Origin of the sequence: Streptomyces sp. NPDC059696 (genome assembly GCF_042733745.1) — a bacterium.
Lineage (GTDB): Bacteria > Actinomycetota > Actinomycetes > Streptomycetales > Streptomycetaceae > Streptomyces.
Genome location: NZ_JBHWFG010000023.1, coordinates 57,672 through 112,786, shown reverse-complemented (window position 1 = coordinate 112,786; position 55,115 = coordinate 57,672). Strand labels below are relative to the sequence as shown.

Sequence of the window (55,115 nt, the reverse complement as noted above, 5' to 3'; positions counted from 1 at the left end):
ATGTCTGCTGGCAGGAAGCGGCCGGGATCTACGAGGAGTTGGGCTCTCCGGAGGCCGCCGAGGTGCGGGCGCTGCTGTCCCCGGTGCAGGCGGCCTGAGGGGGCGCGGAGGCGTTCATCATTCGTTTATCGCCCCCCGCCATGATGGACGCAGTCGATCCGTCGCGTCGGGGGGCAGACGGGTCGCCGCACGGGCCTCGCCCTGTTGTCCGGGGTGAGGCCCGGGTGGGCCCGCCCGGCCACCCTCGGGGGAGTGACCGGCCGGGCCCGCCGACCTCACTGCCTGTTCCACGCCAAGGGGAGTTGACGACCATGGGCGACGAGCTCAAGCCGCAGGACCTGCACGCCACGGACGAGCCGCTGGAGACCCAGGACTTGCACGCGACGGACGAGGGGGCCCTCAAGAAGCAGGACCTGCACGCCACGGACGAGCCGCTGGAGACGAAGGACCTGCACGCCACGTCGGAGCCTTTCAAGCCGACGAAGTAAGCCACCCGAACCGGGGGATCGGCCGCGGCGGCGCGGAGGGGGAGCCGTCGCGGCCGAGGTGTGTCCGCGGGCAGGGACGTCGCTTCAGAGGGAAGCGACCCGTCCTCCCGGCCCGCACAGCTTCCCCGTGTCGTCCTCGTCGGACGTGAAGACGACCACGCCCGCGGGCTGCCGGCTCGCGATCACGGCCAGGGCCGTGTCGATCGCGTACGTGGGGCCGCGCTGGCCGGTGTCCGGAGCAGGGCGACCGCCGCGTCGGCGACCTCCTTGGTCACGGGTTCCGCAGGTAGCAGGACGGAACCACCGGCTCGCCCTCCGGTGCCGCCGGCCGGCCGGGAGGGCCGTCGGCCCGGCGAAGTGCGTCGCGGACCGCGGCGCGCGATAGTGGGTCGGCGCAGATCACAGTCGCTCCCCGCAGGAAGGCGGCCCCCATGCCCGGCGAGCAGCCCCATCTCTACGAGACGCTCGACGAGCGGTTCCGGACCGGCAGGTGCCAGGCGGGGGACTCTCGGCTGGAGACGCTGTACGAGGGCTGCCGGTGGGCCGAGGGGCCGGTGTACGTGCCCGCGGGGCGGTGTCTGGTGTGGAGCGACATTCCCAACGACCGGCTGCTGCGGTGGGACGAGACCACCGGGGCCGTCGGCGTCTACCGCTCCCCCGCCGGGTTCCCGAACGGCAACACCCTGGACACCCAGGGCCGTCTGGTCACGTGTGAGCAGGGCAACCGCCGGGTGACCCGGACCGAGCACGACGGTTCGGTCACCGTGCTCGCCGAGCGGTTCCGGGGCAAGCGGCTCAACAGCCCGAACGACGCCGTCGTGCGGTCGGACGGGTCGGTGTGGTTCTCCGACCCCGAGTTCGGGATCGCCACCGACTACGAGGGGCATCGCGCCGAGAGCGAGATCGGCGCCCGGAACGTCTACCGCGTCGACCCCGCGAGCGGCGAGGTGCGGCTGGTCGCCGACGGGTTCCAGGGGCCCAACGGGCTGGTCTTCTCGCCGGACGAGCGGCGGCTGTACGTGTCCGACAGCCTGGCCAACCACATCCGCGCCTTCGACGTCGGCGAGGACGGCGCCTCGCTCTCCGGCGGCGAGGTGTTCGCCGCGTGCGCGCACGGCACCTTCGACAACATCCGGTTCGACGACGAGGGACGGCTGTGGGCCGCCGCCATGGACGGGGGCGTGCACTGCTACGACCCCGACGGCACACTTCTGGGCCGCATCCTGGTGCCGGGCACCGTCGCCAACGTCCGCTTCGGAGGCGCCCGGCGCAACCGGCTGTTCATCGCCGCCGACACCACGCTGTACTCCCTGATGATGTCGGTCACCGGGACCCCGGCCCTGCCGCCCGGCCGGTGACCCGGTCCCGCAGGGCGCCCTTCACCACCTTCCCGCTCGCGTTGCGCGGCAGTTCCGTGACGAACTCGACGCTTCTCGGGACCTTGTAGTTCGCCATCTCCCTGCGGGACCAGGCGATCAGGTCGTCGCCGGTGAGCAGGGCGCCGGGACGGCGTACGACGTAGGCCCGGCCGACCTCTCCGAGGCGGGCGTCGGGCACGCCGATCACGGCCGCGTCGGCCACGTCCGGGTGGACGCACAGGAGCTGTTCGATCTCGGCGGGGTAGGCGTTGAAGCCGCCGACGATGAACATGTCCTTGAGGCGGTCGGTGATGCGCAGGTTGCCCGCCTCGTCCAGGACGCCGATGTCGCCGGTGCGCAGCCAGCCGTCGGGGGTCAGCACCTCGGCGGTGGCCTGCTCGTCCTCGTGGTAGCCGGCCATGACGTGGAAGCCGCGGACCAGGACCTCGCCGGGCAGGCCGGGCGGGAGGCGCCGGCCCTCGGGGTCCGCGACGCGCAGCTGCGTGCCGGGGATCGCCCGGCCCGACGTGGACGCGATCACCGCCGGGTCGTCGCCGCGCCGGCACATCGTGACGACGCCGCTCGCCTCGGAGAGGCCGTACGCCGTGAGGACGGTGCCGATGCCGAGTTCGGTGCGCAGGCGCTCCACCAGGCGCAGCGGGACGACCGCCGCTCCCGTCACGACCAGGCGGAGGGACGAGAGGTCGTGGGCGGCGCGTGCGGGGTGGTCCAGGAGGGACTGGAGGAGGGTCGGGGGACCGGGGAGGACGGAGACCCGCTCGGCGGCGATGTTGGCCAGGACCGTGTCCACGCCGAAGACCGGCTGGGGGATCATCGTCGCGCCCCGCATGAGGCAGGCGATGACTCCGGCCTTGTAACCGAAGGTGTGGAAGAAGGGGTTGACGATCAGATAGCGGTCGCCGCGGGTGAGGCCCGCCAGGTCGCTCCAGATGCCGTAGGCGCGCAGGGTCTGCTCGTGGGTGATGACCGCGCCCTTGGGGCGGCCGGTCGTGCCCGAGGTGAAGATGATGTCCGAGGGCTGGGTGCCGCGTACGGCGGTGGAGCGCTCCCGTACGTCCGCCGCCCCCACCCCCTCCCCCGCGGCCAGGAAGTCCTTCCAGGTGAGGAAGCCGGCCGGGGCGTCGTCGGAGAGGACGACCGCGTGGCGCAGGGCGGGCAGGCCGGGCAGGGGGCCGGTGCCCGGGCCGTCCCCGGCCGCCCTGCGCAGGGACGCCACGTACGAGGTGCCGAGGAACGTGCCGGTCACGAACAGCAGCCGGGCTCCGCTGCGGCGCAGGACGTCCGCCGCCTCGGCGCCCTTGAAGCGGGTGTTGAGCGGGACGAGCACCGCCCCGGCCGAGACGGCGCCCAGGGCACCGACGATCCAGTCCAGCGAGTTCGGGGCCCAGACGCCGACCCGGTCGCCCGGTTCCAGGCCGGTCGCGAGGCAGGCCGCCGCCGCGCGCTCCACGCGTACGCCGAGGTCCGCGTAGGTGACGCGGGTCCGGCCCTCGACGACGGCCTCGGTGTCCGCGTACCGCTCGGCCGCCGACCTGACCAGGGCGGGGATGCTCGCCCATGCCGTATCCGCCCGCACAGTGCGCCTCCCGACGACGTAGGAGCTGACTGGCCGTCAGATTATCGGTAATCTGACGACCTGTCAGCGACGGTTCGGCCCCGGAGGTGCGCGCAGCATGGCAGCAGGATCGGGAGGCCTCAAGGACGCCACCGCTCTCGTCGGCATAGGCCGGACCCCCTTCGCCAAACGGCTCCCGGAGGACGAACGCACCCTCGCCTGCCGCGCCGTCCTGGCCGCTCTCGACGACGCCGGGATCGCGCCCGGCGAGGTCGACGCCCTCGCCTCCTACACCATGGAGGAGACGGACGAGGTGGAGCTGGCGAAGGCCTGCGGCTTCGGCGACCTCACGTTCTTCAGCAAGGTCGGCTTCGGGGGCGGCGGTTCGTGCGCCACCGTCGCCCATCTCGCCGCCGCCGTGGCCGCCGGGCAGGCGAGCGTCGGAGTGGCGTGGCGCTCCCGCAAGCGGGGCAGCGGTCCCCGGCCCTGGACCGACACCACCGTCCAGCTCCCGACCCCGGCCCAGTGGACCCGCCCGTACGGGCTGCTGAGGCCCGCCGACGAGATCGCGATGCTCACCCGCCGCTACATGCACGAGTACGGCGCCACCCGGGACCACCTGTTCAACGTGGCCCTGGCCTGCCGCAACCGGGCCAACCAGAACCCCGACGCGATCATGTACGACCGGCCGCTGACCCGCGAGATGTACATGACCTCCCGCTGGATCAGCGAGCCGCTCTGCCTCTTCGACAACTGCCTGGAGACCGACGGGGCACTGGCCTGCGTCGTGGTCTCCGCCGAGCGCGCCCGCGACTGCCGGCACCGGCCCGTGTACGTCCATTCCGCCGCCCAGTCGCTGCCCGCCCAGCACCACGGCATGGTCAACTACTGGAACGACGACCCCCTCACGGGCCCCGCCTGGGCCGCCGCCCGGCACCTGTGGAAGCACGCCGACCTGACCCCCGAGGACGTCGACGTCGCCCAGATCTACGACGCCTTCACACCGCTGGTCCTGCTCTCCCTGGAGGGCTACGGCTTCTGCGGGCGCGGCGAGGGCGGGGCGTTCACCGAGGGCGGGGCGCTGGAGACCGGCGGGCTGCTGCCGCTGAACACCGGCGGGGGCGGGCTGTCCGAGGCCTACGTCCACGGTTTCAACCTCATCACCGAGGGGGTCAGGCAGCTGCGCGGGACCAGTACCGCGCAGGTGCCGGACGCCTCCGTCTGTCTGGTCACGGCGGGCGAGGGGGTCCCGACCTCCGCGCTGCTGCTGAGGAGTTGAGGAGCCACCGATGCTGCGTCCCGTCCCCGACACCGACGGCGCCCCCTTCTGGGAGTACGCCGCCCAGGGCGAACTCCGCGTCCAGGCCTGCGCCGCCTGCGGCGAGCCGCGCTTCCCGCCCCGGCCCTGCTGCCCGCACTGCCAGTCCTTCGACAGCGAGTGGCGGCCGGTGTCCGGCCGCGGCCGGGTCTGGTCGTACGTCGTCGCCCATCCGCCGCTGCTGCCCGACTACGCGGCGCAGGCGCCGTACAACGTGGTCGTCGTCGAGCTGGACGAGGCGCCCCGCATCCGGCTCGTGGGCAACCTGGTCCCCGCGGCCGGACGGCCGCTGGGCGCCTTCCCGGTGGAGAGCCTGCGCATCGGCGCACGGGTGCGGGCCGTCTTCCACGACGGCCTCGTCCAGTGGGTTCCGGAGCGGTCATGAGCCGTGTGCGCGTGGAGGCCGACCGGGACAGCGGGGTCGCCGTCGTGACGCTGAACCGGCCCGGGCGGCTCAACGCCGTCGACCTCGCCATGGCAGGCGAACTGGCCGCCGCCTGGGGCGAGCTGCGCTTCGACGACTCCGTGCGGGCGATCGTCCTCACCGGGGCCGGGGAGCGCGCCTTCTGCACCGGCATCGACCGGGACACCGTCGTGCCGCAGCCCACCTCGCCCTACGCACAGGACGATCCGCTGCTCGCCATCGGTCCGAAGGCGAACGACCTGTGGAAGCCGGTCGTCGCCGCCGTGCACGGCATGGCCTGCGGAGGCGCCTTCTACCTGCTCGGCGAGGCGGAGTTCGTCGTCGCCGACACCACCGCCGCGTTCTTCGACCCGCACACCACCTTCGGCATGGTCAGCGCCTACGAGTCCGTGCTCATGGCCCAGCGCATGCCGTACGGGGAGGTGGCCCGGATGGCGTTGATGGGCACGGCGGAACGGATCTCGGCCCGGCGGGCGTACGAGGTGGGCCTGGTGTCGGAACTCGTCGCCGAGGGCGAGGCGTTGAGGGCGGCGACCGCCTGCGCCACCGTCCTCGCCGGGTATCCGGCCGAGGCCGTGCAGGGCACCGTGCGGGCGCTGTGGGCCGCGAGCGAGGCGGCCCGGGCCCAGGGCTTCGCACAGGCGCCCCACTTGATCGCACTCGGGAACGCGCCGGATGAGCGGCAGGCCCGGTTGTTCGCCGGACGGTCGCGGGAGTACCGGTTGCGCGAGTAAAGGTCGTTGACCCTTACACGCGTATGCTCGGGGCGTGGTTGAGCATCGGATGATCGACGTCAATGGCATACAACTGCACATCGCCGAGCAGGGCGAGGGCCCGCTCGTGGTGCTGCTGCACGGTTTCCCGGAGTCCTGGCACTCCTGGCGGCACCAGTTCGGCCCGCTGGCCGAGGCCGGGTTCCGGGTGGTGGCGCCCGACCAGCGCGGGTACGGCGGCAGCGACCGCCCCGACGACGTGGCCGCCTACAGCATCCTCCACCTGGTGGGGGACGTGGTCGGGCTGGTCCACGCGCTGGGCGAGGAGCGGGCGTTCGTCGTCGGGCACGACTGGGGCGCGCCGGTGGCCTGGCACACCGCGCTGCTGCGGCCGGACGTGGTGCGCGGGGTGGCCGGGCTGAGCGTGCCGCCGCCGTTCCGGGGCGACCGGCCCCCGCTCCAGACCATGCGGGAGCGGTTCGGGGGCCGCTTCTACTGGAACTACTTCGACCGGCCCGGGGTCGCCGAGGCCGAGCTCGGCGCCGACACCCGCACGGCGCTGCGCAAGCTGCTGTACTCCACCTCCGGTGACGCGCCGGGCGCCGGGCGCCCCGAACAGGCCCTGGTCGACCCGGAGCGCGGCTGGCTCGCGGACGCCCCGGACCCCGAGGTGCTGCCCGCGTGGCTCACCGAGGACGACCTCGACGTGCTGACCGAGAGCTTCGAGCCCGGCTTCACCGGCGCCCTCAACTGGTACCGCAACCTGGACCGCAACTGGGAGCTGACCGCCCCCTGGCAGGGCGCGGTCGTCTCCCCGCCCGCGCTGTACGTGTACGGCGACCGTGACCTGGTGCCGGGCTTCCCGGGCACGCCCGAACTGATCGAGCGGCTGCCCGGCCTGATGCCGAACCTGCGCCGCGAGCCGCTCGTGCTGCCGGGCTGCGGCCACTGGACGCAGCAGGAGCGGCCCGCCGAGGTGAACGAGGCGCTGATCGCGTTCCTCACCGAGCTGCGGGACTGACGTCCCGTCGTGCCGACACGGCCCGGAGGGCAGGTCAGTGGTCGACGAGGGCCTGACCGTCGACCTCGCAGTGGTCGACCGAGTCCACCAGGCCCGTCCCGCCGCCCACGCGGACGTCGACGGTGGCCTTGCCGTGCGCGGGCACCGTGAGGTCCCCGTAGCGGTCGACGACGGTGATGCCGCGTTCGTCCTCGAAGGTCACCGCGACGGAGAAGTCCGCCGTGCGGCCGTTGGGGTTGCTCACCTCGACGGTCGCGTAGGGGGCCGCCGGGGTCGCGCAGCTCACCAGCCGCGCGATGCCGTCCTTCAGCGCCTTTGCGCTGCCGGAGCCGGAGGACGACGTCGGCGTGGAGCCGTAGTCGGGCCTGCGGGTGTACGAGCCGCCGCCGGTGCTGCCGTAGTCATCGTCGTCGGAACCGTAGGAACCGCCGCCGGTGGAGTACGAGCCGCCGCCCGAGGTGGACGAGCTCGAACTGTCGTGGTCCTGGCCGGAGCTGCTGCATCCGCCGCCACCGCCGCCGTGACCGTGACTGCCGCCCCGGCCCCGGCCGGACGAGAAACCGGTCAGTGCCAGTACCACCAGCACCAGCACCGCCGTGAACCTGAGCCCGCGCCCCCGTGTCTGCATGCCGGAGAGCCTAGTGATCGTCTGTCACGGTCATGTCACCGCGTGGCGACCGGAGCGTGCCCGGCGTAGCGTCTGGGGTGGAAGCGGTGAACGACCCGCTCCCCTGCGAGCGACGGCCGCCGTCCGGAGCCCCTTCCGTACGCCGGTGCGACGGCCGTCCCGGGCCGGCCAGGCCCGTACGCTGGTGCGGCGGCACCTCGGGCCGGTCAGGTCCGTACGCCGGTGCGGCGGCCACCTCGGGCCGGTCAGGCGGTGCGCGCCGTGCCCGTGCCCTTCTCCGCGTCGAGCGCGTAGACGCAGCGGTCCTTGCTGCACGCGTACACCACCCCGTCCCGGACGACCGGGGAGCCGGTGATCTCGCCGCCGGTGGCGAGTTTCCAGCGGAGCCGGCCGTCGTCGGCCTTCAGGGTGTAGAGCAGGTGGTCGGTGGAGCCGAAGTGGATCCGGCCCTCGGCGACCGAGGGGGTGCCCACGATGTCGCCGCCCGCCTGGAAGCGCCACTTGGGCGTGCCGGTGACCGCGTCGAGGGTGTACAGGCCCTTGCCACTGCCCACGTGGACGTGGCCGGCGGCGACCAGGACCGGGTCGACGCAGGAGCGGGCCTCGGTGGCGATGCGCCAGCGGTCGCGGCCGTCGGTGGCGTCGAGGGCGTAGACCGTGCCGAGGTAGTCGGCGAGGTAGATGCCGCCGCCGGTGACGGCCGGGCCGGGGACGAAGGTGGGCGGGCAGAGGAACACGGCCGGGGCCTCGAAGTGCCACTTGACGTGCCCGGCGGCCACGTCGAGGGCGAGGACGCGGGTGCCGGCGCAGACGTAGACGTAGCCGTCGGTGGCCTGGGTGAGCCGGACCGGGACCCCGCCGCAGGAGGCCGTGTCGCCGATCGGGTACGACCAGCGCTCGTCGCCGGTGCGGGCGTCCAGGGCGCGCAGCCGGGCGTCCTGCCACACGTAGACCGTGCCGTCGTGCAGGGCGGGCCCGGCCTCGGGGGACTCGAAGTCGGTCTGGCAGCCGGTGATCTCCCACAGCTTCTGGCCGCTCGAGGCCTCCCAGCCCTGGACGCCGCCGCCGCGGGTGCCGGTGACGACGGTGCCGCGGCCGGCCTTGAGCGAGTAGACCCAGGCGTCGGTCTGCAGGCGCCACAGGTCGCCGCCCTCGCGGGCGTCGAGGGCGAAGAGCGTGGGTCCGTCGGAGGCGTGGATCCGGCCCTCCGCGACCGCCATGGACCAGGCGACGTCCCGGGTCTTGAAGCGGCGGCGGCCGGTGGCGACGTCCAGGGCGTGCACCTCGAAGGAGGTGACGTAGACCAGGTCGTCAGCGACGGAGGGGGTGCCCCAGACGTCGTTGGACATGCGGAAGCGCCAGGGCCGCCAGCCGCCCGCCTGCTCCGGCGGCGCGGTGGGGGCCGGTGCGGCGACGGCGGGGCCCACGGCGGGATCGGTGCCGTTGACGCCGGGGCGCGGCTTGGACCAGGAGGCGGCGAGGGCGGCCTCCGGGCGGGGTGCCGCGACGGCGGCGGCGCGCACGTCGGCGACGCGCGGGCCCGGGCCGATGGGCACCTGGGCGCCGGCCAGCCGGACGGGGCCGGTGTCGGGGCCGCCGGCCGGGGCGGCCACGGACCCGGCGGGCACGGGCGCCGGGACCACGGGGTCGTGCGCGGGCGGGGGCGGGATGGGGGCGGGGCCCGGCGCGGGGCCGGGGCGTCCGCCGCCGCTGCGGCCGGCGCTCGGGGCGGGCTTGCCGGCCGGGCGGCCGTTGCGGCGGGACTCGATCAGGCTCACGGCGCGCTCGGGCAGCCACGCGGAGGCCGTGCCGCTGTCGTCGGAGCCGGAGCCGAAGAGGTGGGGGGCCAGCTGCGCCTGGAGGTCGGCGGGGTTGGGGCGGGCCGTGGGGTCCATCTGCATACAGGACTCGATGAGCGGACGCAGTTCGTCCGGGAGCCCTTCGAGGTCCGGCCCCTCGCGCAGCAGCATGAAGACCGTCTCGACCGGGTTGGCGCCGTGGAAGGGCGGGTGACCGGTGGCGGCGAAGACCAGCATCGAGCCCAGGGAGAAGACGTCGCTGGCGCCGGTGACGCTGCGGGAGTCCTTCGCCTGCTCGGGTGACATGTAGGCGGGGGTGCCGACGGCGACGTTCGTCATCGTCAAACGCGTGTTCGACACGCCCGACGCGATGCCGAAGTCGATGACCCGGGGGCCGTCCTCCACCACGAGGACGTTCGACGGCTTGAGGTCGCGGTGCACCAGGCCCGCGCCGTGGATGGACTGGAGCGCCTCGGCCACGCCCGCCGCCAGCCAGCGCACCGCCTGGGCCGGCATCGGGCCGCAGTCGTTCACTATCTCCTCGAGGGAGGGCGCGGGGACGTAGGCGGTGGCCAGCCAGGGCACGGCGGCGCGCGGGTCGGCGTCCACGACGGCGGCCGTGTAGAAGCCGGAGACGGCGCGGGCCGCCTCCACCTCACGCGTGAAGCGGACCCGGAACAGCTGGTCCTCGGCCAGCTCCGTCCGGACGGTCTTGATCGCCACGCGCCGGCCCGACGCCGAACGCGCGAGATAGACCAGCCCCATGCCGCCGGCACCCAGCCGTCCCAGCACCTCGAACGGCCCGATCCGCCGCGGATCGTGCTGCGTCAGCTGATCCACCACTCTGCCTGCCACCTCCCCGTACGAGCCGCGCCGGGCCACATGTTCCACGCGACCTTCGTGCAGCGTCTCACCACCGCACCGCCATGGCGGCACGCACCCTGATTCTTCCTGGCCGGAGCCCTGGTGGCGAACCCGCTGACAATTGGGATGTCTCGGCACGGAAGCGATCAAAAGTTGACCAAACCATGCCTGCTCAGCGGCGCAACAGCGCGAACGACGCCCCCTGATTGTCGGTGACGACGGCCACCTCTCCGTACGAGGTCTCGAAGGGCGGGGCCTGGACCCGGCCGCCGAGCCGCCGCACGTCCTCCAGGGCGGCCGATACGTCCTCGACGGCGAAGTGCACGAGGAAGTGGGGCGGCATCCGCTCGGAGAAGACGTCCGTGACGGCGGCCCGGCCGAAGTCGGGCTCGGCGTCCGGCCCGAACAGGGCCTCCCGGAAGAGGTCGCCGTAGAAGGCGTTGGCCGCCTCGGGGTCCCGGGCGTACAGCTCGACCCAGGCGAAGGTGCCCGGCTCGTGCCGTGTGCCGAAGCCGGGGTGGTCCTCCGGCTGCCACAGGGCGAAGACGGCGCCCTCGGGGTCGGTGACGAGCGCCGTGACGCCCAGCTCACCGGCCGGCACCGGCGCCGAGACGACCTGTCCGCCCGCGTCCCGGACGCGCCGGGCCAGGGCCGGGGCGTCCGGGGTCGCGAAGTACACCGTCCAGACGCTGGGCAGCCGTCCGTCCACCTTGCGGGCCAGGGCGGCCACCGGTTCGCCGTCCTTCAGCGCCTGCGCGAAGGAGCCGAACCAGTCCTCGAAGGTCCACCCGAAAAGTTCACCGTAGAACCGCTTGCCCGCCTCGACGTCCGGGAGCTGCGCGTCCACCCAGCAGGGGACGCCCTCTCCGTACACCGATGCCCTGTTTTCGGCCATGTCGACAACGTAACCGCGACGGCCGCACCCCGCAGACCAGGCACACCAGCCCCTGTACTCCCTCGCACCCCATTTGCAGTCGGCCGAATCGCGCCCCGATCACGCCTCGGTAAGCTGACGGCATGACAGGACAAGTGCGTACCGTCGACGGCCGCGTGGCCGGCCGGCGTGGGCAGGCGACCCGGCAGAAGCTGCTCGACTGCCTCAGCGAGATGCTCAGCTCCTCCCCGTACCGGGACGTCAAGGTCATCGATGTCGCCCGGAAGGCGGGCACTTCGCCCGCGACCTTCTACCAGTACTTCCCGGACGTCGAGGGAGCCGTACTGGAGATCGCCGAGCAAGTGGCGACCGAGGGCGCCGCGTTGACGGAGCTCCTGGAGGGCCGTTCCTGGGCCGGCAAGGCCGGCTGGCAGACGGCTCAGGAACTCGTCGACGGATTCCTGGAGTTCTGGCGCAAGAACGACGCCATCCTCCGGGTCGTCGATCTGGGCGCCGCCGAGGGCGACAAGCGCTTCTACAAACTCCGGATGAAGATCCTCAACTCGGTGAACAACTCCCTCGCGGACGCCGTCGCCGAGCTCCAGGCCAAGGGACGGGTCGACAAGGACGTGAACCCGGCGGCCGTCGCCGGCTCTCTGGTCGCCATGCTCGCGGCGGTCGCCTCCCACCAGAAGGGCTTCTCCTCCTGGGGCGTGAAGCAGGCCGAACTGAAACCGAACCTCGCCCTGTTGGTGCACCTCGGCGTGACCGGCCGGAAGCCGACGAAGTAACGCCGGGCGGCGGCCCCTCGCGCACCTGAGTCCTGTCTGGCAGGCGGTGGTCCACCCCGGTGGGCCACCGCCTGTCGCGCTGTGCCGCCCGTCACTTCCTCACGTCCTCGGGACGAGCCGGAACACCCTGATCTCCCGCTCCACCCGCGCCTGGTAGGCGGCGTACGGCGGCCAGAACGCCAGCAGCGCCCGCCACGCCGCCGCCCGCTCCTCCCCCGCCAGCAGCACGGCCGTGACCGGGACGTCCCGGCCCTTCCAGCTGATCTCCGCGTCGGGATGCGCGAGGAGGTTGTGGCTCCAGGCGGGGTGCCCGGGGCGCCCGAAGTTGGACCCGACGAGGATCCAGCGGCGCCCGTCGTCCTCCGGCATGCAGGCCAGGGGCGTACGGCGGGGCAGCCCGCTCCGCGCCCCGGTCGAGGTCAGCACCACTCCGGGCAGCATCCGGGCACTCAGCAGCACCCGCCCGCCGGTGAGCCGGTGGACGGCCCGGTCGAGGGCGGGCACCACGTGCGGCGCCACCCGCGCGAAGCCCCTGGTCGACGACACCTTCTGCACCACACGGGCACCTCTCATGTGCCGGCCTCCTCGAAGACGTGGGCCGCGTCGGCCGCGTGCGCCCGCAGCCGGTGCACCGGCCCGAACAGCAGCTCGTCGCCCGCGGCGCGCTTGAAGTACAGATGGGCCTCGTGCTCCCAGGTGAATCCGATGCCGCCGTGCAGCTGGATCCCCTCAGCGGCGGCGCCGCGCAGCGCGTCGAGCGCCTGGGCGAGGGCCAGGGCACCGACCGTCTCCCCGGGGGCCGGGGCGGCGGCGCTCCAGGCCGCGTAGTACGCCGCGGAGCGGGCCGCCTGGACCTGGACGTAGGCGTCGGCCAGCCGGTGCTTGACGGCCTGGAAGGAGCCGACCGGCCGGCCGAACTGCTCGCGCTGTCCGGCGTACTCGACCGTCCGCTCCAGCACCCGGGCGGCGGCGCCCACCGCCTCGACCGCGAGGCAGGCGGCGGCGGTGTCCCCGAGCCGGGCGAGGGCGGTCAGGACGTCGGCCGTCTCCTCGCCCAGCAACTCCGCCGAAGTGTCTCGCAGTTGGACGCGGCCCTGGGGGCGGGTCGCGTCGAGTGCGGTCTGCCGCACCCGGGTGAGACCGTCGGCGTCCCCGCGCACGAGGAAGAGCAGCACCCGGGAGCGGGCGAACCCCCCGGTGTGCGCGGCCACGACGAGCAGCCCGGCGCTGTGCCCGTCGAGCACCTGGTCCACCTGCCCGTACACCCGCCAGCCGTCCTGCGTCCGCCGGGCCTGGACGCCCCCGGCCCGGCCCCCGCCGGCCCAGCGGCCGTGCCGGTCGTGGCCGGTGAGCGCGAGGGCGGTGGCGAGGGCGGGCCCCGGTACGGCGAGGGCCGCGGTGAGTGCGCCGGAGGCGATGCGCGGCAGCAGTGCGGCGCGCTGGGCTCCGGTGCCGAGGGCGAGCAGCAGCGGGGCAGCGAGGACGGCGGTGGCGAGCAGGGGGGTGGGGGCGAGGACCCGGCCGGTCTCCTCGCAGGCCAGGGCCAGTTCGGTCGGGGTGCAGCCGGTGCCGCCGTAGGTGTCGGGGAGGGCCAGTGCGGGCAGGCCGAGGTGTCCGGCGAGGGTGGCCCACAGGGCGGGGTCGTACCCGGCCGGGGTGTCGACGGCGGCCCGCAGCTCCTGTGGACCGCACCGCTTGGCCAGCAGTTCGCGCAGGGTGCGGCGGATCTCGTCCTGTTCGTCGGTGAAGCGGGCGTCCATGGGCACCTCTCTCCGCAAGCACCTTCCGCCATATCTGACGGCCCGTCATATTAGGCCGGCGGGACGGGGAAGCCCAGAGCCCTGCCGCACCGGCCCCTATCTGATGTACCGTCAGATTTATGGTGGTGGCCCGGAGGAAGGTGGCCGTCGTCGGCGTGGCCCTCTCGGACTGCGGCCGCGTGGACGACGCGACCCCGTACGCCCTGCACGCCCAGGCGGCCCGGCGCGCCCTGGCCGACGCCGGCCTGGACCGGTCGGTGATCGACGGCTTCGCCTCGGCGGGCCTCGGCACCCTGGCGCCCGTGGAGGTCGCCGAGTACCTGGGCCTGCGCCCCACCTGGGTCGACTCCACCTCCGTGGGCGGCAGCACCTGGGAGGTCATGGCGGCCCACGCGGCGGACGCGATCGCGGCCGGGCACGCCCGCGCGGTGCTGCTCGTCTACGGCTCGACGGCCCGCGCCGACGTCCGGGCCGGCCGCCGCACCGGGACCCTGTCCTTCGGCACGCGCGGCCCCCTGCAGTTCGAAGTCCCCTACGGCCACACCCTGATCGCCAAGTACGCCATGGCGGCCCGCCGTCACATGATCGAGTACGGCACGGCCATCGAGCAGCTGGCCCAGGTCGCGGTACAGGCCCGGGCCAACGCGGCCCTCAACCCGGAGGCGATGTTCCGCACGCCGGTCACGGTCGACGAGGTCCTGGCCGGGCCCATGATCGCGGACCCCTTCACCAAGCTGCACTGCTGCGTGCGCAGCGACGGCGGGGCGGCGGTGCTGCTGGTGGCGCAGGAGTACGTACGGGACTGCCGCACCTCCCCGGTGTGGGTGCTGGGGAGCGGCGAGTCCGTCTCGCACGCGGCGATGTCCGAGTGGCCCGACTTCACGGTGACACCGGCGGCGGTGAGCGGGCGGCTCGCCTTCGAACGGGCCGGGGTACGGCCGTCGGAGATCGACTTCGCCGAGATCTACGACGCGTTCACCTACATGACCCTGGTGACGCTGGAGGACCTGGGCTTCTGTGCCAAGGGCGAGGGCGGGGCGTTCGTGGAGAAGGGGCGGCTGCGGGTGGAGGGCGGAGAGCTGCCCGTGAACACCGACGGGGGCGGTCTGTCGGCGCAGCATCCCGGGATGCGGGGGCTGTTCCTGCTGGTGGAGGCGGTGCGGCAGCTGCGCGGGGAGTGCGGGGAGCGGCAGGTGCGGCGGGCCGGCGGATCGCTGCCGCGGCTGGCGGTGGCGTCGGGGACGGGGGGCTGGTTCTGCTCGTCCGGGACGGTGGTGCTGGGGGCGGGCTGAGCGGCCCGCGCCGCCGGGGCGAGCCGCGCCGCTCCCGGACCGCACGCGCCGCGAGCAGGAGCCGCTCCGCACCCGCACCACACGCGCCGCAAGCAGGAGCCGCTCCGCACCCGCACCACACGCGCCGCAAGCAGGAGCCGCTCCGCACCCGCACCGCACGCGTCGCGAGGGGGTGCCGCCCTCCTCCCTCGCCTTCGCAGGCGACCGGTGACAATCGAGGCATGGCAACCGATCTTCACGAGCTGCTGAGGTCACTGCGGGTCTGGGACCCGAAGGTCACCGACCTGCCCTCCTTCGACCCGGCCACCGCTCCGGCCGCGCCCCTGCCCCTGTTCACCGAGTGGTTCGCGGCGGCGGTGGCGGCCGGCCAGACCGAGCCGCACACCATGTCGCTGGCAACGTCGGACGAGTCGGGCCTGCCCGACGTGCGGATCGTGATGCTGCACGGTGCGGACGCCGACGGCTGGTCCTTCGCGTCACACGCCGGCAGCCGCAAGGGCCGGCAGCTCGCGGGCCGCCCGTACGCCGCGCTCGGCTTCTACTGGCCGGTGCTGGGCCGCCAGGTCCGGGTCCGCGGCCCGGTGACCGCGGCTCCGTCCGAGGACGCCCAGGGCGACCTGCACGCCCGGTCGACGGGTGCGCTGGCTGCGGCGCTGACCGGGCGGCAGAGCGAGGTCCTGCCCTCCCTGGACGATCTGGTCCGGGCCTCGGAGTCGGCGTGGGAACGGGCGTCCCGCGAGCCGGAGGCACCGGTGCCGTCCTGGACGCTGTACCGGCTGCGGGCCGATGAGGTGGAGTTCTTCCAGGGCGACGAGCGCCGCCGCCACGTCCGGCTCCGCTACCGGCGGGAGGAGGAGCGGGACGGGGACGGGTGGTCGCGGGAGCTGCTGTGGCCGTGAGGCCGAACCGGGCCGCCGGACCGCCGGGCCCGGGCGCGCGCCGCAGAGCAGGTGGGGGCGCGGTGGGCGAGTCGTCGTCGCGGGTGCGGTGCCGGTACGAGACCGGGTGACGGTGCGGGTCACAGCCGGGGCTTGGTCTCCCAGCGGGGGCCCATGTCGGGGGTGGCGGTTCCCGCAAGTTCCGTGACCAGGCGGTGCACTCGCGTCAGATCGTGCAGCAGCGCCCGCGTCTGGTTCGGCGGTATGTCCGCCCGCCGGGCGATGTGGTCCAGGAGCACGGCATCGCCGTTGCGCTCCGCCTGCGCCGCCGACACCGCTTGGAACACGCGCTCGTGCTCCTGGGTGTACTCCTGGCGCTCGCCGTCGACGAACGTCCGTTCCGGGCCCACCGCCGCCGGGTCCTTGATCGGCTCCTCCGCCAGATCACCGGTGCGCCACTGCTGCTTGCCGCGGTGCTGCGCCGCGATCCGTTCGTCGTGCGTCTCGCCGTGGCGCAGATGCGTGCGCTGCTTGGAGGCGCCCGTGGTCTCGTTGCGGGCGCTGGGGCTCTCGCCGGCGGCCGCCGCCTCACGGGCCGCGGCCCGGCGCTGCTCCTCGTTGCCTTCCATCTTCTTGCCGGCCATGGTTCTCTCCCGTCCTCGTGCTCCGCCGTTCCTTGCGTTCGCGTCAGCCGTCCAGTTCCTCCTGGATGGGCGGCTTCGGCGCGTCCCGCAGATGCTGGGACTGGCCCGGCCTGCCGCCCTTGCGTGCCTGCTCGGCGCGCTGTGCGGGACTCAGGCCGAGGTCGGAGGCGGGGTCCACTCGCACCGACCGAGCCACCTCGTCCTTGTTCGCGTACTCGTCCGGCGGGATGGCGCGCAGCGCCGCGACGACCTCCTCCGATCCGCCGCTCGCCCTGCGGGCGGCCTCCACCAGTTCGTCCTTGGTCGCCGGGAAGTCGACGTCCTTCAGGGCGTCCACGACCTCCCGGGCACTCGTGTGGTGTGCCATGGCTTGCTCTCTGTTCCGGTGGGTGGGTCCGAGGCCGCCGAGTACCCTGGCACCGCTCACCCTTGCGTACTTTTTCCCTTTTTCCGCTCTGGTGGCGCGCCTGGCCCCGGTGGTGGGCCTGGCCCCTGGTGGCGAGCCTGGCCCTGGTGGCGAGCGTGGCTCCGGTGGCGTGTGGCGCGGGCGGCTTGGTCGCGGCGGCACAGGCCGGACGGGGCGCGGACGGGGGCGACGGGTGCCGAGTCGGTGGAGCCGCCGGCGCTGACGCGGGACGGCCCGGGCGCCCGTGTATCGCTGCCGGGTTTCGGCGAAGGCGGCCGCGGTGCCGGAGTCCTGCGTTTCGGCAGGCCCCGTCGGCTCACCTGCCGCTGTCCTCGGCGAGCGTGTACGCCACCAGCGCGTTGGCGTGGCCGTGCCCCAGGCCGTGTTCGGTCTTGAGCCAGGCGACGAGCTCCATGTGCCGGGTCAGCGGGGAACTGCGGATCAGCTCCTGCCAGTCGGCGATCGGCCGGCCGTACTTCTTCTCGATGGAGGGGAAGTAGCCGGCGGGGCCCTTCACGGGTGCGGTCATCTCGGGCGGTCCCTTCTCTGCACTGCGGTGGCGCTTCGGTCACGGGGTGGGACCGGTGGTGCGGGCGGGACTGATCGGCCGAGCGGGGTGATGCGCGTCACATCACGGTCGTGCGCTCTCCTGAGGGTCCGGCGGCTCCGGGTCCGTGGCCAGGCGGGCGTGCAGATGGGCGTCCCGGAAGGCGTCGTGCCGGTCCTCCTGGAAGATCGCGCCGCGCAGGGTGCCCTCGTGGAGGAACCCGCACCGCTCGGCGATCCGGCACGACGCGTCGTGGCCGACCGCGTGGTCCAGCTCCAACCGGTGCAGGCCCAGTTCCGTGAGGGCCCAGCGCGCGGCGAGCAGGAGGGCGCGGGTGGCGACGCCCTGGCCACGGGCCTCCGGCAGGACCCAGTAGCCGACCCGGGCGACCTTCAGGTGGTACTTGATCTCGTTGACGCCGATGTGCCCCAGCGGGGCGTCGCTGCGCGCGTCCGCGACCCGGAACGACACCGACGTCCCTTCCAGGGCACTCTGCGCCCGCGCGAGCAGGGACTCCCGCGCACCGGCCCGGTCGGTGACCGGTCGCAGCGGGGTGTTCCACCGCCGGAACTCCGGATCGCGCAGTCCGCGCAGCCACGTGTCGACGTCGGCGCCCGACCCCGCGTCCCAGGGGCGCAGGCGGAGGCCGCGGCCGTGCAGCTCCGGGTGGGGGCCGGTCAGGGACTGGTCGCGTATGGGGGCCATGGGGCCCATTCAATCCCCCGGGGCGCGATCCGGGACGCGGTGGCGGGAAGAAGTCCACCCGTCACCGGGGCACCGGCCGGAACACCGGTATCCCCTCCCGGAACACCACGTCCAGGTGAGCCCCGTCCGACAGCCCGGGATCGTCACCGGCTCCGCTTCCCTCCGCCCCCACGATCTCGGTCATCATCCGCGGCCCCTCCGCCAGCCGGACCACGGCCGCGACGTACGGGACACGGTCCCGGAAGGGCGGCAGGTCGTTGCGGTGGACGACGGACCAGGTGTAGAGCGTGGCGCGGCCGCTCGCCGTCTCCCACGTCACGTCCTCGCTCCAGCAGTGGGGGCAGAACTCGCGCGGGTAGTGGTGGGCCCGGCCGCACGCCCCGCAGCGGCGGATCAGCAGCCTGCCCTCGGCGGCCGCGTCCCAGTACGTCCGGGTGAAGGCGTCGGGCTCGGGCAGGTCGAAGCGGCCGGTCACAGGAACAGCCCCAGCGCGCTGTCCAGGGACCACGTCTGCCAGGACATGCCGAACAGCCCGACCACCGACGTCAGCGCCATCATCGTGTTCTGCCCCTGCTCGGCGACGTCGTGGACCATGAGCGTGAAGTAGAGCGCGTTGAGCAGGAGGCCTGCGGTCAGGGCGAGGGGGGTGAGGAAGCCGGTGATCAGGCCCAGCCCGAGGGCGAGTTCCGCGTAGACGACGACGTACGCCATCACGCGCGGGCGGGGCGCCACGACCGCCTCGAAGCCCGAACGGACCGCTCTCCAGCGGTGCTCGGCGGCTATTCCGGCGGCCCAGGCGATGCCGGCGCCCCGCGCGAACCAGGCCTCGCGGTCCTTGTGCCGCCAGCTCTCCAGCCACCACAGCCCGAGCCCGATCCGCAGCACGGCCAGCCATTCCGCCCCGGTGAGCCAGATCGCGTCCATGCGATCTGACGGTACGTCAGTTACGCGGATGCGCAAGCCCCCTGCCGTCACCCGCCCAAAGGAGCCGAAGGGCCTCCCCGGCCACCCGGCCCCGCCAGGAACGATCACCGCACCGCCACAACCGGGCCCGCCGGCCACGGGCCCCGCCCCCTCCCCCTATAGGCGTGATCATTCCGTAACCAATTCCGGTCTTGACCGAGACCCATCAAGCAGTCCCGTGATTACGCTCGCGCTCATGGCCGACTCCACACCCCCCACACACGCCTCCGCACAGCCCCCACCCGACCGCCCCGTCTACGTCATCGGCGGCGGCCCCGGCGGGCTGTCCGTGGCGTACGCGCTGCGCGCCCGGGGCGTCCGGGCCGTCGTCCTGGAGAAGTCCGACCGCGTCGGGGCGTCCTGGCGCCGCCACTACGACCGGCTGCACCTGCACACCACCCGCCGCCTGTCCGCCCTGCCCGGACTGCCGATGCCGCGCCGGTTCGGTCGGTGGGTGTCCCGGGACGACGTGGTCCGCTACCTGGAGAAGTACGCCGAGCACCACCGTCTGGAGATCGTCACCGGCGTCGAGGTGACCCGTGTCGAGCGCGCCCCCGACGGCACGGGCTGGCTGCTGCACGCCACCGGCGGCCGCGAACTGACCGGCGCGGCGGTGGTCGTCGCCACCGGCTGCAACCACACCCCGCACGTGCCGGACTGGCCCGGGCGCTCCGCCTACACCGGCGCGTTCCTGCACGCCGGTGAGTACCGCAGCGGCAAGCCCTACGCGGGCCGGGACGTCCTCGTCGTCGGGGTGGGCAACACCGGCGCCGAGATCGCCGTCGACCTGGTGGAGAGCGGCGCCTCACGGGTCCGGCTCGCCGTGCGCACCGTCCCCCACATCGTCCGCCGTTCGACCGCCGGCTGGGCCGCCCAGTACAGCGGCGTCCTCGTACGCCGGCTGCCGGTCGGCCTGGTCGACCGGATCTCGCGGGTGCAGGCCAAGGTGGCCGTGCCCGACCTGTCCGCCCACGGGCTGCCGCGTCCCGACACCGGCCTGTACACGCGGGTGAGACAGGGGGCGATCCCCGTGCAGGACGTCGGCCTGATCGACGCCGTGCGCAAGGGCAGGGTGGAGGTCGTGGCCGCCGTGGAGGGCTTCGAGGACGGCGGCAAGGTCGCCCTGGCCGACGGCAGCCGGATCTCCCCGGAGGTGGTGATCGCCGCCACGGGCTACGTCCGCGCCCTGGAGGACCTCGTCGGGCACCTCGGTGTGCTCGACGACCGCGGCAGGCCCGTCACCCACGGCGCCCGCAGCCCGAAGGCCGCCCCGGGCCTGTACTTCACCGGCTTCACCAACCCGATCAGCGGCAACCTCCGCGAGATGGCGCTGGACGCGGTGAAGATCGCGAAGGCCGTGGCACGGAACCACGCGGGAGGCGTGTCCCGGCTGCCGGGCTGAGCCCCGCCTCGCGCCCGGCCCGGCGCACCGCCGGGCGGGCGCCCGGACCCGCCCCCCACACGGGTCGCCGTTTTCGACAACTTCGTTCGCCCGCACCGTTCCTGACGTCACATCAGTTCAGTAATCTGACAAGGCGTCAGTTGGCTGCTGTCTCACAGGAGCGGGCGGAAACGATGCTTGGATCGACCCACGGCACCCTCACCACCGACTCCCGCCGGACCCGGGCCATCGCCTGTGGCGAGCGGTCCGGCCCGGCCGTGCACGGCAGACCGGCCCAGGCGGGCGACCTGGACGTCAGCGGACGGCCGCTGCACGCCGGCGTACCCGATCTGGACCGCTTCTTCCACCCCCGCTCCGTCGCCGTGGTCGGCGCCTCGGACGCCGAGGGCCGCCCGAACACCGGCATCACGCGGCAACTGGCCGACTGGGCGGAGCGGGTCGGCGCCCGGCTGCACCCGGTGCATCCCAGTCGGCCGGCCGTCTTCGGCATCCCCTGCTCCCCTTCCGTCGCCGCCCTGCCCGAGCAGGTCGATCTCGCCGTGGTGCTGGTCGGCGACCCCCTGCCGGTGATCGAGGAACTGGCCGACGCCAAGGCGCGGTTCGCGGTCGTCTTCGCGTCCGGGTTCGCGGAGACCGGCCCCGAGGGCGAGGCCGCCCAGCGCCGGCTGGCCGCCGCCGTGGAGCAGTCCGGGATGCGGCTGCTGGGTCCCAACACCAACCTCAACGCCTTCGAGCGGTTCCGCGAGGACCTCCAGGGCCCGGCGATCGCGCTGATCACCCAGTCCGGGCACCAGGGCCGCCCCGTCTTCGCCCTCCAGGAACTCGGCATCCGCCTGTCCCACTGGGCCCCCACCGGCAACGAGGCCGACCTGGACAGCGCCGACTTCCTGTCCTACTTCGCCGAGCAGCCCGAGGTCGGCGCCATCGCCTGCTACCTCGAAGGACTCAAGGACGGCCGTGCCTTCCTGCTCGCCGCCGACCGGGCCGCCCGGCGCGGGGTGCCGGTCGTCGCCGTCAAGGTGGGCCGCACCGAGACCGGCGCCCGCACGGCCGCCTCCCACACCGGCACACTGACCGGCGCGGACGCGGTGGTGGACGCGGCGCTGCGCCAGTACGGCGTGATCCGCGTCGACGGACTCGACGAACTCCAGGACACCGCCGCCCTCCTGGCCCGGGCCCGGCCGCCGCGGGCCGACGGCGTCGTCGTCTACTCCATCTCCGGCGGCACGGGCGCGCACGTCGCCGACCTGGCGACCGCGACGGGCCTGAAGCTGCCGGTCCTGTCCGAGGCGAAACAGACCGAGCTGCACCAGTGGATCCCCGCGTACCTGTCCGTCGCCAACCCGGTCGACAACGGCGGGCACCCGGTCGGGGACGAACGCGGCCGGAAGATCATCGACGCGATTCTCGCCGACCCTGCCGTGGGCGTGCTGATCTGCCCGGTCACCGGGCCGTTCCCGCCGCTCAGCGACCGGCTCGTGCGGGACCTGGTGGACGCGGCCGAGCAGACCGACAAGCTCGTCTGCGTGGTGTGGGGGTCGCCGGTCGGCACCGAGCCCGCCTACCGCGAGGTCCTGCTCGGCTCCTCCCGGGTGGCCACCTTCCGCACGGTCGGCAACTGCCTCACCGCCGTCCGCGCCCACCTCGACCACCACCGCTTCACGGCCGCCTACCGCTCCCCCTTCGACGAGGCCCCACGCACCCTCTCGCCGTCCTACCGCAAGGCACAGGCCCTGATGCACCCGGGCGGACAGCTCAGCGAGCACGCGGCGAAGCAGCTGCTGCGGGCGTACGGCATCCGGGTGCCGCGCGAGCAGCTGGTGACCAGCGCGGCGGCGGCCGTCCGGGCGGCCGGGCTCGTGGGCTACCCGGTGGTGATGAAGGCCTCCGGCGCCCGGATCGCCCACAAGACGGAGCTGGGGCTGGTGAAGATCGGGCTGACCTCGGCCAGCCAGGTCCGCGACGCCTACCGCGAGCTGACCGACATCGCCCGCTACGAGGACGTCGCCCTGGACGGCGTCCTGGTGTGCCAGATGGTCGAACAGGGCGTGGAGATGGTCATCGGTGTCGCCCACGACGACCTGTTCGGCCCGACCGTGACCGTCGGGCTCGGCGGTGTACTGGTCGAGGTGCTGCGGGACACGGCGGTGGGGGTGCCGCCCTTCGGGGAGGAGCAGGCACGGGACATGCTCGCCGGGCTGCGCGGCCGGGCCCTGCTCGACGGGGTGCGGGGGCGGCCGCCGGCGGACCTGGACGCGCTGGTCGAGGTCGTCCTGCGGGTGCAGCGCATGGCCCTGGAACTCGACGACCAGCTGGCGGAACTGGACATCAACCCGCTGATGGTGCTGCCGCAGGGTCAGGGCGCCGTGGCACTGGACGCGCTGGCGGTGTGCCGCTGATGCCGGGGCCCGCGGTGCTGCACACGACCACGGACCAGGTCCTCACCGTCACCCTCAACCGGCCCGAGAGCCTCAACGCCCTGACGCCCGGGCAGCGCGAGGAGGTCATCGGGCTGCTGTCGCAGGCGTCGGCCACGGCGGAGGTACGGGCCGTGGTGATCACGGGGGCGGGGCGCGGCTTCTGCGCCGGGGCGGACCTCCGGGGTGCCGGCACTCCCGGCGAACGCCTCGCGGGCGACGTCGCCCGCACCCTGCGCACCGGGGCCCAGCGTCTGATCGCCGCCGTGCTCGACTGCGAGAAGCCGGTGATCGCGGCGGTGAACGGCACGGCGGCCGGCCTCGGCGCGCACCTCGCGTTCGCCTGCGACCTGGTCCTCGCGGCCGCATCCGCCCGTTTCATCGAGGTGTTCGTACGCCGTGGGCTGGTCCCCGACGGGGGCGGTGCCTTTCTCCTCCCCCGCCTCGTCGGCCCGCAGCGCGCGAAGGAGCTGATGTTCTTCGGCGACGCGCTCACCGCCCCGGACGCCGAACGTCTCGGGCTGGTCAACCGGGTCGTACGGGACGACGAACTGGAGAAGACGGCGCATGCCTGGGCCGAGCGCCTCGCCGGCGGCCCCACCCGCGCTCTCGCCCTGACCAAGCAGCTCGTCAACGCCTCCCTCGACACCGACCGCGCCGGCGCCTTCGCCGCCGAGGCCGCGGCGCAGGAGATCAACATGACGACGGCGGACGCGCAGGAGGGCGTGCGGAGCTTCGTGGAGCGGCGGAGCCCGGAGTTCAGGGGCCGCTGACCCTTCCTATCTGACGGTACGTCAGCTTCAATGACGGGGTGATGGGACAAGCAGGGATGGCGGAGGCCGCCGTCCGCTACCTCAGGTCGGTCCGCACCGCCGCCCCGGAGCCCGTCGAGCCGCTGCCCCGCCCCGAGTTGAGGTGCGTCGGCGCCGACGAACGCGCTCCCCTGGACGCCCGGGAGTTCCGCAGGGTCCTCGGGAACTTCGCCACGGGCGTGGCCGTGATCACGGCACCCCCGGCCTCCGACGGCGGCTCCCCCGCCGGTTTCGCCTGCCAGTCCTTCACCTCCCTCTCCCTCGACCCGCCGCTGGTCGCCTTCATGGTGGGCCGCACGTCGACGACCTGGCCGCACATCGCCCGCGCCGGGGTGTTCTGCGTCAACGTCCTGGCAGCGGACCAGGGCGAGTTGTGCCGGGCCTTCGCGGTGAGCGGCGCGGACAAGTTCGCCGGGGTGGCGTACGACGCGGCGCCGGTGTCGGGCGCTCCACGGCTGTCGGGCGCCGTCGCCTGGATCGACTGCACGATCCACGCCGTCCACACCGGCGGCGACCACCTCATCGTGGTCGGCCGCGTCCACACCCTCGGCACGGGCACCACCCCGGACGGCCCCCTCCTGTTCCACCAGGGGCGGTTCACCCGGCTGTCGCCGTCGTAGGGCTCACACCGCCGTCAGCCGCCACAGCGACATGATCGCGAGGCCATGCCGGGTGTCATCGACTCACCGTTCGAGGCAGTGCGGCAGCTCCCTTCAGAATAGGGCGACCGGCCGGAGCGTTCCGGCTGAACCGGGAGAGCGGAGCCATGCACACCGAGGACGGCGCGGAGGAGCCCGCTGAGCACGCGCGATACGCCGGGTATCTGGCCGAGCTGGAACAGGCCGCCGACGGTGACGAGACCGGGCTGGTGGGACGGGTCCTCACCGATCCGGACCAGGTGATGGCCCAGGCCGCCGTGGTGCGGCACCTCGATCGCCGCGCAGCGGAGCTCTGGCCCGAACCCGTCTGGCAGGAGTGGGCCGTGGCCATGGCCCGGGCGGTGGGGGGCCGGCCCTTTCTGCTGCGGCGTCTGGAGGAGTGGGCGCTGTTCCGGTCCGTGGCGCTCGGGCTGCCCTGGCGTCGGGACGACCTGCTGGCCGCCTCCGACTGGCTCCAGCTGAGGACCGCGGCCGGGGCGAGCCCCGAGGCCCTCGGCGTCCTCGCCGAGCGCGGGCGGACGAAGCGGATCCGCAGCACTGCCCGGGCGGGCCTCGCACGGCTGAACCGCGCCTGACGGCCGCCGGGTTCAGGCCGCCGTCACGAGCAGCGGCCGGCGCCGGATCACCAGGGCCATCAGGGCCGCCGCCGCGCACAGGGCACCGGAGGCGTACCAGACGACGTCGTACGTGCCGAACGTGTCGCGCGCGACACCGCCCAGGAAGGCGACGAGAGCCGCTCCGATCTGGTGGGAGGCCAGGACCCAGCCGAAGACGATCGCGCTGTCCTCTCCGTACTGCTCGCGGCACAGGGCGAGGGTGGGCGGGACCGTGGCGACCCAGTCGAGGCCGTAGAAGACGATGAAGAAGACCATCGGAAGGTGGACCGCGGGGCCCAGCAGGAGCGGGAGGAACATCAGCGAGACGCCCCGCAGCGCGTAGTACACCGCCAGCAGGCGGCGCGGCTCGAAGCGGTCCGTGAACCAGCCGGAGGCGATCGTGCCGACGACGTCGAAGATCCCGATGACCGCGAGCAGGGACGCGGCGGCCCGGACGGGCATGTGGTGGTCGTGGGCGGCGGGGATGAAGTGCGTCTGGATCAGGCCGTTGGTGGACGCGCCGCAGATCGCGAAGGTGCCGGCGAGCAGCCAGAACGGGCCGGTGCGCACGGCGGACAGCAGCACGGTCACGGCCCGGCGGGCGGCGCCGGGGACGGGCGGCGGCTTCGGCACGAACGCGGTGGCGCCGTACGGCTTCTGGCCCACGTCCGCCGGGTGGTCGTGCAGCAGGAGCCACACGAACGGCACGACCGCGAGGGCGGCGAGCGCGACCGTCACGGCCGCCGGGCGCCAGTCGTAGCGGTCGATGATCCAGGACAGCAGGGGCAGGAAGATCAGCTGGCCGGAGGCCGAGGCGGCGGTGAGGATGCCGCTGACGAGGCCACGCCGCTGGGTGAACCAGCGGTTGGTGACGGTCGCCGCGAAGGCCAGCGCCATGGAGCCGGAGCCGAGGCCCACCAGCAGCCCCCAGCACAGCATCAGCTGCCAGGCCGCGGTCATCCACACGGTGAGCCAGGACCCGGCGGCGATCACCGTCAGGGCGACCGCGACGACCCGGCGGATGCCGAAGCGGTCCATCAGGGCCGCCGCGAACGGGGCCGTCAGACCGTACAGCGCGAGATTCACCGAGACGGCGGCGCCGATCGTGCCGCGCGACCAGTCGAACTCGGCGTGCAGCGGGTCGATGAGCAGGCCCGGCACGGAACGGAAGGCGGCGGCACCGATGATCGTCACGAAGGTCACGGCGGCGACGAACCAGGCGCGGTGCACGCGCGCCCGGGTCGGCTTCGGCGGCTGCTGGACGGACGCTGCTTCGGTTGTCTGGGTCACGACATAGAGCTTCCGGCCTGCGCCGCGCTCCATCGAGTGGCCCGAAGGACAGCATTCGCTAGGATCGGGCCATGCACCCTGCCCCGGAGTTCCGCCCGCACCGCGTGGTCGTCCTCGCCCTCGACGGGCTGCTCCCCTTCGAACTGGGCATCCCGCACCGCATCTTCGGCCGCCCCCGGGACGCCCAGGGACGCCTGCTGTACGACGTCGTCACCTGCTCCGTCCGCCCGCCGGGCCCGGTGCGGACCGACGCCGACTTCGCCGTCCAGGTCGAGCACGGCCCCGAGGCCCTGGCCACCGCCGACACGGTGATCGTCCCGGCGTCGTACGAACTGGGCCCGGTCTTCGAGCAGGGCGTGCTCACCGGCGAACTGGCCGCCGCCCTCGCGCACATCCGCCCGGGCACCCGGCTCGCCTCGATCTGCACCGGCGTCTACGTCCTCGCCGCCGCCGGTCTCCTCGACGGCCGGCCGGCCACCACGCACTGGGCCGACGCCGACCGCCTCCAGCGCCTGTTCCCGCGGATCGAGGTCGACCCCGACGTCCTGTTCATCGACGACGGCGACGTGCTGACCTCCGCCGGTGTCGCGGCCGGCATCGACCTGTGCCTGCACATGGTGCGCCGCGACCACGGCACGGCGGTCGCCAACGACGTGGCCCGCCGCACGGTGGTACCGCCGCACCGCGACGGCGGTCAGGCGCAGTACATCCACCGGCCCGTGCCCGATCCGCAGCAGGCGACCACGACCTCGGCGCGCGCCTGGGCCCTGGGCCGTCTCCACGAGCCGATCCAGCTGCGGGACATGGCCGCCCAGGAGTCCATGTCCGTACGCACCTTCACCCGCCGCTTCCGTGAGGAGACCGGCGTCAGCCCCGGCCAGTGGCTCACCCAGCAGCGCGTGGAGCGGGCCCGCCACCTCCTGGAGTCCACCGACCGCTCCGTCGACCAGGTGGCCCGGGACGCGGGCTTCGGCACGGCCCAGTCGATGCGCCAGCACCTCCAGTCGGCCCTCGGGGTCACCCCCACCGCCTACCGGCGCACGTTCCGGGCGGAGAACGACCCCGCCGGCGCCGTCAGAACGTGAGCACCGCCCGCGCCACCCGCCCCGCCTCCGCGTCGGCGGCCGCCTTCTCGAAGTCCTCCACCGGGTAGGTCCGGGTGACCAGTTCGTCGAGCAGGAGGCACCCCCGGCGGTACAGCCCGGCGTACAGGGCGATGTCCCGCTGGGGGCGGGAGGAGCCGTAGCGGCAGCCCAGGACGGACTTGTCGAGGTACAGGGAGGAGACGCGGAAGGACGCCTCGGCCGTGGCGGGCGGGACCCCGAGCAGGACGGCCTGGCCGTGCCGGTCCAGCGCGTCGATCGCCTGGCGGATCAGCTCCACGCGGCCGACGCACTCGAAGGCGTGGTCCACGCCCGTGGGCAGGAGGTCGCGCACGCCCTCGGCCGAGGGGAGGAAGTCGGTCGCGCCGAACCGCCGCGCCGCCTCCTCCTTGGCCGGGTTGGCGTCGACGGCGACGATCCGCCCGGCGCCCGCCAGCCGGGCCCCCTGGAGCACGTTCAGGCCGATGCCGCCCGTGCCGATGACCAGGACGCTGTCGCCGCGGTCCACCCGCGCCCGGTTCAGCACGGCGCCCACGCCCGTCAGCACCCCGCACCCGATGAGCGCCGCCGACGTCATCGGCACGTCGCCGGGGATCGGGACCGCCTGCACGGCCTTGACCACCGTGCGTTCGGCGAACGCCGAGTTGGACGCGAACTGGTGCACCGGCGAGCCGCCGTGGCGGAACGGCCGGCCCGGGCGTCCGATGGCCCGCCGGCACATGGTGGGCCGTCCACGGTCGCAGTCCGCGCACGTACCGCAGTTCGCCAGGGTGGACAGCGCCACATGGTCACCGGGCGCGACATGGGTGACGCCCCCACCCACCGCCTCCACGACCCCGGCCCCCTCATGGCCCAGCACCACGGGAACGGGGAAGGGTATGGTCCCGTCCACCACCGACAGATCGCTGTGGCACAGCCCGGCCGCCGCGATCGCCACCCGCACCTCGCCCGGCCCCGGCTCCCGCACCTCCAGGTCCCTCACGACCCGGACCTGCTTCCCGTCGAAGATCACGCCTCGCATCACACGGCCCCCTTGGGCTCCCTGGGCAGACCGAGCACGCGCTCGGCGATGATCGTGCGCTGGATCTGGTCCGAGCCGCCGTAGATCGTGTCGGCCCGCGAGAACAGGAACAGGTGCTGGGCGGCGTCCAGTGCGTACGGCTCGGAGGCCGACCAGTCGCCGGGACCCACGGCCGCCTCCGCGCCCCGCACCAGCACCGCCAGTTCCCCGAGCCGCTGGTGCCAGCCGGCCCACAGCAGCTTGGCCACGCTCGGGGCGCCCGCGTCAGCCGAACCCCCCAGGGTGCGCAGGGCGTTCCAGCGCATCGTGCGCAGCTCGGCCCACTGCCACACGAGCCGTTCCCGTACGACGGGGTCCCGCACCGCGCCCGACTCCACGGCCGCCCGCACCACCGCGCCCAGTTCCCCGGCGAAGCAGATCTGCTGGGCCAGCGTGGACACTCCGCGTTCGAAGCCGAGCAGGCTCATGGCGACGCGCCAGCCGTCGCCCGCCCCGCCGACGACGTGCTCCGCGCGGGCGCCGTCGAAGAAGACCTCGTTGAAGTCGCTGGTGCCGGTCATCTGGCGGATGGGGCGGACCTCGATGCGGCCGGGCTGGTCCATGGGCACGAGCAGGAAGCTCAGCCCGTGGTGCCGCGCCGAGCCGGGCTCGGTCCTGGCCAGCACGAAACACCAGTCCGCCAGGTGTGCGAGCGACGTCCAGATCTTCTGCCCGGTGACGCGGTACGTACGGCCGTCCGGCTCGCGCACGGCCGCGGTACGGATCCCGGCCAGATCGGATCCGGCGCCGGGTTCGCTGTAGCCCTGGCACCAGAGTTCGTCACCGGCGGCGATCGGCGGGAGGAACCGGGACTTCTGCTCGTCGCTGCCGTGGGCGAGGAGCGTGGGCGCGAGCAGGTTCTCCCCGATGTGCCCGGACCGCGGCGGCGCCCCCGACCGCGCGTACTCCTCGGCCCAGACGACCTGCTGGGTGAGGGTGGCCCGGCGGTTCCCGTAACCGTCCTCGCCCCACCCGAGCCCGATCCACCCGGCCGCGCCGAGGGTGCGTTCCCAAGTGCGGCGGTCCTGAGCATCCTTGGCATGCGCCATCAACCAGTCGCGCGCCTCGGCGCGAAAGTCCTCATCCTCTTGCCCGAACCCGAACTCCACGCTCGACCGCCTCAGATTGGCCACGTCTTTGCACAGGGGCAGCGGGGCGACCCCCTCAGGGGCGCGGGGAACCGCCCGACCAGCCACACCCCACCCGCACCCGCACCCGCCACACAGCCCCCCGAGCTATTGGGCGTTCGGCCGCTCCCCCCGAGCCGCCGCCCTCTCCATCTCCCGCACCCGCTCCAGCATCGGCATCGGATCCACCCCCACCGAGCCGGGCAGGAACTGAGCGATCCCCTCCACGGTCCACCCGCCGGAGGCGTACGCGGCCCGCAGCTCCCTCGGCTGCGCCCACACCGCGATCTTCGCCCCAGCGACCGTGTAAACCTGCCCGGTGATCCCCTCCCGGGAGGCCGCGTCGGACAGCAGGTACACCACCAGCGCGGCGACGTCCTCCGGCTCCCCGATCTCCGCCAGTTCCGTCGGCACCCCCGCCGACATCCGGGTCCGCGCGACCGGCGCCACCGCGTTCGCGGTCACCCCGTACTTGTGCAGCCCGAGCGCCGCGCTGCGCACCAGCGAGATGATCCCGCCCTTCGCCGCGCTGTAGTTGGCCTGCGACACCGACCCCTGGTGGTTGCCGCTGGTGAAGCCGATCAGCGTCCCGGAGCGCTGCCCGCGCATCACCGCCGAGGCCGCCCGGAACACCGTGAACGTGCCCTTCAGGTGCGTCGCGACGACCGGGTCCCACTCCTCCTCGGTCATGTTGAACAGCATCCGCTCCCGCAGGATCCCGGCCACGCAGACGACCCCGTCCAGCCGCCCGTAGCACGCCAGCGCCACGTCGACGACCCGTTGCCCGCCCGCCATCGTGGAGATGTCGTCGGCGACGGCCACCGCCTCCCCGCCCGCCGCCTCGATCTCCTTGACGACGGCCTCGGCGACCTCGCTCGCCGGTGAGGCACCGTCGACGGCGACCCCGTAGTCGTTGACGACGACCTTCGCCCCCTCGGCCGCCGCGGCGCGCGCGACCGCCCGGCCGATGCCGCGCCCGGCACCCGTGACGGCGACGACCTTGCCTGCCAAGAAGTTCCCCACGCCCGGCCCCTTCCCGTCCCACGGTTTCTGACGGACCGTTAGATTGTCGGTTCCCGAATTCTACGACCCGTCAGATACGGGAAGACAAGCCCCGGGGAGGACTCATGTCGCTGCCGGACGCGTTCCACGACATCGCCAAGCGCGTGAACAACTGGGGGCGTTGGGGTGCCGACGACGAGATCGGCACACTGAACCTGATCACCGACGAGGTCGTCCGGGAGGCGGCGGCGGCCGTCCGCACCGGCCTCCGCGTCCCGCTGGCCCTGCCCCTCCAGCAGGACGGCGTGCAGACCGGAGCGATCCCCGGCCGCGTCAACCCCCTGCACACCATGGTGCAGATCAACCAGGAGGTCTTCGGGCCGGGCACGGTCGCGTGCAGCGACGACATCGTGACCATGGGACTCCAGGCGGCCACCCACTGGGACGCGCTGCCCCACGTCTCGCACTCGGGCCGGCTCTACAACGGCCGCCCGGCGCACACCGTCACCCCGCACGGCGGCGCCGGCTTCAGCGGCATCGGCACGGTGCGGCACGTCGTCTCACGGGGAGTGCTGCTGGACGTCGCCCGGGCCCGGGCCACCGAGCGGCTCGACGGCGGGTACGCCGTCACGCCCGAGGATCTGGACGCCGCGGAGGAACTGGCCGGCACCCGGGTGCGGGCCGGTGACGTCGTGCTCGTGCGGACCGGGCAGATCCGGAGCCTCCTGGCCGGGGACCGGCACGGCTACGCGTATCCGTCGCCGGGGCTGTCGATCCGTACGCCGGAGTGGTTCCACGCGCGCGACGTCGCGGCCGTCGCCAACGACACCCTGACCTTCGAGGTGTTCCCGCCGGAGGTGGAGGACCTCTGGCTGCCGGTGCACGCGCTCCACCTCGTGGAGATGGGCATGCCACAGGGCCAGAACTGGAATCTCGAAAAGTTGTCCACAGCCTGTGGAGAAGCGGGCCGGTACGCGTTCCTGCTGACGGCGACCCCCGAGCCGTTCACCGGGGCGACCGGCTCACCGGTGGCACCCGTCGCCGTCCTGTAGACGGCCCCGCGGACCGGCGGGCGGCGGGACTCGTCGCCGCACCGGGCCGCCACCGCCGCAGCTGGATGGCGGCGCCGCGCTGCTCGCCCCGAGCACGGCAGCGCGCGCCGCCACCCGACTCCGGCGCTCCCGCCCCGGCTCCCCGACCCTGAAGGGAGCCGACGCCGAATCACGACTCACACTCGCCGAGGGCTGCCGTCCACCGAAGCCCTCGTCGTCCCCTCTCGGCGAATCGCTGCCCCCAAGCGTGAGCAAGCGGTCACGAGCCGTCAACAGCCTTTCGGGGAAATGCCGCTTCTGCGGCTTTTGCCGGAGGCGCGCACGGAAGCACGTCCCGGCGCATCGCCGCATGCCCTGCCGGAACCCGCCGACGTCATGCACCCGTGCCCCGGCCCCGCCGCACGCACCCGCGGCATGTGCCGCCGCACACCGCGACCGGCGGACGCGGGCGACGAGCGGGGCCCCTACACCGCCTCGTACGCCAGCCCCTCGTAGGCCGCTCCGCCGCCGTACGCCGCCGCGCCACCGCACGGGGTCGTGAGATCGCGGGACTTCGGGCAGCGGTCCAGTTCGCACCAGATGCGCTTGCCGGTGGCCTCGACGCTCCATCCCCAGCGGTCGGCGAGGCCGTCGACGAGCGCCAAGCCCCGTCCGCCGGTCGCGTCGTCACCGGCGCACCGGGGCACGGGGGCCCGGCCGCTGCGGTCCGCGACCTCGAGACGGACGGTGGCCTCCTCCGTCACCACGGGAGGCAGGGACAGCCGCAGGACAGCGGCACGGCCGGTGTGCACGACGGCGTTGGTGACGAGCTCGGACACGAGCAGGATCAGCGTCTCGGCGAGGGGTTCATCGGCCTGTATGCCGGACCCGGCCAGGCGGGAGCGGGCCCACCGCCGGGCTCGCCCCACTTCTGCGGGGTCGGGCCGGATCTCCAGCTGCACTTGAAGCACCTGCACCGCTCACACCATCCGAACCGGCGGACACTTAGGCTCGCGCCTCACGAGGGCCACGATCGTAGCCATTTTCTGCATGGCCAGAACAACGGCCGGGACGAGGATCACGGAACGTGAATCCCTTGTGGGACAGCATGGTTGACGTACAGTCACGTCAACAAGCGCTTCGGGCATATTCCAGCGCGAAGGAGTACCTGTGCGGCATACTGTGCGACGCTCGCCGCGGGCAGTCGAACAGGCGGCGCCACGGGGTCGCACTGCGCTCGGAGCCACTCGCATCTGACACAAGGTACCGGAGCCGGCAATCGACTCCAGGCCGTAACGAGTCACACTGAGGACACAAGCCGATATCAACGCTCCGTGATGCCGCTGTGCCACGATCCGTGACATCTCCCGGAGGGCGTACGGCGACACCGCAGCCAGACGGCCCGTCAGACCGTTTCGGACGCCAGAGCCGCCGCGAGCAGCTCCTCACTCACCGTCACACCGCCCGCACGCTGGGTTCGAACCCATGCGCGTTTCAGATGCAGATGGACCTCGGACTCCCAGGTGAAGCCCATGCCGCCGTGCACCTGGAGACAGTCGCGGGCGCCGCGCACGGCGGCCTCGTCGGCGAGGAGCCGGGCCGCCGCGATGTCGGCCGGGTCGCCGGTGACGGCGGCGGCGTAGACCGCGGCGCGGGCCGTCTCGGTCCGGACCAGGATCCCGGCGCACAGGTGTGCCACCGCCTGGAAGGCCCCGACGGGCCGGCCGAACTGCTCGCGCACCCGGGCGTGTTGCGCCGCGAGTTCGCAGACGCGGGCGGCCGTGCCGAGTTGCTCGGCCGCGGTGAGCAGGATCGCGACGGGGTCGGGCGCGGGGCGGCGGGCGGGTACGCGGTGCAGGGGCGTCAGCGGGTCGACCGAGCGCAGGGGCACGGCCCCGGCGGCGTCCCCGCGGACGACGTCCGCCTCCGTCAGCCATTCCACGAGCCCGCCGTCCACGGCCGCCACGACCGTCTCCCCGGTGGCCGCGCCCGGTACGGCTCCGGCCGCGAGGTGGGTGGCGACGAGCGGCCCGGGCAGCAGCGCCCGCCCGGCCTCCTCGAACACCAACACGGCCTCCGGCAGCCCGAGTCCGACCCCGCCCTCCGCCTCCGGCAGCCGCAGAGCGAAGAACCCGAGCTCCCCGAGCCCCCGCCACAGCCCCCGATCCACCCGCGGCCCCCCACCCCCACGCCCGGCAGCACCACCGCCGTCGCCACCACCACGGCCGATCACCCGCCCCGCACTCGCTCTGTCGTCACCCTCCGCAACCACACGCCTCACACCGACCCCGTCACCACCACCTGCAACCTCACGCCTCACACCGGCCCCGTCACCACCACCTGCAACCTCACGCCCCACACCGGCCCCGGCTGCACCACCCCCGCCCTCACAACCCCCGTCAGCGCCACCCCCGTCAGCGCCACCCCCGTCCGCGCGGCCCTCCCCGGCAGCACCCCCACCGGCCGCCTCCACCGCCGCGCGCAGCGCCTGGGCGTCGAACCGTCGCGCGAGCACCTCGCGCACGCCGTCCCGTAGTGCGCGCTGGTCGTCCGTCAGCCGGAAGCGCACGGCGGCTCACCGTCCCCTGGGCAGGCCGAGGATGCGCTCGGCGATGATGTCGTGCTGGATCTGCGAGGTGCCGGCCGCGATGGTGTAGGACAGGGCGGACAGCCGGTCGAGGGTCCACGGGCGGTCCAGGTCCAGGCAGTCGGGCCCCAGGACCGCGGCGGCGGTGTCGTAGAGCTCCTGGCGGGCGTGCGAGTAGCGGAGCTTGAAAACGGAGCCGGAGGCGCCCGGCACTCCGCCCGTCGCCTCCGCCGCGCTGACGTTCCACTGCGTGAGCCGCCACAGTGCCCGGAACTCGGCGTGCAGCACGCCCAGCCGGCGCCGCAGTGCCGGGTCGTCCCACCGGCCGTTCTTGCGGGCCTCGACGGCCAGTTCGGCCAGCACGCGCCGGCAGGCCACGACCTCGCCCGCGAACGCCGTGCCGCGTTCGAAGGACAGCGTCACCATGGTCACGCGCCAGCCGTCGCCCTCGTCCCCGACCCGGTTCGCCACCGGCACCCGCACCTCGTCCAGGAACACCTCGGCGAACTCGGCCGAACCGGCGAGCGTCCGCAGCGGCCGTACGGTGATGCCGGGGGCGTCCATGGGCATCGCCAGCCAGGTGATGCCCCGGTGCCTGGGCGCCGCGGGGTCGGTGCGGACCAGCAGTTCGCACCAGTCGGCGACTTCCGCGTGGGAGGTCCAGATCTTGGAGCCGGTCACCACGTAGGCGTCGCCGTCGCGGCGGGCGCGGGTGCGAAGCGCCGCGAGGTCGGACCCGGCGTCCGGTTCGCTGAAGCCCTGGCACCAGACCTCCTCGCCGCGCAGGATCGGCGGCAGCCAGCGCTCCCGCTGCTCCGGGGTGCCCTCGGCGGCGATGGTCGGACCGGCGTGCAGCAGGCCCACGAAGTTGGCGCCGACGTAGGGTGCGCCCGCCTTCTCGGTCTCCTCCAGGAAGATCAGGCGGGTCGTCGGGGAGGCGTCCCAGTGGACGTCGGCGTACCCGGCGTCGTGGAGCCGGCGCTGCCAGCCGAGGTCGTAGGCGCGTCGCCCAGGCCAGTCGCCGGGGGACGGCTTGGGCGGGAGCGAGGGGAGCACCCCCGCGAGCCACTCCCGCAGCCGGGCCCGGAAGGCGGCCTCCTCGGGTGTGTCCGACAGGTCCATCAGCGGTCGAGGTCCAGGTCGAGCATCCGGATGGCGTTGCCCCGCATCAGCTTGTACACCGTCTCGTCGTCGATGCCCTCGACGTGTTCGAGGGCGACCTCCTTGGTGTGCGGGAAGGTCGAGTCGACGTGCGGGTAGTCGGTCTCGAAGGTGGCGTTGTCGCGGCCCACCACGTCCAGGGACGCCACCCCGTGCCGGTCGCGGAAGAAGCAGCAGAAGATCTGCCGGTAGTAGTACGTGGACGGCGGCTCCGGGACGGTGTCGCGCACCCCGCCCCAGGCGCGGTGCTCCTGCCAGACGTCGTCGGCGCGCTCCAGGGCGTAGGGGATCCAGCCCATCTGGCCCTCGGAGTAGGCCAGTTTGAGGCGCGGGAAGCGGACCAGGACGCCGCTGAAGAGGAAGTCCATCATCGAGGCCATCGCGTTGTTGAAGCTGAGTGAGGCCTGGACGGCGGGCGGGGCGTCCGGGGAGGCGGCGGGCATCTGGGAGCTGCTGCCGATGTGCATGTTGACGACCGTCCCGGTCTCCTGGCAGGCCGCGAAGAACGGGTCCCAGTGGCCGGAGTGGATGGACGGCAGTCCGAGGTGGGTGGGGATCTCGGAGAAGGTCACCGCGCGCACCCCGCGGGCGGCGTTGCGGTGGATCTCCCCCACCGCCAGGCCGACGTCCCACAGCGGGATCAGGCACAGCGGGATGAGCCGCCCGCCGCTGTCGCCGCACCACTCCTCGACCATCCAGTCGTTGTAGGCGCGCACACAGGCGAGGGCGACCTCCTTGTCGTGCGCCTCGGCGAAGGTCTGGCCGCAGAAGCGCGGGAAGGTGGGGAAGCACAGGCTCGCCTCGACGTGGTTGAGGTCCATGTCCTTCAGGCGTTCCTTCGGGTCCCAGCAGCCGGGCCGCATCTCCTCGCGGGTGATGCCCTCCAGGGTCATCGCGTCGCGGTCGAAGCCGACGGCGGCGATGTTGCGCTTGTACGGGAACTTCAGGTCCTCGTAGACCCACCAGTCGGTGGGCGGCCCGTCCGGGTCCATGGTGATGCGGTACGTGGCGCCGACGTAGGCGAGTTCACCGATGCCGGCGGTCACCGCCCGGGGACCGCGCTCGCGGTACTTGGCCGGCAGCCAGGTGTCGAAGAGGTGGGCGGGTTCGATCACGTGGTCGTCGACGCTGATGATGCGGGGCAGTTCGGTCGCCATGGGTGCCCTCCGCCGGACGGTATTTATCTGATGGCTCGTCAGATAGCATCGCACCTGACGACCCGTCAGCCAAGGACCTGCCGAGCAGCAAGGGGGCAGCCGTGAACGACACCCCGCACGCCCTGAGCGCGTCCCGCACGCTGTGGGAGCTGGTCACCCGCCGCGCGACCCTCACCCCCGGCCGCCCGCTCTTCCTCCAGGACGACCGGACGCTGACCTTCGGCGCTCTGCACGCCCGGGCCGAGCGCGTCGCGGCCGGTCTGTACGGCATGGGCGTACGCCCCGGCACGGTGGTCGCCTGGCAGTTGCCCACCCGCATCGAGACGGCCGTGCTGTCCTTCGCCCTGGCCCGGCTCGGCGCCGTGCAGACGCCGGTGATCCCCTTCTACCGGGACCGCGAGGTCGGCTTCGCGCTGCGCGAGTCGAGGGCCGAGTTCTTCGCGGTGCCGGGCACCTGGCGCGGCTTCGACCACGCGGAGATGGCCCGGCGGCTCGGCGCGAAGGGCGTCTTCGAGGCCTACGACGACCTGCCCGACGGCGATCCGTCCCTGCTGCCTCCGCCGCCCGCCGACGGCACCGCCGTGCGCTGGATCTACTGGACGTCCGGCACGACCTCCGACCCCAAGGGCGTGCTGCACACGGACCGTTCGCTGCTCGCGGGCGGTTCCTGCCTGGCGCACGCGCTGCGCCCCTCGGCACGGGACGTGGGCTCGATCGCCTTCCCGTACGCCCACATCGGCGGGCCCGACTACACGGTGATGCTGCTGCTGTACGGCTTCCCGGCGGTGCTGTTCGAGCAGTTCGCGCTGCCGGAGGCGCTGGCGGCGTACCGCGCGCACGGGGTGACCATGGCGGGCGGGTCGACGGCGTTCTACTCGATGTTCCTCGCGGAGCAGCGCAAGCGCCCGGGCGAGCCGGTGGTGCCGTCACTGCGGCTGCTGGCGGGCGGCGGGGCACCCAAGCCACCGGAGCTGTACCACGCCGTGGTGCGCGAGATGGGCGTGCAACTCACCCACGGGTACGGCATGACCGAGGTGCCGATGATCACCATGGGCGCGCCCGACGACGAGCCCGAGCTGCTGGCCACGACCGAGGGACGGCCACCGCAGGGGATGGAGATCCGGATCGTGGACGGGGAGGTGCGGCTGCGCGGGGAGGCCGTGTGCCGCGGCTATCTGGATCCGGGGCAGACTGCGGAGGCCTTCGACGAGGACGGGTTCCTGCGCACCGGCGATCTCGGCCGGCTCACGGACACCGGGCACCTGGTGCTCACCGGCCGGCTGAAGGACGTGATCATCCGCAAGGGCGAGAACATCTCGGCCCAGGAGATCGAGGACCTGCTGCACCGGCATCCGGCGGTCGGGGACGCGGCGGTGATCGGCCTGCCCGACGCGGCGCGCGGCGAGCTGGTGTGCGCGGTGGTGGAACAGCCGCCGGGGGCGGGGGCCTTGACCCTCGCCGACGTCACCGCCTTCCTGCGCGCCGAGGGCCTGTCGGTGCACAAGCTGCCGGAGCGGCTGGAGGTGGTGGACGCCCTTCCGCGGGGCGAGACCCTGCGGAAGGTGCTGAAGTACAAGCTCCGCGAGCGCTACGCGGGCACGTGACCCGCCGCGGGCAGGCCCCCGGGGTCGCGAGGAACGGCGCGAACAACGACCCCCTGGGGGCGCGGGGAACCGCGCGAACAACGACCCCCTGGGGGCGCGGGGAACGGCGCGAACAACCACCGACAGCCCGCAGCTGTCCGCCCGTGAACAACCCCTACGGCGCAGGGGCGCCGGCAAGGGCGCGGTCGCGTGGCCCTACTCGGGCACGGTGAAGTAGCGGGCGAACGCGGGCACGACATCGGCCTCGCCGACCTTGCCGTCGTCGTCCGTGTCGAGCGCGGCGGCGGCCGGTCCGGCGGCGTCCTCGGGGACGCCCAGGCACTTCAGGACGCGTCCGGCCTCCTCGACCGTCGCCGCGCCGTCGCCGTCGGTGTCCGCGACGTCCAGGGCCGCGTGCAGGAAGGGGCGGGCGATCTCGGCGAACCGGTCGGGGTTGTCACGCAGGCGCTTGACCGCGCCGTTGACGAACTCCTCGCGCGTGATGCGCTGGTCGCCGTCGCGGTCCGCTATCCCGGCCATGCCCTGCCAGAACGCCTCGGCACCGCCGTACAGGGCCTGGCCCTTGTCGGACCGGGCCGCCACGGCGAACTCCGTGAGCAGCGCCTTGGCCGCGCCGTAGAAGTCCTCGCGGTCGATGTAGCCGTTGCCGTCCTGGTCGAAGGTGGCGAACCGGGCGGCGATCCTGCGCTCGTACTCGCTGCTGACCATGTCTCTCTCGGGCCGCCTTACGTCGGGTGGGGTACGTCTCGGTCGGAGCGTACGACGGGGGGCGCCGTTCGGGCGCGGGAAAACGTCACTTGTGCCAAGACCGGGGGAATTCCGGGACAACGGCGTGCCGGAACGGCGACATCCGCCGTACCGTGCGTCATCGGGCCGTCACGCGGACAGGGGTTCGCCCTCGTCGCCGAGGGCCGCCTCCACATCGCCGTACACGTCGAACAGCCTGCGGACGCCCAGCGCGCCGAGCACCCGGTTGACGTGGGACCCGTCGGCCGCGCCGCGGGCGGGCAGCACGAGGCGCAGCCGGCCCTGGCACGAGCGGATCAGCCGGCGGGCCGCGATGAGCACGCCGACGCCGCTGGAGTCGCAGAAGAACACCTCGGACAGGTCCAGGACGAGAGCGTGGTGCCCTTCGGCCACCACGTCGTGCACGCGCTGGCGCAGCACCGGTGACGTCACCAGATCCAGCTCGCCCGACACCTGGAGCACGGCCCATTCGCCCTGCTCGCCGCTGGTCACTTTGAAGGTCACCACCACGCCCTTCGATCGCCAAACCGGAAGCAGACCCTACGCTTCCTTGCAGCGCGGCTGCCCAGCGGCGGTTCCCTGAAACGCAACCCGGAAAACGGATCCCCCGCGAAAGAGGCTTGTTTTGTTCGGCTTCGATCCTGTTCGATCCTTATCAGTCGGGCCTGTTCGCGGGTCGGTGGGGTAGGCGCGAGCCCAAAGGCACCCGGTGCGCGCGAGGGCGGCCCCCTACCACCTGCGGCCGGTCAGGGGGCGCACATTGCCACAAAGGGGCGTGCGCGACCGGACGTGCCGACTACATTCGAGGAGACGCCGGACACAGGCTGGACACAGCACGGGCGCGGGACACGAGCAGGGGGTGAGAGGGCCGCATGGCGAAAAAGGACGTACCGCCCCGCTGGGACCGCACGATGCAGCAGCGGCTCGCCCGCGGCGAAGCGGCCGCCCTCGGCGAGCTCTACGACCGGTTCGCCTCCCTCGTGCACGGCCTCGCCCACCGCGTGCTCGGCGACGAGCGCGCCGCCGACGGCATCACCCGTGAGGTCTTCGCCCACGTCTGGGAGCATCCCGACTCCTACGACCCCCGGCAGGGCCCGTTGCGCACCTGGGTCGCGACCCTGACGCACCGGCTCGCGGTGCAGCGGCTGCGCGCCACCGAGACCGCCGCCCTCGCCCGGGACGGCGGCGGCACGGCGGAGGAACTGGAGCGCAGGGTGCGCCGCGCCTCGGTCGCCGCCCGCGCCGACTACATCGTCCAGTCCATGCCGGTCCCGCTGCGCTCGGCCCTGGAGCGGGCCTACTTCCAGCGCCGCGACTACCGCCAGACGGCCACCGACCTCGGCATCACCGAGGACGAGGCCCGCCGCCGCCTCCGGCTCGGCCTGCAACTGCTCTCCACCGCCCATGACACCGAACCACCGGGCGCCCCGCCCGGATACGGGGGTGCGGTGTGAACGGCCCGGACCGCTTCGAGGCGTACGACGGCGACGAGGGGGAGAACGGCCACGAGGAGCAGGCCGACCACCGCGATGAGAACGGCGTCCGGCGCGATGAGAACGGCATCCGGGACGAGGGCGACATGGAGGACGAGGACCGTGTGCGGGACGGGAGCGGCACCCCGCGTGCGAACGGCGCGGGCGCACACGGCACCTCCTTCGGCCCGGGCGGCTCCGGCCGGCCGGACGAGCCGGTGCCGGACGGCTCCGACGGGCAGGGCCGGGTCGAGCCCGGGGGACCCGCGGAACGGGGGCGTCCGCCGCGGATACCCACGCCCCGGGCCTCCGTCGAGGACAGCGGACTGCCGCTGCCCGCGTCGGCGGACCCCGGCGACACCGCACCGCCGCCCGCCCCGCCCGTCTTCGCACACCCCGTGCTGAAGGCCCTGCTGGGCGCCTGGGCGCTGGCCGCGTGCACGGCCGAGGAGGCCATGGCCGTCGAGGAGCACCTCGGCGCGTGCGGCTCCTGCGCCGACGAGGCCCGGCGGCTGCGCGAGGCGGTCGGACTGCTGCAACGCCCCGAGAGCCTCGACCTCGACCCGGGGCTGCGCACCCGCGTCCTGGACACCTGCCTGGAGCGGCGCCCGCCGCGCGTCCCGGTACCGGAGTGGGCCGCCGCGTACGACGCCGAGACCGCGCGCCTGGACGCGCTGCTGCAGGACTTCGGTGACGCCGAGTGGCACGCGCCGGTACGGCTGCGCTGGTTCCGCTCCGACGAGTCGACGAGCCGCCGCACGACCGTCGCCGGGGTCATCGCGCACCTGCTCAGCGTCGACGGACTGGTGGGGGTCGCGCTCGGTCTGGACGACCCGCTGGGCGACACCCCGGCCCGGCGTCCGACACCGGCGGCCCGCACCGAGGCGTTCTGGCACGCCTCCCACTTCCCGCCCACCCGGTCCGTCCGCGCGCCCTGGCGGGAGCAGAGCCACAGCCTCGTGCGCACGGTGTCCTTCACGGGCGGCGCCGCCGAGCGGACGCCGGTGCCGTACGGCGACTTCGAACTGCCGCTGCCCGACGCGATGCTGGACCGCGCCTTCGAGTGCTGGGTGCACGCGGAGGACATCGCCGACGCCGTCGACTACCCCTACGACCCGCCGTCGCCACGCCATCTGCACCGCATGATCGACCTGGCGGCCCGCATGCTGCCGACGGCCCTGGCCGAGCGCCGCCGGGCCGGTCTGGCCGCCCCGGCCCCCCACCGCCACCTGGTCGCCGCCGGCGAACCGGGCCGCAGTCTCCGACTGGAGATCGAGGGCTCCGGCGGCGGCGAGTGGCTGATCCCGCTGGACTCCCCCGCGGCGAAGGGCTCCGCCGAGCACGAGGTGGCCCACGTGGCCCTGGACGGCGTCGAGTTCTGCCGCCTGGCCGCCGGCCACGTCCCTCCCCAGGAAGCGGCCGCGGGCCAAGTGGGAGACAAACAGGCGATCAGAGACGTCCTGTTCGCGGCGGCGTCACTGAGCAGGATGTGAGGTTCTCGGGGGCGCGGGGAACTGCGCGAACAACCCCACACCACCCGCACCCGCCCCCCGAACGGAACGACCCGGGCTCCTAGGCGAAAATCACCGTCCGCCGCCCATTGAGCAGAATCCTCCGCTCGGCATGCCACTTCACGGCCCGGGCCAGCGCCTGGCACTCCACATCCCGCCCGATCGCGACCAGCCCCTCGGGCGTCACGTCATGCCCGACCCGCTCGACCTCCTGCTCGATGATCGGCCCCTCGTCGAGATCGGCCGTCACGTAGTGCGCCGTCGCACCGATCAGCTTCACACCCCGCGCGTGAGCCTGGTGATACGGCTTCGCCCCCTTGAAGCTCGGCAGGAACGAGTGGTGGATGTTGATGATCCGCCCGGACAGCGCCTTGCACAGGTCGTCCGACAGCACCTGCATGTACCGGGCGAGCACCACCAGCTCGACGCCCTCCTCGCGCACGATGTCGAGCAGCCGCCCCTCCGCCTCGGACTTCGTGTCCTTCGTCACCGGAATGTGGTGGAAGGGGATGTTGTACGAGCCCACCAGCTCGGCGAAGTCCGTATGGTTCGACACCACTCCGGCGATCTCCACCGGCAGCGCCCCGGTCCGCGCCCGGAACAGCAGGTCGTTCAGGCAGTGCCCGAACTTGCTGACCATCAGCAGGATGCGCATCTTCTGGTCGCCCCGGTTGATCTGCCACTCCATCTGGAAGGAGTCACCGATCGCCGCGAAGCTCGCCCGCAGCTTCTCCACGGTCACCGGGGCGTCCGCCGAGAAGTGCACCCGCATGAAGAACAGTCCCGTGTCGTGGTCGCCGAACTGCTGACTGTCCTCGATGTTGCAACCGGTCATGAACAGGTAGCTCGACACGGCGTGCACGATGCCCTTGCGGTCAGGGCAGGAAAGGGTGAGGACGTACTGGTCGGCCGGGACCGCGGCGCTGGTGGACTGCTCGTTCATGCAGGACAGGTTCCCACAAGGACCGACAGCACCGGCAATCGTCCCGCAGGGCGGACCTCGCCGGGGAGAACCGCTAGGCGGACCTCGTCATGAGCCGCAGCACGTCCAGGCTGCGCGGCGCCGCGTCCGGCTCCTCGCCGTCGCTCGCGGCGAGCCGCACGTGCGCGTCCCGGGCCGCCTGGACCGCCTCCGGCCACGCCTCGTGCTCCAGGTACGCGGCGACCGGTGCGTCGGGGCCGACCTGGTGCATGATCCGCAGCACCCGCAGCACCGCCGTGTCGACGAGGGCCGCCTCCTGCGGGTCCCGGAAGATCGTGCCGACGTACTTCTCGGCGGACCAGTGGTCCAGCCAGGTGTCCTCGACCAGCCGGTACACCGCGTCGGTCACGTCGCCGTAGCCGTCCACACCGGCCAGCCAGACGTCCCGCTGGAACCCGGGATCGGAGAGCATGTGCAGCGCCGAGCGCACGTTGCTGCGCCAGCGCCACCACGGCATGTCGTTGACAGGCATGCCGCCCATGGTGGAGGAGCGACGGCCACGACGGGAAGAGTTCTCCGAAGCTTGCACGGTCATCGATCGTACGTTCCCCTCCATGTCGTTCCCGCAGGCCCCCGTAATTCACCCGCGCGTCACTCATTGTTGACCAGAGATGACGCATGGGTTAGTCGTGTGGCGGAATCGTGCGTAAGCATGACCGGCAGGCGACGCACCCGCAGCACCATCCTCCCCGGCCTCCTCACCCGACACGCCAGAGGCGCCGTCCTCACCGCGGGCACGGCGGTCGCGTGCGCGTCGCTCCTCGCCGGATGCGGGGTCGTCCCCGGCACCACGGGGGGAGTCGGGGACGACGACACCGTCACCGTCATGACCTGGGCCCCGCAGGACACCAAGGCCACCAACAAGCCCGGCATGCCCGCCTTCGCCCGCGCCTACGCCCGCTGGATCAACGCCAACGGCGGCATCAACGGCCGCAAGCTCACCGTGCTGACCTGCAACGACCACAACGACAGCGTGGCCGCCGCGAAGTGCGCCCGGCGCGCCGTCAAGGAGAACGTGGCCGCGGTCGTCGGCTCCTACAGCCAGTACGCGGACTCCTTCTTCCCCTCGCTGGAGGGCGCGGGCATCCCCTACATCGGCGGCTACGGCATCACCAACGCCGAGTTCACCAGCCCCCTGTCCTACCCCGTCAACGGCGGGCAGCCCGCGCTGCTCGCCGGTCTGGGCAGCGCCCTCGCCGACTGCGGACCCGTCACGCTGATCCGGCCCGACACCATCGCGGGCGACCAGCTGCCCCCGCTGCTCGACTCCGGTCTGAAAGCGGGCGGGCACCGGGCCTCGACCGACCAGCGCGCGGCGGAGGACGCCACCGAGTACGACGGACAGGCCGGCCGGGCCCTGCGCACGACCACCGCCGGCGCGACCGACGACGGGTGCGTGGTGCCCGCGCTGGGGGACCGCAACGGCACCTTCATGGACTCGTTCCGGCGGGCTCGCGAGGACTACCCCGAGGTGCGGACGGCCACCGTGCTGGGCAGCGTCGACCAGACGGTGATCGACGCGACCGGCGGGGCGTCGGGGCCCTACGAGGGCTCGTACATCACCGGCTGGTACCCGGTGGCGACCGATCCGCGCTGGGACGGGATGAAGCGGGTGATCCGCGAGCAGGCCTTCGGCGACAACCGCATCGACCCCGCGGACGCCGGAGTGCAGACCACGTGGATCGCCTACACGGTGTTCCGGCAGGTCGTCGAGTCGCTCGGTGACGGTGAGGTGAGTGCCGACACGGTGGCCGAGGCCCTGGACGACGGTCTGGAGGTCGAGACGGGCGGGCTCACCCCGACGCTGCGGTGGCGCTTCCAGGACAAGCTCGCGGGGGTGGGCTTCCCCCGCCTGGTCAACGCGAACGTGACTCTTCAGGTGGTGCGGGACGGGCGGCTCGTCGCGGCCCGCAAGGGCTTCGTCGACACGACGAGGACACTGGAGAACGCCGACGTGAACTACTGAGCGTCCCCGCCCGGTGGTTCACGCCGGGCGGACCGCCCCGTCACAGCTGCGTCGGCTGGCGCTCGGTCAGGCCGTACTTCCTGGCGATGCCGTTCCACAGCCCGGCCGCCTTGGCCTTCTCCGTGCTGGCGATGCCGCTGGCCCGGTTGCCCGCCTGGGTCTGGCCCGTGGCGCGGGCCTGGCCCTTCTTGCAGCCCTTCTTGCCGGCCGTCTGGTCGGCCCAGGCCGCGTAGTGGTTGTCGGCCGACGCGGAGGCCTGCCAGGCCTTGGTGAGGGCGGTGGTCAGCGCGGCGTGGTCGGGCAGCTTGTCGACCTCGATGCCGGAGAGCCGGGTCACCAGCGAGGTGCGCTGCTTGGCCGCGTCACGCAGGTCCTTGGCGGCCCCGGGGAGGTCGTCGCAGCGCTTGACGTCGGCGACCGCGTTGATCACCGTGCTGCGGCTGTTGCCGCTGTCGGCGAGCAGCTTGTCCAGCTCGACCGCCTGGGCCCGGGCCGGGTCGGCCGACGGCGAGGCGGAGTCGTCCGACGCGGGCGCGGACGCGGCCACGGTCTTGTTGTCGTCGCCGTCGTCGTCACCGCCGCCCCCGCCTCCGGCGAGCAGCGCGCCCGCGCCGACACCGAGGACGGCGATGCCGATGCCGACGGCGGCGATGACGGGGACGCGCGATCCGGTGCGGCCCCCGCGCGAGCGGCCTCCGGCGGGCGGGGCGTGGGACGGCTGGGGAGCGCCGTAGGGGGCCTGCGGCGGGGACTGCGGCTGCTCGATGCGCGGCATCTGCTGCGTGGCCCCGGCGGGGCTCTCGCCGCCCCGGTCGTCGCGGAAGAGGTTCTCGAAGCCGGCGGGCGGCTGCTTGTCGCCGCCGGGCACCGGTGGGATGTACTGCGTCGCCTCGGCGTCCGGATGCGAGGCCGGCGGCAGCGGCCCCGCGCCGGCCCGGGGCCCGGTGCCGAGGAACCGCGTCGCCTCCGGGTCCTCCCCGGTGGGCATCTCGGGCGGCAGCGCCCCCGGGGCCACCGGGGGTATGTACTGGGTCGCCCCCTCGTCGGCGGCCGGAGCGACGGGCGGCAGATACTGCGTGGCCGCGGCGGCGTCGCCCGCGACGGGCGGTATGTACCGGGTCGCGCCCTCGTCCGCGGGCGCGGGCAGAGGCCCGCCCCCTGCCGGGGCCCCGTACGCCCCGGAGGCCGGCGGCAGGCCACCCCCGTAGGCATCGGCACCCGACTGCTGCGGGGCACTCCCGTAGGCGTCGCCGCCCTGCTGCTGAGGGGCACTCCCGTACGCGTCGCCGCCCTGCTGCTGGGCACCCCCATAGGCGCCGGTGCCCTGCTGCTGCGGGGCACCCCCGTACGCGTCACCGCCCTGCTGCGGGGCACCCCCGTACGCGTCACCGCCCTGCTGCTGGGCGCCCCCGTATCCGCCGGTGCCCTGCTGCGGTGCGCCCTGGTAGGCGTCCGCGCCCTGCTGCTGCGCGGCTCCCGCGCCCGGGGTTCCGTACGAGGCGTAACCGTCCGGGCCCGGGGCCTGGCCGCCCTCCGGGGGGAGGGCGCCCGGGGCCTGGGCGTCCCACGCGGGCTGCTCCGGCGTACCCCACTGCTGGGGCGGGGACTGCCAGCCCTGGCCCGGCGGCGGGGGCGGGGTCTGCTGCTGGTCGGGGCCCCACGGCAGGCCCCAGGTCTGGCCCTCCGCGGGGGCCGACGCCTGCGGCTCGCCCGCCGAGGGCGGGGCGGGCCGGCGGCCGGGAGCGTCGGCGGGTCCGCCCGTCATGCCCGGCAGCAGGGGTTCGCCACCGTCCGAGGGCAGCACGATGCCTTCGCGCGCGGGGCGCGCCGAGGGCTCCTCGCCCTGTCCACTCTGCGTCACCGGGACTCCTACTAATGGGGGACCTTGTGAATCGTCGGGTCACGCTACCGGGTCCCCGGAGCCCCGTGCCACGCAGCACAGGGCCCGACCGCTCGCCCTGTGAGCGCGGTAACACCGGCGGCTCACGGCATGTCGCCCACGTCACCTCCCTCGCACCCGGCGGCCGTTTCCCTGACGTTCACGCATGCGCGGACCCTGTGTTCACGCCGCCGCCTGCACGTCGAGCCGCGCCCCGAACTCCCGCACCACCGCCTCGTCCCGGTACGGCTCCAGCCGCTGCTGGAAGTCCTCCAGGTACTCGGCGCCCCGGTTCGAGCGCAGCCCCTCCAGCAACTCCACGGCCTTCATGCCGGTGTTGCACGCCTCCTCGATCTCACGCTGCTGCACCTGTGCCGTGGCGAGCAGCACATAGCCGATGGCCCGGCGGCGCGCCCGTGTGCGGGGGTGCCCGGCCAGCGACTCCTGCGCGCACCGGGCCGCCGCGTCGGCCTGACCGAGGTCCCGGTGGCAGTGGGCCAACTCGTCGGCCAGATAGGCCTCGTCGAAGTGCGCGATCCACACCGGGTCGTCACCGGCGGCCGGGTCGGCCGCCTCCAGGGCGCTCACCGCGCGCCCCGCCGAGGAATGCGCGGCGCGCACGTCGCCCATGAGGGCGTGCCCGCGCGCCTCCGCCGCGAGGAACATCGACTCCGCCCGCGGCGACACGCGCCCGCGCGCCCCCTCCTGCGCCGCCCGCGCCAACTGCGCGATCTCCCGCGGGTTTCCGAGCTGCGCGGCGAGATGGCTCATGGACGCCGCGAGGACGTACCCGCCGTAGCCGCGGTCCCCGGCGGCCTGCGCCAGCCGCAGCGCCTGGATGTAGTAGCGCTGGGCCAGGCCGGGCTGCCCGGTGTCGACGGCCATGTACCCGGCGAGCTCCGTCAGCCGGGCCACGGCGGCGAACAGGTCCCGCCCGACCGCCTCCCGGTACGACCCCGCCAGCAGTCCCGAGACCACGCTGTTGAGGTAGTGCACGACCACCGGCCGCACATGCCCGCTGCCGTACTGGTGGTCGAGGTCCACCAGCGCCTGCGTCATGGCCTGCACGGCCTGTACGTCGGACTGCCCGACCCGCGGCCCGGCCGAGCGCGACACCTGCGCGTCGGGCGCGGAGATCAGCCAGTCCCGGCTGGGCTCGACCAGCGCCGACGAGGCGACGGAGGAGCCGGACAGGAAGTCCCGCCGCCCCACGTCGCTGCGCCACAGCTCGCAGACCTGCTCGATGGCGCCCAGTACCGTCGGCGAGAACTGGAGGCCCACGCCCGAGGCGAGGTTCTTGCCGTTGGCCATCCCGATCTCGTCGATCGTGACCGTGCGGCCGAGCTTGCGGCCCAGGGCCTCGGCGATGATCGCCGGTGCGCGGCCCCGCGGCTGCTGTCCGCGCAGCCAGCGCGCCACCGACGTCTTGTCGTAGCGCAGGTCGAGGCCGTGCTCGGCTCCGCACATGTTGACCCGGCGGGCCAGGCCCGCGTTGGAGCATCCGGCTTCCTGGATGAGCGCCTGGAGCCGTTCGTTCGGCTGCCGGGCGACGAGCGGCCTTGCGGCCATGGCGTACCCCCTGAGGCTGCGGTGCCTGCCCACGCACCGAGTTGACGTGTCTTCCGCGGCCGAACCCCTCACGTCCCGGCGAAAAGATCCGGCCGTGAAGATCAATGCCCCGCCGACCAGGCGAAAATGCGAGGCATGTGAGGAATGCCGGGGTAACGGCTGGTGCCGGCCCCACTCGTGGCTACCCAGCCCCGGCCACCGTTCCTCCTGCGCGCCCCCGCACATGCACCCATGCGCCCCGGGAACAGGGGCGATGCTCTCCCCCGCGCACGCGGGCGGGCGTAACCCCTGGTGACGACCAGAGTTGTGTTCATCGTGGAAGAGACGATCGCCGGCACCGAAGCCGCTCAGATCCCGAAGCAGCGCGGGGAATCGCTGCTGGAGACCGCCGTCCGCTACGCCGAGGAGCGCCACTGGGACGTGTTCCCCGGCACCTGGCTGGAAGCCGTCGACGGCAGCCAGCGCTGCTCCTGCGGTGACGCGGCGTGTCCGGCGCCCGGGTCGCACCCGGCGCGTCCGGACTGGGCGACGCAGGCGACGGGCAGTGCGACGGTCGCGCGGCGCATGTGGCAGAAGCAGCCGACGGCGTCGATCCTGCTGCCGACAGGGCGGACGTTCGACGCGATCTCCGTGCCGGAGACGGCCGGGTTCCTGGCGCTGGCGCGGATGGAGCGGATGGAGCTGACGCTCGGGCCGGTGACGCTCACACCGGACCGGCGGATGGAGTTCTTCGTGCTGCCGGGGGCCGGGGTGAAGGTGCCCGACCTGGTGCGGAAGCTGGGGTGGTCGGTGTCGTCGCTGGATCTGACGGTGCTGGGTGAGGGGGCGTACGTGGCCGCGCCGCCCACGCGGTTCGGGTCCCGCGGGGCCGTGCAGTGGGCCTGCCGGCCGACCCCGGCGAATCGGTGGCTGCCGGACGCGGAGGAGTTGATCTCGCCGTTGGCCTATGCGTGCGGCAGGGATCGGTAGGCGCCCATTCGTCTGCCCCTTCGCGTTGTGTGGCGACTGCGGGCCGTCCGTGGTTGATCACGCCCACGCGGCGGAGCCGCATAGCGGGTACAGCCCCGCACCCCCGAGGCATCACCGAAACCGTAGGGTGCACGGTGACGGAGGGAGGCGCGGTGGGATCCAGCGCTGTGCGTGTGCGGGGGCTCTGGAAGCGGTTCGGGCAGCAGGTCGCTGTTGCCGGGGTCGATCTCGAGTTGCCCGCGGGCAAGTTCATCGGGCTCGTCGGGCCGAACGGGGCCGGGAAGACCACCACCTTGTCGATGGTGACCGGGCTGCTGCGCCCCGACCAGGGGACCGTCGAGGTGGTCGGGCACGACGTGTGGCGGGACCCCGTCGAGGTGAAGGCCCGGATCGGGGTGCTGCCGGAGGGGCTGCGGCTGTTCGAGCGGCTGTCGGGGCGGGAACTGCTGGCCTACAACGGGCGGTTGCGCGGACTGCCCGGTGCCGAGGTCGACAAGCGGGCCACCCAGCTGCTGGACGTCCTCGACCTGGCCGGGGCCCAGCACAAGCTGGTCGTCGACTACTCGACCGGCATGCGCAAGAAGATCGGGCTCGCCACCGCGCTCCTCCACAATCCCGAAGTTCTCTTCCTGGACGAGCCGTTCGAGGGCGTCGACCCGGTCTCCGCGCAGACCATCCGGGGCGTCCTGGAGCGGTACACCGCCTCGGGCGCCACGGTCGTGTTCTCTTCCCACGTCATGGAGCTCGTCGAGTCGCTGTGCGACTGGGTCGCGGTGATGGCCGCGGGGCGGATCCGCGCCACCGGCACCCTTGCCGAGGTGCGCGGGGACGCGCCCTCGCTGCAGCGGGCGTTCCTCGAACTCGTCGGCGCGCAGAGCCGGGACGCCGGCTCCGACCTCGACTGGCTGGGCGGAGGGGCGCGGTGAGCACCCCCGCGCTCACCCCCGTCTTCGTCCGGCTGAAGCTGTCGCTGCTGCGCAACGGGCTGCGGCAGTCCGGCGGGCGCAAGGCCGCGTACATCACCTCGGCCGTCTTCGCGCTGCTGTTCGCCGCGCTCCAGCTGATCGGGCTGATCGCGCTGCGCGGGCACGCGCACGCCGAGTCGGTGGTGGTGCTCGCCGTGGCGGTGCTGGGGCTCGGGTGGGCGGTGATGCCGCTGTTCTTCCCCAGCGGTGACGAGACCCTCGACCCGACCCGGCTGGTGATGCTGCCGCTGCGGCCCCGGCCGCTGGTCCGGGCGCTGCTGACGGCTTCGCTGGTGGGCATCGGGCCGTTGTTCACGCTGTGCCTGCTGGCCGGTTCCGTGATCGCGGTGGCGCGGGGCGGGGCCGCGTTCGTGGTGGGCGTGGTGGCCGTGGCGCTGGCCCTGCTGGTGTGCGTGGCCCTCGCGCGGGCCGTCGCCGCCGCCAACGTACGGCTGCTGACCAGCCGCAAGGGGCGGGACCTGGCGGTGCTCAGCGGGCTCGTGATCGCGATCGGGGCGCAGGTCGTCAACTTCGGCGCCCAGCGGCTCGGGCAGTCGGGGCTGGGTGAACTCGACGCGCCGGCACACGTCCTGCAGTGGGTGCCGCCGGCGTCCGCGGTCGGGGCCGTGCACGCGGTGTCCGAGGGCCGTTACGGGCTCGCCGTCGCGCAGCTGGCGCTGACCGCCGGTGCGCTGGTGGCGCTGCTCGCCCTCTGGTCGCGGCATCTGACCCGGCTGATGACCTCGCCCGACGGGTCGACCCTGCCGAGCGCGGAGTCGGCCGCCAAGGAGCGGTCGTCGACCGGGCTGGGACGGCTGCTGCCCGCGGGCCGCACGGGCACGGTCATGGAGCGCAGCCTGCGGTACGTGTGGCGCGACCCCAAGACCAAGGCCGCCTGGGTGACCTCGCTGGCCATCGGGCTGATCGTGCCGGTGTTCAACGCCTGGCAGGGCACCGGGTCGGTGTACTTCGCGTGTTTCGCCGCCGGGATGCTCGGCATCCAGATGTACAACCAGTTCGGGCAGGACACCTCGGCCTTCTGGATGGTCGCGATGACGATCTCCTCGTCCCGGGACGCCTACGTCGAGCTGCGGGCCCGGGCGTACGCCCTGCTGCTGATCACTCTGCCGTACGCCACGCTCGTGACGGTGGTGACGACGGCCGTGCTGGGCGACTGGCGGCGGCTGCCGGAGGCGCTGGGGCTGTCCTTCGCGCTGCTCGGCGCGATGCTCGCGACCGGGGCGTGGACCTCCGCCCGCTTCCCCTACTCCATCCCGCAGGAGGGCTACAAGAACGTCGCCCCCGGCCAGACCGGGCTCGCCTGGATCTCCATCTTCGGCGGGATGATGTCGGCGGCGCTGCTGTGCGCGCCCGTCATCGCGCTCACGATCTGGCTGAACGTGAGCGCCGACGGCGGCGACCGGGCGTGGCTGCTGTTGCCGGTGGGCACGGCGTACGGGGCGGCGCTCACGGCGGCGGGGCTGAAACTGGCCGCTCCGCAAACGGCCCGGCGGCTGCCGGAGATCCTGGCGGCGGTCAGCAAGGGGTGACCCCGCCGACCGGTGCGCGGCCCTCAGCTGTCGCGCGCGCCGTTTCCGCCGCCGCCGCTGTCGCGGTCGCGGTCGCGGTCGCTCAGCGAGTCCAGCGAGTCCAGGAACGGCTCGATGGCGGCGCGCCAGGCCTCCGGCTGGTCGTAGTGCACCAGGTGCCCCGCGTCGGCGACCTCCGCGTACTGGCCGCGGGGCAGGACGCGGACCATCTCCTGGGCCTCGGCGCGGCCCAGTTCGCCGTCCAGACCGCGCACGACCAGGGCGGGGCAGCGGACCTGGGCCAGCTCCTCCCAGTGCGCGTCGTACACCCACGTCTCGCGGGAGCGGAGCATCTGCTCCGGCTCGAAGACCGGGCGCCAGCCGTCCGGCGACTCGGCCATCACCTCGGCGTAGAACTCGCCGCGGGCCGGATTGGGCCGCTCCACCCAGGGGTCGTCCTCGCCGAACCACTTGCGGACGTCGGCGAGCGTGGCGAAGGGCAGGGGCCAGGACGCGAACCACTGACTCCACTCGCGCTGCGAGGCGGCTCCGAGCGCGGAGGCCCGCATGTCGCAGATGATCAGCCCGCGGACCAGGTCGGGGCGCTTGGCGGCGAGCTGCCAGGCGGTCAGCGCGCCCATGGCGTGGCCGATGAGGACGACCGGGGCGAGGCCGAGCTCCTCCAGGGCGGCCTCGGCGTCGTCGACGTAGGCGTCCCGGGTGAAGGCGCCCTGCGGGGGTTTGTCGCTGCGGCCGTGGCCGCGCTGGTCGAGGGCGACCGCGCGGTAGCGCGCGGACAGCCAGCGGGCGGTGGACGCCCAGTGCGAGGCGCGGCCCATGAGGCCGTGCAGTAACAGCACGCCCGGCGAGCCCTCCGGCGCGGTGTGCCCGTCGTGCGCCCCCTGGCCGTCCTGCGCCGGGTCGGTCTTGGGCGGGTCGCCGAACTCCCAGGCCGCCAGGCGTACGCCGCCCGTCCCGGTCACGTCGATGCGTCGCGCCATGTCTGGCACCCCCCAAAAGCTTCGCGCGGACCGCGGCCCTTCGAGCCGGCCGGTCCTGTGAACCGTGTTCTGCCTGCTGTGCCTTCTGCCGTGCTGGTTGCCGTACGCGTCGGTGCACCTGTGCCGTGCGCCGCTCGCAGACTATCGAATGCGCTTTCGAGGATGGGGTTCTCGCGGACAACACCCCTCGTTCGAGTGACCACCCCCGGGGATTGATCGCCGCTGCCGAGGGGAGATCTTCAGCGGGGGGCGGACCGCTCGGGGAAACCGGTCCGCGGGGAATGACCCTGAGAGCTCGGGGCTCCGGGTCAGCACAGGGGAGGACAGGCCCCGGCGCCGCACGGCGCCGGGGCCCTCCGCGTCCTCACGGCACATCGTCCCGCCCCCTCCCCGGCCGGGCGGCCTCACGGTCGAGCCGCGGCCCAGAGCCCTCAGGTCATATGCCTCACGCGACAGCCTCGCACGGGAAGCGGACGCGCGCTGCCATTCGAAGGACTGAACACCGGATTCGGTCCGGATCACGCCAAGAGCCCCCCGACGCCACAACGACCGCACCTACGGCGGGAGTTGGCATCCGCCCCGGTGCGCGGGCGGGGCGGCCGGGCTCAGGGCTTGGCGACGAACACGTGGGAGGCGACGTCCGACTCCAGCTCGGCCGCCTCGCCGCCGCTGCCGACCAGCACCCCGCCCGCCGACTCGGTCACGCTCACCACGGAGCCGGGCTGCACGCCCGCCCGCCGCAGCGTGTACATCAGCTGCGCGTCCGTCTGGATCGGCTCGCCGATCCGGCGCACCACGACCGTCTTGCCCTCGGCGCCCGGGGCGAGGCTGGCCAGCGACACCATGCCCTCGTCCAGGAACGGGTCGGCGCCGTCCTTCTCGCCGAGCTCCTCCAGACCCGGGATCGGGTTGCCGTACGGCGACTCCGTCGGATGCCGCAGCAGCTCCAGGACGCGGCGCTCCACGGCCTCGCTCATCACGTGCTCCCAGCGGCACGCCTCCGCGTGGACCTGCTCCCACTCCAGACCGATCACGTCGACGAGCAGACACTCGGCGAGGCGGTGCTTGCGCATCACGCGCGTCGCCAGCCGGCGGCCCTCGTCGGTCAGCTCCAGATGCCGGTCGCTCGCCACGGACACCAGACCGTCGCGCTCCATGCGCGCCACGGTCTGGCTCACGGTCGGCCCGCTCTGGTCCAGCCGCTCGGCGATACGGGCGCGCATGGGGACCACACCCTCTTCCTCCAGCTCGAGGATGGTGCGGAGATACATCTCCGTGGTGTCGATCAGTCCGGACATACGTGCCCCTCGAATGAGATCTGCCGGAGGCTGGACGGCTCACCGGCGTGTGCGCTGGCCCTGAACCCAATTCTGCCGGATACCACCGACAACCGTGCCGTGGGAGGCGAAGCGGAGGATTACCCGGCCGCGCGCAAGGGTACGGACTTCTCCTTCGGGGGTCTTCAGGCGCTCGGCGCGCGGTGCCCACGGCCGTATTGACACCGCACTGGTCCAGACCGCACCGTGATGCGCGACACCCGCCGCCCAGGCCTGCCCGAAGGGACCCCGTATGAGCGACCGCGCGCCGGCCGGCCCGTTCCTCGACGCCGCCATCGGCCTGTTGCAGCGGCTGCGCGACGAGGAGACCGACAGCATCACCGCGGCCGGGACGCTCCTCGCCGACACGGTCGCGGACGGCGGCCGGCTCTTCGCCTTCGGCGCCGGGCACTCCTCGCTCGCCGCGCAGGACCTGGTCTACCGCGCCGGCGGCCTCGCCCTGATGAACCTGCTCGTCGTGCCCGGTGTCGTCGGCGTCGACGTGATGCCCGCACCGCTCGGCTCCGCACTGGAACGCGTCGACGGCCTCGCGAGCGCCGTCCTCGACAGCTCGCCGCTGCGCGCGGGCGACGCCCTGCTGATCATCTCCCTGTCGGGGCGCAACGCGCTGCCCGTGGAGATGGCCATGAGCGCACGCGCCCTCGGCGTGAAGGTCATCGGCGTGACCTCGGTCGCCTACGCCTGCGAGACGAAGTCCCGGCACTCCTCCGGGACGTACCTCAAGGACCACTGCGACCTCGTCCTCGACTCGGGGATCGCGGTCGGCGACGCGACCCTCACCCACGACGACATCCCGGCCCCCTTCGCCCCGGCCTCGACGGTCGTCACCACGGCCCTCCTCCAGGCCGTCATGGCGACGACCGCCACCACCCTCGCCGACCGGGGCGTCGAACCGCCCCTCCTGCGCTCCGGCAACGTGGACGGCGGCCACGACTGGAACGCCCGCGTCATGGAGCAGTACCGCGACCGGATCTTCTACCGGCACTGAGACCGGCACGGCCGCCGGTACGCCGCCGATACCGGAGCCGGCACGGCCACAGGTACCCGAGCCGGCACGGACGCCGGTGCGCCGCCGATACCGGAGCGGGCACGGCCTCGGGTGCCCGAGCCAGCACGGGCGCCGGTGCGCCG

At 73.5% G+C, this 55,115-nt stretch carries 53 protein-coding genes (1 of these 53 only partly in view); 25 read left to right on the top strand and 28 right to left on the bottom strand.

The window, feature by feature from the left end:
- The 3 genes from ACFV20_RS24540 to ACFV20_RS24530 all read left to right on the top strand — a co-directional run.
- Positions 1 to 98, top strand: the final stretch of a protein-coding gene (locus ACFV20_RS24540; RefSeq protein ID WP_385659714.1) for a BTAD domain-containing putative transcriptional regulator. It extends 3,019 nt beyond the left edge of the window; only the last 98 of its 3,117 coding nucleotides appear in the window; its start codon lies off the left edge, out of view; its stop codon occupies positions 96 to 98.
- A 213-nt stretch (positions 99 to 311) separates the two neighbouring features.
- Positions 312 to 488, top strand: a complete 177-nt coding sequence (locus ACFV20_RS24535; RefSeq protein ID WP_385659712.1) for a hypothetical protein — start codon at positions 312 to 314, stop codon at positions 486 to 488.
- Positions 489 to 919: 431 nt separating this feature from the next.
- Positions 920 to 1,846: an SMP-30/gluconolactonase/LRE family protein gene (locus ACFV20_RS24530; protein ID WP_385659711.1), complete on the top strand. Its 927-nt coding sequence runs from the start codon at positions 920 to 922 to the stop codon at positions 1,844 to 1,846.
- Here the strand turns inward: ACFV20_RS24530 and ACFV20_RS24525 are convergent.
- Entirely contained in the window at positions 1,812 to 3,443 is a 1,632-nt protein-coding gene (locus tag ACFV20_RS24525) for a FadD3 family acyl-CoA ligase (protein WP_385659709.1), read from the bottom strand. The two genes, ACFV20_RS24530 and ACFV20_RS24525, sit on opposite strands and share 35 nt — an antisense overlap.
- Before the next feature lie 97 nt (positions 3,444 to 3,540).
- Here ACFV20_RS24525 and ACFV20_RS24520 point away from each other — a divergent pair, with 97 nt between their 5' ends.
- Genes ACFV20_RS24520 through ACFV20_RS24505 form a run of 4 tightly spaced genes read left to right on the top strand, consistent with a single transcriptional unit; the run spans position 3,541 to position 6,898 of the window.
- On the top strand, positions 3,541 to 4,701 hold the full coding sequence (locus ACFV20_RS24520) for a lipid-transfer protein (protein WP_385659708.1): 1,161 nt from the start codon (positions 3,541 to 3,543) through the stop codon (positions 4,699 to 4,701).
- Positions 4,702 to 4,711: 10 nt separating this feature from the next.
- A complete protein-coding gene (locus ACFV20_RS24515; protein WP_385659706.1) occupies positions 4,712 to 5,125 on the top strand; it encodes a Zn-ribbon domain-containing OB-fold protein in 414 nt (137 codons plus the stop codon).
- Complete coding sequence (locus ACFV20_RS24510; RefSeq protein ID WP_385659705.1) at positions 5,122 to 5,898, top strand: enoyl-CoA hydratase/isomerase family protein; 777 nt, start codon at positions 5,122 to 5,124, stop codon at positions 5,896 to 5,898. Before ACFV20_RS24515 ends, ACFV20_RS24510 begins: the two co-directional genes overlap by 4 nt.
- A 49-nt stretch (positions 5,899 to 5,947) precedes the next feature.
- A complete protein-coding gene (locus ACFV20_RS24505) occupies positions 5,948 to 6,898 on the top strand; it encodes an alpha/beta fold hydrolase (protein ID WP_385659747.1) in 951 nt (316 codons plus the stop codon).
- A 34-nt stretch (positions 6,899 to 6,932) separates the two neighbouring features.
- Here the strand turns inward: ACFV20_RS24505 and ACFV20_RS24500 are convergent, their stop codons facing one another.
- The 3 genes from ACFV20_RS24500 to ACFV20_RS24490 all read right to left on the bottom strand — a co-directional run bounded on the left by ACFV20_RS24500 (position 6,933) and on the right by ACFV20_RS24490 (position 11,084).
- Positions 6,933 to 7,526: a hypothetical protein gene (locus ACFV20_RS24500; RefSeq protein WP_385659703.1), complete on the bottom strand. Its 594-nt coding sequence runs from the start codon at positions 7,524 to 7,526 to the stop codon at positions 6,933 to 6,935.
- Between the two features lie 245 nt (positions 7,527 to 7,771).
- Positions 7,772 to 10,168, bottom strand: coding sequence for a PQQ-binding-like beta-propeller repeat protein (locus ACFV20_RS24495; RefSeq protein ID WP_385659701.1), 2,397 nt, complete (start codon positions 10,166 to 10,168; stop codon positions 7,772 to 7,774).
- Positions 10,169 to 10,361: 193 nt separating this feature from the next.
- The gene (locus ACFV20_RS24490) at positions 10,362 to 11,084 is read right to left on the bottom strand and encodes a VOC family protein (RefSeq protein WP_385659699.1); all 723 of its coding nucleotides are present in this window, start codon (positions 11,082 to 11,084) and stop codon (positions 10,362 to 10,364) included.
- 122 nt (positions 11,085 to 11,206) lie between these two features.
- Between ACFV20_RS24490 and ACFV20_RS24485 the strand changes: the two genes are divergently transcribed.
- Entirely contained in the window at positions 11,207 to 11,854 is a 648-nt protein-coding gene (locus ACFV20_RS24485) for a TetR family transcriptional regulator (protein WP_385659698.1), read from the top strand.
- Between the two features lie 99 nt (positions 11,855 to 11,953).
- Here ACFV20_RS24485 and ACFV20_RS24480 read toward each other — a convergent pair whose 3' ends face one another.
- Together ACFV20_RS24480 and ACFV20_RS24475 are read right to left on the bottom strand one after the other, a co-directional pair.
- Positions 11,954 to 12,427, bottom strand: coding sequence for a nitroreductase/quinone reductase family protein (locus ACFV20_RS24480; RefSeq protein ID WP_385659697.1), 474 nt, complete (start codon positions 12,425 to 12,427; stop codon positions 11,954 to 11,956).
- Positions 12,424 to 13,614 (bottom strand): acyl-CoA dehydrogenase family protein, encoded by a 1,191-nt coding sequence (locus ACFV20_RS24475; RefSeq protein ID WP_385659695.1) that lies wholly within the window; start codon positions 13,612 to 13,614, stop codon positions 12,424 to 12,426. The genes ACFV20_RS24480 and ACFV20_RS24475 overlap by 4 nt, the downstream gene beginning before the upstream one ends.
- Before the next feature lie 119 nt (positions 13,615 to 13,733).
- On the opposite strand from ACFV20_RS24475, the gene ACFV20_RS24470 reads away from it, so the two are divergent.
- Both ACFV20_RS24470 and ACFV20_RS24465 read left to right on the top strand, forming a co-directional pair.
- The gene (locus tag ACFV20_RS24470; protein ID WP_385659693.1) at positions 13,734 to 14,906 is read left to right on the top strand and encodes an acetyl-CoA acetyltransferase; all 1,173 of its coding nucleotides are present in this window, start codon (positions 13,734 to 13,736) and stop codon (positions 14,904 to 14,906) included.
- A gap of 221 nt (positions 14,907 to 15,127) precedes the next feature.
- On the top strand, positions 15,128 to 15,805 hold the full coding sequence (locus ACFV20_RS24465) for a pyridoxal 5'-phosphate synthase (RefSeq protein WP_385659692.1): 678 nt from the start codon (positions 15,128 to 15,130) through the stop codon (positions 15,803 to 15,805).
- A gap of 119 nt (positions 15,806 to 15,924) precedes the next feature.
- On the opposite strand, the gene ACFV20_RS24460 is transcribed toward ACFV20_RS24465, so the two are convergent.
- The 6 genes from ACFV20_RS24460 to ACFV20_RS24435 all read right to left on the bottom strand — a co-directional run bounded on the left by ACFV20_RS24460 (position 15,925) and on the right by ACFV20_RS24435 (position 19,010).
- Positions 15,925 to 16,428 (bottom strand): hypothetical protein, encoded by a 504-nt coding sequence (locus tag ACFV20_RS24460; RefSeq protein WP_385659690.1) that lies wholly within the window; start codon positions 16,426 to 16,428, stop codon positions 15,925 to 15,927.
- A 43-nt stretch (positions 16,429 to 16,471) separates the two neighbouring features.
- On the bottom strand, positions 16,472 to 16,795 hold the full coding sequence (locus tag ACFV20_RS24455) for a DUF2795 domain-containing protein (RefSeq protein WP_385659689.1): 324 nt from the start codon (positions 16,793 to 16,795) through the stop codon (positions 16,472 to 16,474).
- 355 nt (positions 16,796 to 17,150) lie between these two features.
- Entirely contained in the window at positions 17,151 to 17,363 is a 213-nt protein-coding gene (locus tag ACFV20_RS24450) for a DUF4287 domain-containing protein (RefSeq protein ID WP_385659688.1), read from the bottom strand.
- Between the two features lie 102 nt (positions 17,364 to 17,465).
- Entirely contained in the window at positions 17,466 to 18,086 is a 621-nt protein-coding gene (locus tag ACFV20_RS24445; RefSeq protein ID WP_385659686.1) for a GNAT family N-acetyltransferase, read from the bottom strand.
- Positions 18,087 to 18,147: 61 nt separating this feature from the next.
- Positions 18,148 to 18,561, bottom strand: a complete 414-nt coding sequence (locus ACFV20_RS24440; protein ID WP_385659684.1) for a Zn-ribbon domain-containing OB-fold protein — start codon at positions 18,559 to 18,561, stop codon at positions 18,148 to 18,150.
- Positions 18,558 to 19,010, bottom strand: a complete 453-nt coding sequence (locus ACFV20_RS24435; RefSeq protein WP_385659682.1) for a DoxX family protein — start codon at positions 19,008 to 19,010, stop codon at positions 18,558 to 18,560. Before ACFV20_RS24435 ends, ACFV20_RS24440 begins: the two co-directional genes overlap by 4 nt.
- A gap of 235 nt (positions 19,011 to 19,245) precedes the next feature.
- Between ACFV20_RS24435 and ACFV20_RS24430 the strand changes: the two genes are divergently transcribed.
- From ACFV20_RS24430 to ACFV20_RS24410, 5 genes are all read left to right on the top strand, one after another.
- The gene (locus tag ACFV20_RS24430) at positions 19,246 to 20,451 is read left to right on the top strand and encodes a flavin-containing monooxygenase (protein ID WP_385659681.1); all 1,206 of its coding nucleotides are present in this window, start codon (positions 19,246 to 19,248) and stop codon (positions 20,449 to 20,451) included.
- Positions 20,452 to 20,624: 173 nt separating this feature from the next.
- Positions 20,625 to 22,850 carry an acetate--CoA ligase family protein gene (locus ACFV20_RS24425; RefSeq protein WP_385659679.1) on the top strand — a complete coding sequence of 742 codons (2,226 nt, stop codon included), beginning with the start codon at positions 20,625 to 20,627 and terminating at the stop codon, positions 22,848 to 22,850.
- Positions 22,850 to 23,641 (top strand): enoyl-CoA hydratase/isomerase family protein, encoded by a 792-nt coding sequence (locus tag ACFV20_RS24420; RefSeq protein ID WP_385659678.1) that lies wholly within the window; start codon positions 22,850 to 22,852, stop codon positions 23,639 to 23,641. The genes ACFV20_RS24425 and ACFV20_RS24420 overlap by 1 nt, the downstream gene beginning before the upstream one ends.
- A 41-nt stretch (positions 23,642 to 23,682) precedes the next feature.
- Positions 23,683 to 24,300 (top strand): flavin reductase family protein, encoded by a 618-nt coding sequence (locus tag ACFV20_RS24415; protein WP_385659677.1) that lies wholly within the window; start codon positions 23,683 to 23,685, stop codon positions 24,298 to 24,300.
- A 146-nt stretch (positions 24,301 to 24,446) separates the two neighbouring features.
- Positions 24,447 to 24,914, top strand: coding sequence for a hypothetical protein (locus ACFV20_RS24410; protein ID WP_385659675.1), 468 nt, complete (start codon positions 24,447 to 24,449; stop codon positions 24,912 to 24,914).
- 12 nt (positions 24,915 to 24,926) lie between these two features.
- Here the strand turns inward: ACFV20_RS24410 and ACFV20_RS24405 are convergent, their stop codons facing one another.
- On the bottom strand, positions 24,927 to 26,225 hold the full coding sequence (locus ACFV20_RS24405) for an MFS transporter (protein ID WP_385659674.1): 1,299 nt from the start codon (positions 26,223 to 26,225) through the stop codon (positions 24,927 to 24,929).
- A gap of 71 nt (positions 26,226 to 26,296) precedes the next feature.
- Between ACFV20_RS24405 and ACFV20_RS24400 the strand changes: the two genes are divergently transcribed.
- On the top strand, positions 26,297 to 27,310 hold the full coding sequence (locus tag ACFV20_RS24400) for a GlxA family transcriptional regulator (protein ID WP_385659673.1): 1,014 nt from the start codon (positions 26,297 to 26,299) through the stop codon (positions 27,308 to 27,310).
- Here the strand turns inward: ACFV20_RS24400 and ACFV20_RS24395 are convergent.
- The 3 genes from ACFV20_RS24395 to ACFV20_RS24385 form a co-directional block, all read right to left on the bottom strand.
- Entirely contained in the window at positions 27,300 to 28,349 is a 1,050-nt protein-coding gene (locus ACFV20_RS24395) for a Zn-dependent alcohol dehydrogenase (protein ID WP_385659671.1), read from the bottom strand. The genes ACFV20_RS24400 and ACFV20_RS24395 overlap by 11 nt on opposite strands.
- Positions 28,349 to 29,497, bottom strand: coding sequence for an acyl-CoA dehydrogenase family protein (locus ACFV20_RS24390; RefSeq protein WP_385659670.1), 1,149 nt, complete (start codon positions 29,495 to 29,497; stop codon positions 28,349 to 28,351). The genes ACFV20_RS24395 and ACFV20_RS24390 overlap by 1 nt, the downstream gene beginning before the upstream one ends.
- 126 nt (positions 29,498 to 29,623) lie before the next feature.
- The gene (locus tag ACFV20_RS24385; protein WP_385659669.1) at positions 29,624 to 30,538 is read right to left on the bottom strand and encodes an SDR family NAD(P)-dependent oxidoreductase; all 915 of its coding nucleotides are present in this window, start codon (positions 30,536 to 30,538) and stop codon (positions 29,624 to 29,626) included.
- Positions 30,539 to 30,642: 104 nt separating this feature from the next.
- On the opposite strand from ACFV20_RS24385, the gene ACFV20_RS24380 reads away from it, so the two are divergent.
- Entirely contained in the window at positions 30,643 to 31,569 is a 927-nt protein-coding gene (locus tag ACFV20_RS24380) for a cyclase family protein (protein ID WP_385659668.1), read from the top strand.
- A gap of 464 nt (positions 31,570 to 32,033) precedes the next feature.
- On the opposite strand, the gene ACFV20_RS24375 is transcribed toward ACFV20_RS24380, so the two are convergent.
- From ACFV20_RS24375 to ACFV20_RS24360, 4 genes are all read right to left on the bottom strand, one after another.
- Positions 32,034 to 32,510 carry an ATP-binding protein gene (locus ACFV20_RS24375; protein ID WP_385659745.1) on the bottom strand — a complete coding sequence of 159 codons (477 nt, stop codon included), beginning with the start codon at positions 32,508 to 32,510 and terminating at the stop codon, positions 32,034 to 32,036.
- 443 nt (positions 32,511 to 32,953) lie between these two features.
- Positions 32,954 to 33,778, bottom strand: coding sequence for an acyl-CoA dehydrogenase family protein (locus ACFV20_RS24370; protein WP_385659743.1), 825 nt, complete (start codon positions 33,776 to 33,778; stop codon positions 32,954 to 32,956).
- Between the two features lie 345 nt (positions 33,779 to 34,123).
- Positions 34,124 to 35,257 carry an acyl-CoA dehydrogenase family protein gene (locus ACFV20_RS24365; protein ID WP_385659665.1) on the bottom strand — a complete coding sequence of 378 codons (1,134 nt, stop codon included), beginning with the start codon at positions 35,255 to 35,257 and terminating at the stop codon, positions 34,124 to 34,126.
- Positions 35,257 to 36,453 carry an amidohydrolase family protein gene (locus tag ACFV20_RS24360; protein WP_385659663.1) on the bottom strand — a complete coding sequence of 399 codons (1,197 nt, stop codon included), beginning with the start codon at positions 36,451 to 36,453 and terminating at the stop codon, positions 35,257 to 35,259. Before ACFV20_RS24360 ends, ACFV20_RS24365 begins: the two co-directional genes overlap by 1 nt.
- A gap of 101 nt (positions 36,454 to 36,554) precedes the next feature.
- Here ACFV20_RS24360 and ACFV20_RS24355 point away from each other — a divergent pair, with 101 nt between their 5' ends.
- Positions 36,555 to 38,057 carry a class I adenylate-forming enzyme family protein gene (locus tag ACFV20_RS24355; protein ID WP_385659662.1) on the top strand — a complete coding sequence of 501 codons (1,503 nt, stop codon included), beginning with the start codon at positions 36,555 to 36,557 and terminating at the stop codon, positions 38,055 to 38,057.
- Between the two features lie 195 nt (positions 38,058 to 38,252).
- Here ACFV20_RS24355 and ACFV20_RS24350 read toward each other — a convergent pair whose 3' ends face one another.
- Positions 38,253 to 38,765 (bottom strand): EF-hand domain-containing protein, encoded by a 513-nt coding sequence (locus ACFV20_RS24350; RefSeq protein ID WP_385659661.1) that lies wholly within the window; start codon positions 38,763 to 38,765, stop codon positions 38,253 to 38,255.
- A 168-nt stretch (positions 38,766 to 38,933) separates the two neighbouring features.
- Positions 38,934 to 39,314, bottom strand: coding sequence for an STAS domain-containing protein (locus ACFV20_RS24345; protein WP_385659659.1), 381 nt, complete (start codon positions 39,312 to 39,314; stop codon positions 38,934 to 38,936).
- A gap of 362 nt (positions 39,315 to 39,676) precedes the next feature.
- Between ACFV20_RS24345 and ACFV20_RS24340 the strand changes: the two genes are divergently transcribed.
- Positions 39,677 to 40,258: a sigma-70 family RNA polymerase sigma factor gene (locus ACFV20_RS24340; protein WP_385659658.1), complete on the top strand. Its 582-nt coding sequence runs from the start codon at positions 39,677 to 39,679 to the stop codon at positions 40,256 to 40,258.
- 125 nt (positions 40,259 to 40,383) lie between these two features.
- On the top strand, positions 40,384 to 41,769 hold the full coding sequence (locus tag ACFV20_RS24335) for a zf-HC2 domain-containing protein (RefSeq protein WP_385659741.1): 1,386 nt from the start codon (positions 40,384 to 40,386) through the stop codon (positions 41,767 to 41,769).
- A 79-nt stretch (positions 41,770 to 41,848) separates the two neighbouring features.
- Here ACFV20_RS24335 and purU read toward each other — a convergent pair whose 3' ends face one another.
- Both purU and ACFV20_RS24325 read right to left on the bottom strand, forming a co-directional pair.
- A complete protein-coding gene (gene purU, locus ACFV20_RS24330) occupies positions 41,849 to 42,730 on the bottom strand; it encodes a formyltetrahydrofolate deformylase (RefSeq protein ID WP_385659656.1) in 882 nt (293 codons plus the stop codon).
- Between the two features lie 73 nt (positions 42,731 to 42,803).
- Complete coding sequence (locus tag ACFV20_RS24325; RefSeq protein ID WP_385659654.1) at positions 42,804 to 43,304, bottom strand: hypothetical protein; 501 nt, start codon at positions 43,302 to 43,304, stop codon at positions 42,804 to 42,806.
- A 117-nt stretch (positions 43,305 to 43,421) separates the two neighbouring features.
- Here ACFV20_RS24325 and ACFV20_RS24320 point away from each other — a divergent pair, with 117 nt between their 5' ends.
- On the top strand, positions 43,422 to 44,735 hold the full coding sequence (locus tag ACFV20_RS24320; RefSeq protein WP_385659652.1) for an ABC transporter substrate-binding protein: 1,314 nt from the start codon (positions 43,422 to 43,424) through the stop codon (positions 44,733 to 44,735).
- 40 nt (positions 44,736 to 44,775) lie between these two features.
- On the opposite strand, the gene ACFV20_RS24315 is transcribed toward ACFV20_RS24320, so the two are convergent.
- Entirely contained in the window at positions 44,776 to 46,596 is a 1,821-nt protein-coding gene (locus ACFV20_RS24315; protein WP_385659650.1) for a hypothetical protein, read from the bottom strand.
- A gap of 201 nt (positions 46,597 to 46,797) precedes the next feature.
- Entirely contained in the window at positions 46,798 to 48,183 is a 1,386-nt protein-coding gene (locus tag ACFV20_RS24310) for a transcriptional regulator (protein ID WP_385659648.1), read from the bottom strand.
- Between the two features lie 306 nt (positions 48,184 to 48,489).
- Here ACFV20_RS24310 and ACFV20_RS24305 point away from each other — a divergent pair, with 306 nt between their 5' ends.
- The 3 genes from ACFV20_RS24305 (at position 48,490) to ACFV20_RS24295 (ending at position 51,667) form a co-directional block, all read left to right on the top strand.
- Positions 48,490 to 49,152, top strand: a complete 663-nt coding sequence (locus tag ACFV20_RS24305) for a bifunctional DNA primase/polymerase (protein ID WP_097217294.1) — start codon at positions 48,490 to 48,492, stop codon at positions 49,150 to 49,152.
- A gap of 134 nt (positions 49,153 to 49,286) precedes the next feature.
- A complete protein-coding gene (locus ACFV20_RS24300; RefSeq protein WP_385659647.1) occupies positions 49,287 to 50,078 on the top strand; it encodes an ABC transporter ATP-binding protein in 792 nt (263 codons plus the stop codon).
- On the top strand, positions 50,075 to 51,667 hold the full coding sequence (locus ACFV20_RS24295) for a transporter (protein WP_385659645.1): 1,593 nt from the start codon (positions 50,075 to 50,077) through the stop codon (positions 51,665 to 51,667). The genes ACFV20_RS24300 and ACFV20_RS24295 overlap by 4 nt, the downstream gene beginning before the upstream one ends.
- Positions 51,668 to 51,690: 23 nt before the next feature.
- Here the strand turns inward: ACFV20_RS24295 and ACFV20_RS24290 are convergent, their stop codons facing one another.
- Both ACFV20_RS24290 and ACFV20_RS24285 read right to left on the bottom strand, forming a co-directional pair.
- Positions 51,691 to 52,647: an alpha/beta fold hydrolase gene (locus ACFV20_RS24290; protein WP_385659643.1), complete on the bottom strand. Its 957-nt coding sequence runs from the start codon at positions 52,645 to 52,647 to the stop codon at positions 51,691 to 51,693.
- A 605-nt stretch (positions 52,648 to 53,252) separates the two neighbouring features.
- On the bottom strand, positions 53,253 to 53,945 hold the full coding sequence (locus ACFV20_RS24285; protein WP_020276329.1) for a metal-dependent transcriptional regulator: 693 nt from the start codon (positions 53,943 to 53,945) through the stop codon (positions 53,253 to 53,255).
- Positions 53,946 to 54,216: 271 nt separating this feature from the next.
- On the opposite strand from ACFV20_RS24285, the gene ACFV20_RS24280 reads away from it, so the two are divergent.
- Complete coding sequence (locus ACFV20_RS24280; protein ID WP_385659640.1) at positions 54,217 to 54,972, top strand: SIS domain-containing protein; 756 nt, start codon at positions 54,217 to 54,219, stop codon at positions 54,970 to 54,972.
- Positions 54,973 to 55,115: the final 143 nt, after the last annotated feature.

Excerpts from the sequence above, each read along its gene's own strand:
- ACFV20_RS24535 (WP_385659712.1), top strand. The coding sequence starts at position 312 with ATGGGCGACGAGCTCAAGCCGCAGGACCTGCACGCCACGGACGAGCCG.
- ACFV20_RS24530 (WP_385659711.1), top strand. The coding sequence starts at position 920 with ATGCCCGGCGAGCAGCCCCATCTCTACGAGACGCTCGACGAGCGGTTC.
- ACFV20_RS24520 (WP_385659708.1), top strand. The coding sequence starts at position 3,541 with ATGGCAGCAGGATCGGGAGGCCTCAAGGACGCCACCGCTCTCGTCGGC.
- ACFV20_RS24515 (WP_385659706.1), top strand. The coding sequence starts at position 4,712 with ATGCTGCGTCCCGTCCCCGACACCGACGGCGCCCCCTTCTGGGAGTAC.
- ACFV20_RS24510 (WP_385659705.1), top strand. The coding sequence starts at position 5,122 with ATGAGCCGTGTGCGCGTGGAGGCCGACCGGGACAGCGGGGTCGCCGTC.
- ACFV20_RS24505 (WP_385659747.1), top strand. The coding sequence starts at position 5,948 with ATGATCGACGTCAATGGCATACAACTGCACATCGCCGAGCAGGGCGAG.
- ACFV20_RS24500 (WP_385659703.1), bottom strand. The coding sequence starts at position 7,526 with ATGCAGACACGGGGGCGCGGGCTCAGGTTCACGGCGGTGCTGGTGCTG.
- ACFV20_RS24490 (WP_385659699.1), bottom strand. The coding sequence starts at position 11,084 with ATGGCCGAAAACAGGGCATCGGTGTACGGAGAGGGCGTCCCCTGCTGG.
- ACFV20_RS24485 (WP_385659698.1), top strand. The coding sequence starts at position 11,207 with ATGACAGGACAAGTGCGTACCGTCGACGGCCGCGTGGCCGGCCGGCGT.
- ACFV20_RS24480 (WP_385659697.1), bottom strand. The coding sequence starts at position 12,427 with ATGAGAGGTGCCCGTGTGGTGCAGAAGGTGTCGTCGACCAGGGGCTTC.
- ACFV20_RS24475 (WP_385659695.1), bottom strand. The coding sequence starts at position 13,614 with ATGGACGCCCGCTTCACCGACGAACAGGACGAGATCCGCCGCACCCTG.
- ACFV20_RS24470 (WP_385659693.1), top strand. The coding sequence starts at position 13,734 with ATGGTGGTGGCCCGGAGGAAGGTGGCCGTCGTCGGCGTGGCCCTCTCG.
- ACFV20_RS24465 (WP_385659692.1), top strand. The coding sequence starts at position 15,128 with ATGGCAACCGATCTTCACGAGCTGCTGAGGTCACTGCGGGTCTGGGAC.
- ACFV20_RS24460 (WP_385659690.1), bottom strand. The coding sequence starts at position 16,428 with ATGGCCGGCAAGAAGATGGAAGGCAACGAGGAGCAGCGCCGGGCCGCG.
- ACFV20_RS24455 (WP_385659689.1), bottom strand. The coding sequence starts at position 16,795 with ATGGCACACCACACGAGTGCCCGGGAGGTCGTGGACGCCCTGAAGGAC.
- ACFV20_RS24450 (WP_385659688.1), bottom strand. The coding sequence starts at position 17,363 with ATGACCGCACCCGTGAAGGGCCCCGCCGGCTACTTCCCCTCCATCGAG.
- ACFV20_RS24445 (WP_385659686.1), bottom strand. The coding sequence starts at position 18,086 with ATGGCCCCCATACGCGACCAGTCCCTGACCGGCCCCCACCCGGAGCTG.
- ACFV20_RS24435 (WP_385659682.1), bottom strand. The coding sequence starts at position 19,010 with ATGGACGCGATCTGGCTCACCGGGGCGGAATGGCTGGCCGTGCTGCGG.
- ACFV20_RS24430 (WP_385659681.1), top strand. The coding sequence starts at position 19,246 with ATGGCCGACTCCACACCCCCCACACACGCCTCCGCACAGCCCCCACCC.
- ACFV20_RS24425 (WP_385659679.1), top strand. The coding sequence starts at position 20,625 with ATGCTTGGATCGACCCACGGCACCCTCACCACCGACTCCCGCCGGACC.
- ACFV20_RS24420 (WP_385659678.1), top strand. The coding sequence starts at position 22,850 with ATGCCGGGGCCCGCGGTGCTGCACACGACCACGGACCAGGTCCTCACC.
- ACFV20_RS24415 (WP_385659677.1), top strand. The coding sequence starts at position 23,683 with ATGGGACAAGCAGGGATGGCGGAGGCCGCCGTCCGCTACCTCAGGTCG.
- ACFV20_RS24410 (WP_385659675.1), top strand. The coding sequence starts at position 24,447 with ATGCACACCGAGGACGGCGCGGAGGAGCCCGCTGAGCACGCGCGATAC.
- ACFV20_RS24400 (WP_385659673.1), top strand. The coding sequence starts at position 26,297 with ATGCACCCTGCCCCGGAGTTCCGCCCGCACCGCGTGGTCGTCCTCGCC.
- ACFV20_RS24395 (WP_385659671.1), bottom strand. The coding sequence starts at position 28,349 with ATGCGAGGCGTGATCTTCGACGGGAAGCAGGTCCGGGTCGTGAGGGAC.
- ACFV20_RS24380 (WP_385659668.1), top strand. The coding sequence starts at position 30,643 with ATGTCGCTGCCGGACGCGTTCCACGACATCGCCAAGCGCGTGAACAAC.
- ACFV20_RS24365 (WP_385659665.1), bottom strand. The coding sequence starts at position 35,257 with ATGGACCTGTCGGACACACCCGAGGAGGCCGCCTTCCGGGCCCGGCTG.
- ACFV20_RS24360 (WP_385659663.1), bottom strand. The coding sequence starts at position 36,453 with ATGGCGACCGAACTGCCCCGCATCATCAGCGTCGACGACCACGTGATC.
- ACFV20_RS24350 (WP_385659661.1), bottom strand. The coding sequence starts at position 38,765 with ATGGTCAGCAGCGAGTACGAGCGCAGGATCGCCGCCCGGTTCGCCACC.
- ACFV20_RS24340 (WP_385659658.1), top strand. The coding sequence starts at position 39,677 with ATGGCGAAAAAGGACGTACCGCCCCGCTGGGACCGCACGATGCAGCAG.
- ACFV20_RS24335 (WP_385659741.1), top strand. The coding sequence starts at position 40,384 with ATGGAGGACGAGGACCGTGTGCGGGACGGGAGCGGCACCCCGCGTGCG.
- purU (WP_385659656.1), bottom strand. The coding sequence starts at position 42,730 with ATGAACGAGCAGTCCACCAGCGCCGCGGTCCCGGCCGACCAGTACGTC.
- ACFV20_RS24325 (WP_385659654.1), bottom strand. The coding sequence starts at position 43,304 with ATGACCGTGCAAGCTTCGGAGAACTCTTCCCGTCGTGGCCGTCGCTCC.
- ACFV20_RS24320 (WP_385659652.1), top strand. The coding sequence starts at position 43,422 with ATGACCGGCAGGCGACGCACCCGCAGCACCATCCTCCCCGGCCTCCTC.
- ACFV20_RS24310 (WP_385659648.1), bottom strand. The coding sequence starts at position 48,183 with ATGGCCGCAAGGCCGCTCGTCGCCCGGCAGCCGAACGAACGGCTCCAG.
- ACFV20_RS24290 (WP_385659643.1), bottom strand. The coding sequence starts at position 52,647 with ATGGCGCGACGCATCGACGTGACCGGGACGGGCGGCGTACGCCTGGCG.
- ACFV20_RS24285 (WP_020276329.1), bottom strand. The coding sequence starts at position 53,945 with ATGTCCGGACTGATCGACACCACGGAGATGTATCTCCGCACCATCCTC.
- ACFV20_RS24280 (WP_385659640.1), top strand. The coding sequence starts at position 54,217 with ATGAGCGACCGCGCGCCGGCCGGCCCGTTCCTCGACGCCGCCATCGGC.